Consider the following 55,418-nt stretch of genomic DNA (forward strand, 5'->3'; position numbering starts at 1 on the left):
TACGGTTCGGAATTCGGCATCACTGCGCAGTTGCAGCTGAATCCGAAACAACCACCAGCCCCGACGCGGGTATTGCCGACCGCACCGATCGAGCCACGCCCCAGCCGGGCGTCGCAGCCGCAGGCCTATGATACGGCCTGGTCGCAAAGCGAGAATGCGGCGCAGACCATGCGTGACAGGCTGAAGCCGGTGCTGGAAGGCTATGGCCTGACGCTGGTTTCGCTCAAGGTATCGGCGTCGAGCGCGGAACTGCGGATGCGCAACGGCACCTATGGTGCCATGTCCGTCGCAATCGGGCGCGCCGCGCGGGCGATGGCGCAGGTCCTGCCTGCCTCGGTCGAGACTTTCCGCATCGTGCCGATGCAAAAAGGCCTGGCGCAATCGGCCGTGATCATGCGGCGATCCGATCTGGAAGCGCTTGAATTTGACCCACAGGCGGCTGAGGCCTTGCTGGCGGTTACCGGTTTCGGTGCCGCGACGCCCAATCTGCCGGGTGCGGCGGTCAACGGTGATCTTTACCCCGACTTCTCCTGGTCGTTCGGCCCCTATGCCGATCCAAGTTATTTCGACCCCGACAATCCGGTGCGCGTCGATGCCGGCGTAAAGGCGGATTTCAAATACCGTCCGGCACCGGGCTGGGAAATCGGCGGTCTGGTCAAGCATCGCCTTGCGGGCAACGTCAGCGACAGCGCAAGGCTCAGCAACTCGCAACTGGCGCGGGTGCGGACCGACGGCATTCTTTACGCGCGGGCCAGCGATACCAGCCTTGAGAACCTCTATGTCCTGCGCCAATGGAAACCGGGCAACGATGTCTATGCCCGCGTGACCGCAGGGTATCTGGAACGGATGTTCGGTGGCATCTCTGCCGAAGTCCTGTGGAAGCCGGTGGCGAGCCGTCTGGCCTTGGGCATCGAGGCGAATTACGTCAAGCAGCGCGATTATTCCGGCCTGGGGTTCCAAAGCTACGGTGTCGCGACCGGTCATGCCTCTGCCTATTATGATTTTGGCGGCGGCTACCTGGGGCAGGTCGATGTGGGCCGCTATCTGGCGGGCGATGTCGGCGGCACGGTGACCGTGACACGCGAATTCGCAAACGGCTGGCGTGTCGGCGGCTTCTTTACCCTCACAAACGTATCTTCGGCAGAATTTGGCGAAGGGTCGTTTGACAAGGGTATCAACCTGACGATCCCGGTCAGCTGGTTCCTGGGCACGCCCGGAAAACGGACAATCAATACCACCATCCGTCCGATCCAGCGGGACGGCGGTGCGCGTCTGAGCGTTCCGGGGCGGTTGTATGAACAGGTCCGGTCGGGCCATCGCGATGCAATCGAAAGCGAATGGTCGAGGGTTTGGGAATGATGCGTGCGCTCTCTTTGACGGCGGTGATTTCTGCACTGGTGCTTGCGGGGTGCAGCAGCAACCCCAACAGTGGCGACCCAGCCCTTGCCGCGTCCCGTGCCTTGTTCGATTCGATCAAGGCCAGGACCTCCGGCGCCGGTGCCGATGCAGGTCCGCCCCTGCGCATCGACGTGACCCGCAAGCAGTTGAACCAGACCCCCGGTCCGGTGATGCAGGTGATCCCCGACAATTCGAAGGTCCAGGATTTCTTGCGGTTGGTTGCCCGCCGCGACGACAGCAATCCCGGCACGGTCGAGGTTTGGCAATCGTCGGATGATGCGCAGGTGATCCTGCGCAACGGCGTTCTGGTGGGGACCAAGGGGCTGGGCGGTGACCTGCGTTCTGCCGAGGCGGCGACCGCCTTTGCGGGGTTCGACGGGCAGGGCGGCGGCGGTCAGCGTCTGATCACCATCGACCGCACCAATGGCACGGCACAGACCGTCGCTTTTTCCTGCGATATGACCCAACTGGGGCGCGAAACAATCCAGATCGTGGATCAGCGCATCCCGACCTACCGGATGCGCGAAGATTGTTCCTATGGCCAAGCCAGCTTTACCAATGAATACTGGGTGGAAACAGGCAGCGGTCGCATGCGCAAATCCCGGCAGTGGGCCGGGCCGACCTTTGGCTACATTGAATTCCTGCGCCTTCAGGGCTGAGCCCTTGTTCTAAGGCAGGCTTGGGTACAGGTTGGGCGCATGGACAAGACGCTTCTCTCATTTGGTCACGGCTATTCCGCGCGGGCGCTGGCAGCGCGCCTGATCCCGCAGGGCTGGCGTGTCATCGGCACGACCCGCAGCGCGGACAAACGGGATGACATCGCGCGCACCGGAGTGGAGCCGTTGCTGTGGCCGGGCACCGATCTGCGCCCACTGTTGCAGGAGGTTCGGCATATTCTGGTCTCGGCCGGGCCGGGGTCCGAAGGCGATCCGGTGTTGGCGGCACTTGGCCCTGACATCACGGAAATGGCGCCGCGCCTGCGTTGGCTGGGGTATCTGTCGACCACCGGCGTCTACGGTGATCATCAGGGCGCTTGGGTGGATGAGCAGACCCCCCTGACCCCGGCCACAAAGCGTGGGCAGGCAAGGGTAGAGGCCGAGGCCGCCTGGCGGGCGATCCCGGACCTGCCGCTGCACATCTTCCGGCTGGCGGGCATCTATGGCCCCGGCAGAGGTCCCTTTGCCAAGGTCCGCCGTGGCACCGCCCGGCGCATCATCAAGGAGGGGCAGGTGTTTTCGCGCATTCATGTGGAGGACATCGCCCAGGCGCTGGTCCTGTCGATTGCCCGGCCCGATCCCGGCGCGGTCTATAACCTGTGCGACGACGACCCGGCCCCGCCGCAGGATGTGATCGGCCACGCCGCTGAGCTTCTGGGGTTGCCCCTGCCCCCGGCAGAGGATTTCGAGACAGCGGAAATGACGCCCATGGCGCGGAGTTTCTACGCCGAGAGCAAGAAGGTGCGGAACGATCACGCAAAGCAGGCGTTAGGTTGGGACCCCCAATTTCCGACCTATCGCGCTGGACTTGCTGCAATGCTCAAGAATGATACCTGATCCTGAACCCGCCGACAAAGACGACGAGAACCATACGCTAAGTCGCCTTCTGGACGGCATGGATCATGCTGCGCGCCGCGATACCGTGTCGGTGCAGGATGTGCTGACCGAATTCGGTGACCGTACCATCACGCCCTTCATTCTGCTGATTGCGGTCCTGCTGGTGTCGCCGATATCCGGCATTCCCGGCATGCCCACCATCGCCGCGTCGATCATCGTGATCATGTCGGTACAGGCCCTGTCGGGGCGACGTCGCCTGTGGTTGCCCGGTTTCCTGCTGCGCCGCACCATCGCAAGCGACAGGCTGCGCAAGGCCGTTTCCTGGATGCGCAAGCCCTGTGCCTTTCTCGACAGGCACTCCCAGCAACGTCTGGTATTCCTGACACGCGGGCCGATGCGCTGGATCACTCTCGCAGCCTGCGCCGTGATCCCGTTGGGCTGGCCGCCGCTTGAGGTGCTGCCCATGGTGTCCTCCATCGGTGGGGGAACTGTCGCCCTGCTGGCCTATGGGCTGTACACCAAAGACGGCGTTTACGTGCTTTTGGGCTACATCATGATCGCACTATCGGCGGGTGCTATCCTGTCATTCTGGCCATGACGCTTCGTCCCTTGTTCGCATCGTGACCTGCCTCCATATAGGGTCGAAAGAGCAAGGCGGGCAGTAGAAAATGAACTTGAAATCCTTTGTCGAAGCACCGCGCTTCAGCAGTTTCATCATGGGAGTCATCATTTTCAACGCGATTCTGCTGGGGCTGGAAACCTCACGGGTCGCCATGGCCCATGCGGGCGGGCTGATCGTGCTGCTGGACAAACTGTGCCTGGCGATCTTTGTTGTCGAACTGCTGCTGAAACTTTTTGTGCACCGCCTCCGGTTTTTCCGTGACGGCTGGAACATCTTTGATTTCGTGATTGTCGGTGTTTCGCTGGTGCCAGCGGCGCAAGGGTTCAGCGCGTTGCGGGCTTTGCGCATTTTGCGGGTGCTGCGGCTGGTTTCCGCCGCACCCCGCCTGCGCCGGGTGGTCGAGGGATTCATCACGGCACTGCCCGGCATGGCCTCCGTGTTCTCCCTGATGGCTCTGATTTTCTACATCGGCGCGGTCATCGCGACCAAACTCTTTGCCTACAGTTTTCCCGACTGGTTCGGCACATTGGGGCGGTCGGGCTATTCGCTGTTCCAGATCATGACGCTGGAAAGCTGGTCCATGGGCATCGTCCGCCCGGTGATGGAGGTCTATCCGCTGGCATGGATGTTCTTCATCCCCTTCATCATGGTGACGACATTTGCGGTTGTGAACCTGCTGGTCGGTCTGATCGTGAACTCTATGCAGGACGCCCACCACGAAGAAGAGAATGCCGAAACCGGTGCCTATCGGGACAGTGTCAACGAGCGCCTGATCGCGATTGAAGAGCGCCTTGACCGGCTGCTGGAGCAACAGAAAGGGAAGTAAACGCCGCGCGGCTTCAGGCCCGCTGCGCCCCGATCCGGGCCACGCCCAGAACATCCAGCACCTTTGCCTCGATCTGTTCGGCATTCATGCCTGCCACCGCATACATGTCCGCCGGGGAGGCCTGGTCAATGAAGATGTCCGGCAACACCATGGAGCGGTATTTCAACCCTTTGTCGAAGACGCCTTCCTCCGCCAGAAGCTGCGCTACATGGCTGCCGAAACCACCCACGGCACCTTCTTCAATGGTGATCAGCGCCTCATGATCCGCCGCCAGTGACAGGATCAGATCCCGGTCCAGCGGTTTGGCAAATCGCGCATCGGCGATGGTGGGGGTGATCCCCTTGGCCGCAAGCGCCTCGGCGGCTTTTTCAACCTCGGCCAGCCGGGTTCCGAAGGACAGCAGCGCCACGCGGCTGCCCTGGCGGATCATCCGACCCTTGCCGATTTCCAGCGGCTTGCCGCGCTCCGGCATGTCCACGCCGTTGCCCTCGCCACGGGGAAAGCGAAAGGCGATGGGCCCGTCGTCGTGGGCTGCTGCTGTGGCGACCATGTGCTTCAGTTCCGCCTCATCTGCGGCAGCCATGACCACGAAGCCCGGCAGGTTGGCAAGATAGGCCACGTCAAAGGCCCCGGCGTGGGTCGCCCCGTCAGCACCCACCAGCCCTGCGCGGTCGATGGCAAACCGGACCGGCAGGCGCTGGACCGCCACGTCATGCACCACCTGATCGTACCCGCGTTGCAGGAAGGTCGAATACATCGTGCAGAAGGGCCGCATCCCGCCAGCGGCCAGGGCGGCAGAAAAGGTCACCCCGTGCTGTTCCGCGATGCCCACGTCAAAGCAGCGCGAAGGATAGCGTTCAGCGAACAGGTTCAGCCCGGTGCCATCCGGCATTGCAGCGGTCACGGCGCAGATCTTGTCGTCCTCTGCCGCTTCCTCCAGCAGGGTCTTGGCAAAAACCGAGGTATAGGAGGGGGCGTTGGAAGGTGCCTTTTTCTGCTCGCCGGTGATGACGTTGAACTTGGATACCCCGTGCCCCTTGTCCCGTGCGTTTTCGGCAGGGGCATATCCCTTGCCCTTCTTGGTCAGCACATGAATCAGGATTGGCCCCGTCGCCCGCGCCTTGACCGTGCGCAGCACCGGCAGCAACTGGTTCATGTCATGCCCGTCGATCGGGCCGAGATAGGAAAAGCCGAGCTGTTCAAACAGGGTGCCACCCACGGCCATGCCCTTGAGCATGTCCTTGGCGCGTTTCGCCCCCTCGCGGAACGGGTAGGGCAGCAGGCTGACCGCGCCCTTGGCCGCCGCCTTGAAATCCTGAAACGGTTCCTCTGCATACAGCCGGCTGAGGTAGCTCGACATCGCGCCCACCGGCGGCGCGATGGACATCTCGTTGTCGTTGAGAATCACGATCAGGCGCTTTTTCAGGTGACCGGCGTTGTTCATCGCCTCATAGGCCATCCCGGCAGACATCGCCCCATCGCCGATCACCGCAATCGCATCTCCCAGACCTTCTGGCACCACACCGCCCAGATCACGCGCCACGGCAAAACCAAGCGCCGCGCTGATCGAGGTGGAGCTATGGGCCGCACCAAAAGGGTCATAGGGGGATTCGCTGCGCTTGGTGAAACCGCTTAACCCGTCCTTCTGCCGTAGGGTGCGGATGCGGTCGCGCCTTTCGGTCAGGATCTTGTGCGGATAGCACTGGTGGCCCACGTCCCAGATGATCTTGTCACGGGGGGTGTCAAAGACCGCGTGCAACGCGACTGTCAGCTCAACCACGCCCAGCCCGGCCCCCAGGTGCCCGCCCGTTTCGGAAACGGCAGAGACGGTCTCGGCCCGAACCTCGCGGGAAAGCTGAATAAGCTGGCTGTCGGTCAGCCCGTGCATGTCAGCGGGGCGCTTGATCTTGTCCAGCAGCGGTGTGGCGGGTTGGTCAGGCATGTCTGCCCCCTTTGTCAATTCCTGCGCGTGACGACAAAACGCGCGGCGTCGCGCAGCGTTTCGCCGTCCTTGCCATATATGTCCAGCGCATCACAGGCCGATTGCACCAATTCTTCGGCGCGATGTCTGGCTTCATCAAGGCCCAGCAGGGACACGAATGTGGCCTTGCCTGCCTTGGCATCCTTGCCCGTGGCCTTGCCGACGGTGGCCGCATCGCCTTCGACGTCCAGAATGTCATCTGCGATCTGAAACGCAAGGCCAAGCGCGCCGGAATAGGTCGCTAGCGGTGCGGCATCCGCGCCCGCCATGCGGGGCCCGGCCATGGCGGACCAGGCGAACAGCGCCCCGGTCTTGCCCTGTTGCAATGTGGTGATCTGCTCAAGTGTCAGCGGAGACCCGGCCGTTTCGGCGGCGATATCCAGCGCCTGGCCCAGCACCATGCCCCGCGCGCCAGCGGCCTGTGCCAGGCTGCGCGCCAGTGCCGCACGGGTGATGTCGCTGCCTGCATCGGGATGGGTGACCAGTTCAAAGGCCAGCGATTGCAGCGCATCGCCCGCCAGAACGGCTGTCGCCTCGTCCCATGTCACATGCACTGTCGGTTCGCCGCGCCGCAGGTCGTCGTCATCCATGCAGGGCAGATCGTCATGCACCAGGCTGTAGGCATGCAGCGCCTCGATCGCGGTGGCAGGCCAGATCGCCTGAGTGGCGGGGATGCCGTGCAATCTGGCCGATTCCAGCACCAGGAAACCGCGCAAACACTTACCGCCACGGGTGGCATGGGCCATCGCGCGGACAAAGGGCAGATCGTCAAATTCCCCCAATGCCCGGTCAAAGTGCCGCGCCACGGCATCCGCCGTCTTGGAGAGCCTGCGTTGGAACACTGCTGCTACAGGCCTTCGACCGCCTTGACGCCGGTGGGGTTGCCATCGCCATCCAGCGTGATCGCGGCAACCTTTTCCTCGGCCTCTTTCAGCTTGGCTTCGCAGCGGGCCTTCAGGGCGGCACCGCGCTCATAAAGCGCGATGCTCTCGTCCAGCGCGACGTCGCCGCGTTCCAGCTGGCCCAGCACCTTCTCCAACTCCGCCATGGCGGTTTCAAAGTTCATTTCTTCAACTGGTGTATCGGACATCGGTGCCTCACTGATCATAGGTTGCGGCACAATAGCGATGATCGCCCAAGGCTGCCAGCCATGCCCCTGCTTCTTTTTGCCAAAAATATTCTCGGGGGTCCGGGGGCCGACAGCGCCCGGCTGCTGCAACACCCGCCTTAGTCAGGGGCCAGCATGTAGCCTGCACCGCGCACCGTCTGCAGGTATTGCGGCTGTTTGGGGTTCACCTCGATCTTGCGCCGCAGGCGGGTGATCTGCACATCCACTGCGCGTTCCTGTGCCTGGCCCCGATCCCGGCCCAATTCCTCCACCAGGCGTGCGCGGCTCATCGGTTCTCCGGGCTGGGCGGCAAAAATCCGCATCAGCAGGACCTCCGTCGCCGTCAGCCGAACCAGCTCGTCGCCCTGCCACAGTTCGCCACGTTCCATGTCATAGCGGTTGTGGCCCAGCGACAATACCTTGGGCGCGGTGTCCTCGGGCTTGGCCTCGGGCATCCGGCGCAGGATTGCGTTGATCCGCAGCAGCAGCTCCTTTGGCTCGAACGGCTTGGCAAGGTAATCGTCCGCCCCGGCCTCCAGCCCTTCGATCCGGTTGCCGGTCTCGCCCTTGGCTGTCAGCAGCAGGATCGGGGTCTGCCGGGTTTCGCGCAAGGAGGCCGTCAGGGTCAGGCCGTCCTCGCCGGGCATCATCACGTCCAGCACGATCAGGTCGAAATCCAGCCCCGACAGGATGCGCCGGGCATGGGCCGCGTCCCGTGCAGCGGTCACCAGGAACCCGTGCCGCATAAGGAATTTCTTCAGCAACGAGCGGATGCGTTCATCGTCGTCGACGATCAGCAGATGGGCGTCCATGGTGGTCACCCCCCGGTCTCGCGCAGCCGCGCATAGCTTGCGCGCATTTCCGGGTCCATCATCGCCTCCAACACCTTTCGGAATCCCGCAACCGCTTCCGGCCCTGCCTCCCTGTAGGCGGCCCGCAGGCGGGCGCGTTGTGCATCGGACAACTGTCGTTCCAGGGCCTTGCCCGCATCTGTCAGGTGCAGATGGCGTTCGCGTTTGTCGTTCCGTCCTACCTTGCTTTCTACCAGACCATCCGCGATCAGGGTCCGCAACACACGGTTCAGTGACTGTTTCGTAACGCCAAGGATGTTCAGCAGGTTGTTCACCGTGGTGCCCGGTGCCCGGTTGATAAAGTGGATCGCGCGATGGTGCGCCCGGCCATATGCCAGGTCCATCAGAATTCGGTCAGGATCGGCGGTAAAGCCGCGATAGGCAAAAAACATCGCCTCGCTGCCCTGGCGCAGTTGTTCGTCCGTCAGAAACAGCAGGTTTTCGCCACCGATCCCCGTTGGGGCGCGTCCGTCCGCCATGTTGTACCTCTTTGCCTTTGAGGGAGCATATTACGTCAGCCTTGTTGACACTCCAAGAGCGAAACGATAGTGATTTGCAACTTTCGCGACATAAAGTGTCCTGTGACGGCTTGGTTGCGCAACATTATTCAATCATGAGGTGAAAATATGGTAGGTGCCTATGATGACCGGGATGGTCACATCTGGATGGACGGCAAAATGGTCGATTGGCGCGATGCGAATGTCCATATCCTGACCCATGCGATGCACTATGCCTCTTCTGTTTTCGAGGGGGAGCGGGCCTATGGCGGCAGGATTTTCAAGAGCCGCGAACATTCGGAGCGTTTGAAACGCTCTGCCCAGATGATTGATTTCGAGATTCCCTATTCCGTGGACGAGATCGAGGCCGCCAAGGCCGAGGTCCTGAGGTCATCCGGTCTGACGGATGCCTATGTCCGTGCCGTGGCCTGGCGCGGGGCGGGTGAAGACATGGGCGTCGCCTCGGCCCGCAATCCTGTCCGGTTGGCGATTGCCGCATGGGAATGGGGCGCCTATTACGGCGATGCCAAGATGAAAGGCGCAAAGCTGGACATCTCCAAGTGGAAACGTCCCAGCCCGGAGACCATCCCTGTCCATGCCAAGGCGGCAGGCCTTTACATGATCTGCACCATGTCGAAACACGCGGCAGAGGCCAAGGGCTGCTCTGATGCATTGTTCATGGACTATCGCGGCTATGTGGCAGAGGCGACCGGCGCGAACATCTTTTTCGTCAAGGACGGCGAGGTGCATACGCCCGATGCCGATTGCTTCCTCAACGGGATCACGCGCCAGACGGTGATCGAGATGCTGAAGGGCAAGGGCATTGCGGTACATGAGCGCCATATCATGCCGGAAGAGATGGAAGGGTTCGAACAATGCTGGCTGACCGGGACGGCAGCCGAGGTGACCCCGGTGGGGCAGATCGGCGATTATACGTTTGAGGTTGGCGCAATGACCCGCGACATCGCTGAAAGCTACGAAAAGCTTGTACGGGCCTGACAGGCACAAGGCACTTCAGGGGCGGCTACAGCCGCCCCGCGCGCCTCGGACTGCCTGCAACATGGCAAAAGTTTTCTTGCGTTATTGACCGATAATGACGACCCTTGCTTAGCGTGAATGCGGCCTCTTTCTTGACAAGATCGTATTCCAAGTCACAGCTTTCAAAGATGCTCTGCGTCCGATTTCCTTCGGCAGACCGGCGCGGGTTGGAGAGGCCGCATGGACCGTATCGGACAGTTCTTTCTATCGCGCCCTTACTGGCTGATCGTGATGGTGGTTGCGGCGCTGCTGGGGCTGGCAGGGGCGGTCTGGCTGGACCTGAAAAACCTGTCGGATGAAAACCTGCGGCGGCAGGCGACCAGCCTCAATGGCGTCATCAGCAATGTGCGGTCCTATTATGCCACAAATGTGGTGGGCCGTGTTGTCAGCACCGATGCGCGGACGCAGGCGCTGCACAATTACCTCGACGTGCCGGGCGCGATCCCCATTCCCGCAACCCTGTCGCTTGAACTGGGCGCGGCCATCGGCGCGTCCGAGGGGGATGTTGTCTACAGGTTCGTATCGGATTACCCCTTCAGGAACCGCCCCCCGCATAACCTGAGCGCATTCGAGCAGATGGCGCTGTCCCGGTTCCGCGAGGGCGGCACGCTGCCCGAAGCGCTGATCGATTCAACCGGCAACGTATGGGACAGGCAAATGACGCTGGCGACGCCCGTGATCATGTCCGGTGCCTGCGTGGACTGCCATAATTCGCACCCGGAAAGCCCCAAGACGGATTGGAAGGTCGGCGACGTGCGCGCGATCCAGTCGGTGAAGGTGCGCCAGCCCCTGACGCTGAACATCCTGTCATTCAAGTGGCTGTTGATCTACTTCTTCGTGGCAGGCGGCGTGGGAATGCTCTTTGCCGCGGTGCAATATCGGTTGGCGGGCGGGTTCAGCCGGATGAACGCTGAACTGGCCGCGAACAACGAATTTCTGGCCGGTATTTCCATGAAGATTTCCAAATACCTGTCGCCACAGGTCTATAAATCCATCTTCTCCGGCGAGCGGGACAGTACCATCTCGACCGAGCGAAAGAAGCTGACCGTGTTCTTTTCCGACATCAAGGATTTCACCGCCACCACGGAACGGATGCAGCCCGAGGAACTGACGGAGCTGCTGAACGAATATTTCACCGAGATGAGCAAGATCGCAGAGGCCCACGGCGCGACCATTGACAAGTTTATCGGCGATGCGATCGTGGCCTTCTTTGGCGACCCGGAGACAAAGGGCAGCGCAGAGGATGCCCGCGCCTGTGTCCGCATGGCGCTGGACATGCAGCAGCGGTTGTCAGACCTGGGCGAACGCTGGCGGCGCGAAGGAATCGAACATCCGTTCAAGGCGCGGATGGGCATCAACACCGGCTTTTGCAACGTGGGCAACTTCGGCTCTGACGCGCGGATGGACTACACCATCATCGGCGCCGAGGCGAATCTGGCCGCGCGGTTGGAGAGTATCGCGGAGCCGGGAGGTATCGTGCTGAGCTACGAGACCTATGCCCATGTGCGCGACATCGTGGATGCGACGGCGATGGAGCCGGTCTATTTCAAGGGGATCGCGCGCGAGGTTGTGCCCTACAGCATCAGCAGTCTGAAACCTGAGCCGGATCAGGTTGTGACAGGCACCGATGCCGCCGGTCGGCTGACACTGGACCTGACCACGCTGAGCGATGAGGCGCGCATCCGGGTCGAAAACGCCGTGCGTGAGGCATTGAAGGCGGCGCAGTCGTAATCCTGATCGGAAAAACCGCGCCCCAACCGGCAGGGCGCGGCGGGTCTTGCATTCAGTACAGAGCGACCGGGTTGACCATTGCCTGCACCGTTCCCTTGATCCTGGGTTGACCCAATACGAACATGAACTCGTTCACCCCATCGCGCAGCAGGGGGCCGACGTTCATTGTCTCAAGAATGTAGATGCCATTGTCCTTGAGCAGTGTGACATGGCCATAGAACACCTTGTCCCCTTCAGCGGGCGGGATCGCGTCCAACCCCCAGGTGTCCGCGCCCACTGCCATCGGGTTCAGCGAAGCGAGATAGACCGCGCCTTCGTTGGTCAGGCCGGGTTCGGCGCTGCCCCAGGCCATCGGGTCGCTTTCCAGCATCCCTTCGGTCCAGCCGGTGTGGAACAGGATGATGTCCCCCTCACCCATGGTGACGCCCTGTGCCTCGGCTGCGGCCTTGATCTCTTCCGAACCGAAGTGTTCACCGGCTGCCATGACGTCCTTGCCGGCATGTTTCGCCATATCGAGAATAACCGCGCGCCCGACCAGTGGCGGCACGTCATGGGTGCCCAGCTTTGTCAGGCCGGTGATGACCGAGATTTCTTTTTCGTCCAGGCAGTTGTAGTAATGACCGCCTTCGCCCAGATGCCCCAGCCCGTCGAGTTGCGAGCCGATGCCGATCCAGGTTTGCAGGATATCGTCGTTGTAATTGCCCTCGTAGCCGAAGCTGGACAGCTTCTGCCCACCCTGCTGGTTGGGTTGCACCACCTGCAGGTTCAGCGACCGGGGCGGAAAGGCCGGTGTGTCCGGGCCAATAGTAATGCCCAGGGGCATGGATTTGCCCTGTTTGATCAGTTTTGCGGCCTCCAGCGTGCGTTCCGGCGTAACGAGGTTGGCAGAACCGATTGTGTCATCCGCCCCCCATTTCGACGGCGCGCAGTCTTGTGCAAAAGCAGCGGTGGCACCCAGTGCCAGCGCGGCAACAGTTCCGGTCATCAGTTTTCTCATGATTTTCCTCCCTTGATTTAGGGGCCACACCTCAGATTCGGTGCAGCCCAAGGTAAAGGTAACACGAAAATTCACGGATAGCGGGAAGGTTGTCGGGAGCCCATGGGTAACCTCGGTCTGCTGAAAGCTGTCATGAAACCTTGAGCAACTTGTCACGAAACTGTCGGCAGACCGTTACGCAACTGCGGTTTGAGTGGCGCACCGTTCATCCAGACAGGGAAACCCATCCATGACCAGAATTCTGCGCCCGACCCGCCGCTCCGTGCTGGCGGGGTCCGCCGCCTTTGCCGCAACGCTTGCGATGCCCGCGATCAGCCGCGCGGCCTCCCGGCCCATTTTTACCCATGGTGTTCAGTCGGGGGACGTGGACACAAGCTCAGGCATGATCTGGACCCGCACGGATCGCCCCGCACGGGTCATGGTCGAGGTGTCGACCACCGAGAGCTTTGCCAATGCGCGTCAACTGCCCAGCATGGATGCCGTGCCGGGGCATGACATGGCGGTCAAGCGGCTGTTGCAGGACTTGCCCAGCGATCAGGACATCTTTTACCGGTTCACCGCCGCCGATCTGACCGACCTCAACGTGACCTCCGAACCCTTGGTTGGCCGGTTCCGCACCGCACCCACGGCGCGCCGCGATGTGCGCTTTGCCTGGTCCGGCGACACGGCCGGTCAGGGCTGGGGCATCGACGAAGATGGCATGCGGACCTATGCCACGATGGTCCGCCATACGCCCGACTTTTTCCTGCATTCCGGCGACACGATCTATGCCGATGGCCCGATGCAGGACGAGGTCGACCTGCCCGATGGCGGTCTGTGGAAGAACGTGGTTCTGCCCGATGAAAAGCGCAAGGTTGCCGAAACGCTGGACGAATATCGCGGTCAGTGGAAATACAACATGCTGGACGAACATGTGCGCGCGTTGAATGCGCAGGTGCCTACGTTCATGCAGTGGGACGACCACGAGGTTGTCAACAACTGGTCGGCGTCCAAGGATCTGACCGGCGATGACCGCTATTCCGAGAAATCCGTGCATGTCCTCGCGGCCCGTGCCGCCCAGGCGTTCCACGAGATGACACCGCTGCGGATCACCCCGGCAGAGCCGAACCGCGTCTATCGCAAGATCAACTATGGTCCGATGCTGGACGTGTTCTTTCTGGACCTGCGCAGCTACCGTGGCCCGAACGGTGCCTCACAGGAAAGCGAGATCAACGCGGACAGCACGATCCTGGGGTCCGAACAGATGGCATGGCTCAAGCGGGAGCTGACCAATTCTACCGCGACCTGGAAGGTGATTGCCTGCGACATGCCGATTGGTCTGGTGGTGCCGGATGGCGAAAAGATCGAAGGCGTGGCCAACAAGAACGACGGCGCACCGGGCGGTCGTGAGCTGGAAATCGCGGAACTGCTGCGGTTCATCAAGAACGCGCGGGTGCAGAACACCGTCTGGTTCACCGCCGATGTGCATTACACGGCGGCGCATTACTACAACCCGGACAAAGCGCAGTTTCAGGACTTTGAACCGTTCTGGGAGTTCGTCTCGGGCCCGCTGCACGCCGGGACATTCGGCCCGAATGCGCTGGACGCGACATTTGGCCCGGAGCTGAAGTTTGTGAAGGCCCCGGCAGAGGGTCAGGTGAACCTGCCGCCCAGTGCCGGATTGCAGTTCTTTGGTCTGGTGGACATTGACGCGCAGACCCAGCAGATGACCGTGCGCTTGATGGACCGGGCAGATACAGAGCTTTATTCCGTCACGCTCGACGCCAAGGGCGCGTCGATCTGAATTATTCCATCTGAAACAACAGGTGGGGCGGGCCGGGTTGGTCCGCCCTAGCTGCGCAGTGCGGGCAGGCCGACGCCTGTGCTTTCGAACCCGCCGTCCGAGGCAATGACCTGCCCGGTGACAAAGCTGGCCCTCTCCGAGCAGAGGAACACAATAACCTCGGCGATCTCGCGTTCCGTGCCATAACGATTGAGCGGGATTGCGTCGTGGTAGGCGTCGATGATGTCCTGGGTATGCACTGCCATCGCCAGTTTGGTGCGCACCGGGCCGGGGCAGACGCAATTGGCACGGATGCCATATTCACCCAATTCCGCCGCCTGTTGCTTGGTCAGGTGAATGACCGCAGCCTTCGAGGTGCCATAGGCGACCCGAAGGGTAGAGGCGCGCAGCCCCGAGATCGACGCGATGTTGACCAGGGCGCCACGGGTCTCCTTCAGCGCGGGTATGACCGCCTGCGACATCAGGAATACGCCGTCGAGGTTGGTTTCCATCACCTGCCGCCACCGGGCGAAATCGGTCTGTTCGATCGGGCCGAAATCGGCCACGCCCGCGTTGTTCACCAGCGCGTCGATCCGGCCAAAGCGCGACAGCACATCCGCGATGATCCGGTCCACGGCAGCCGGGTCCGATACGTCGCAGACAAAGGGGCTGACCGCCTGTCCGAGGTCGGCGGCAGCCTTTTGCAATTCATCCGCATCGCGGTCCAGTACTGCGACCAGCCAGCCCTCTTCGATGAAGAGCCTTGCGGTGGCCAGCCCGATTCCCCGCGCAGCGCCTGTGACCAACGCAACTTTCTGGATCTTGCTTTCCTGTGCGGTCATTAGAAATCAATGCCCTTCTGCGCCTTGATCCCGGCCTTGAAGGGGTGCTTTACCTCGGTCATTTCAGTGACCAGATCGGCATATGCGCAGAGCTCCGGTTTCGCGTCGCGCCCGGTCAGGATCACGCCGGTCTGCTTGTCACGGGCCTCCAGCCCTTCGATTACCTGCTCGACCGACAGGTATTCATACCGCATCGCGATGTTGATCTCGTCCAGCACGACCAGATCGTAGGCACCGCTTTCCATCATCTCGCGCGCCTTGGCAAAGGCGGCCTGTGCGGCAGCGATGTCGCGTTCCTTGTCCTGCGTGTCCCAGGTGAAACCCTCGCCCATGGTGTGCCAGTCCACGCCGCCCAGGCGGTCAAAGAACAGCCGCTCGCCGGTCTTCCACTTGCCCTTGATGAACTGGACGACACCAACCCGCTGTTTCCAACCCAGCGCCCGCACGACCACGCCGATGGCGGACGATGATTTTCCTTTGCCCGCGCCGGTATGGACCAGCACCAGACCCATTTCAGGGTCCTGCAGTTCGGCCACCTTCTTGCGCTGCTCGGTCTGACGCTCCTGCATCTTTTCCTTGTGGGACTGGTCGGTCATGGCACTCTCCTCTTACGGGGTCAGGACTTGGGGTCGGACACGGCGCGCACCTTGCTGCGATCCATGCCCAGTTGATGTTCGCGCCAGATGACAAAGACGCCGGCGCAGATTACCAGCGCGGCACCCATCAGCATCATGATCGTGGGCAATTCGCCAAAGATAACATAGCCCAGGATGATTGCGAACAGCATCGAGGTGTAATCGTAAGGGGCCAGCATCGACACCGACCCGAAGCGATAGGACGACGTCACGAGGATCTGTGCAACACCGCCGACCAGCCCGGCGGATACCAGCAGGAATGCCGTCTGGCCCGTGGGCACCACCCAGCCGAAAGGCAGCGTCAGCAATGACAACACGGTCGCGGTGGCGGAAAAGTAGAACACGATGGCAGCGGTATGTTCGTTCTGCACCAGTTGGCGCAGGTGAACCTGCACAAGGCTGCGCATCATTGTGGCCCCCAGGATCAGCATCGCGCCGATGGTCGCCATGTGGTCCAGCTGGGTGCTGCCAAAACGGGGCCACAGGATGATCAAAACACCGATCAATCCCACCGCCACGGCGCTGATGCGCAGCAGGCGGATGCGCTCGCCCAGCATCACGGCGGCCAGCAACACGGTGAAGATCGGCGTGGCGAAACCGATGGCAGTGACTTCGGGCAGGGGCAACAGGCCCAGCCCGGCAAAGGTCAGGCCCATCGCGGTGGTCCCGAAAAGCCCGCGCCAGACGTGGCCCATGGGGTTCTTGGCCTTGAGCCCGATCTTCAACTGCCCGCGCCGGGCCAGCCAGATCAGGATGATCGGAATCGCAAAGAGAGAGCGGAAAAACACCTGTTCGCCCGGCGGAATTTCGCCAGACGTCGACTTGATGATGGCGGACATGCAGGTGAACAGAAAGATCGCGGCGATCTTGAGAGCGACGCCGAGCGCGGGCCTTTCGGAAAAATCCTCTACTTTCATGAATCGCTCATGCGTCCGGCCCGATCAGCCCCTGGTTCTCACCGATCTGACCACGGTGCAGCAGCATGTGGTCAAGGATCACGCAGGCCATCATCGCTTCGCCCACCGGCACGGCGCGGATGCCGACGCAGGGGTCGTGGCGACCCTTGGTGATGATCTCGGTTTCCTCGCCGGTTTTGGTGATCGTCTTGCGGGTGGTCAGGATGCTGGAGGTCGGCTTGACCGCAAAGCGCACCACGATGTCCTGGCCGGTGCTGATCCCGCCCAGGATGCCGCCCGCGTGGTTGGAGGAATACGCGGGCTTGCCATCGTTGCCCATGAAAATCTCGTCTGCGTTCAATTCACCGGTCAGCATCGCGGCGGACATGCCTTCGCCGATCTCTACGCCTTTGACGGCATTTATGCTCATCATCGCGGCAGCCAGATCGGTGTCCAGCTTGCCATAGACCGGCGCGCCGAGGCCCGCAGGCACGCCGCGCGCGACCACCTCGATCACCGCGCCGACGCTGCTGCCGGATTTGCGCAACCCGTCGAGGTAATAGGCCCAGTCGCTCGCGGCCCTTGCGTCCGGCACCCAGAAGGGGTTCTCGTTGATCTGGTCCCAGTCGAAGGTATCGCGGTCGATCTTGTGCGGGCCCATCTGCACCATGTAGCCGGTGATCTGCACCTCGGGCGCTAACGCCCTGATCGCCTCGCGGGCGAGACCGCCTGCCGCCACGCGGCTCGCGGTTTCACGGGCGCTGGACCTGCCGCCGCCGCGATAGTCGCGCACGCCGTATTTCTGGAAATAGGTAATGTCGGCGTGACCGGGGCGGAACTTGTCCTTGATGTCGCCGTAGTCTTTTGAGCGCTGATCGGTGTTCTCGATCATCAGCTGCACGGGGGTGCCGGTGGTGACCCCTTCGAACACGCCCGACAGGATTCGCACCTCGTCTGCTTCGCGGCGCTGGGTGGTGTATTTGTTCTGGCCCGGTTTGCGTTTGTCCAGCCAATGCTGGATCATCGCCGCATCCACCGGCACGCCGGGGGGGCAGCCGTCAACCGTGGCACCGAGGGCGGGGCCGTGGCTTTCGCCCCATGTGGTGACACGGAAAAGATGGCCAAAGCTGTTTATCGACATCGAAGCGCTCCTTTGAAGGGATCACTACGGTCTGTGCGGCGGATGCGCAAGAAAGGGAAGAGGGGGCAGGCAGGGGCTCGGCACGCCGGTGCCGTTTTCTTCGAAGAAAACGGACCGGACTTTTTGAAAAGTCCGCGGCTCCCGGACTGCCCTTGGCAAGGTCCGGTGCTTGTTGTAGGCAATCCCTACCTCGGGGGGCCCAATAGGGCTGAGATTGTGCAAGCTGACCCGTTGAACCTGAACCGGTTAACACCGGCGGAGGGAAGGTCTGGACATCCATCCAACGCTTTCTGACGCCGCATGATGGAGGATGCCATGAGACATCTAACTTTTGCTGCTGCAATGACACTCGCCGCCACCGCCGCGCAGGCCGAAACGCCTGTGCTGACGGTCTATGCGGGCGACTATTTTACATCCGAATGGGGCCCCGGCCCGGTGATCGAGACGGAATTCGAAAAGGTCTGCGATTGCGATCTGCAATTCTCGACCGGCGATCTGCTGCCGCGCCTGCTGCTGGAGGGCAAGCGGACCAAGGCGGATGTGGTCATCGGGCTGACCTCCGATGTGACGGCCAAGGCGCGTGCGACCGATCTGTTCGCGCCACACGGGCAGGACAACAGCGCGTTGACGCTGCCGATCAAATGGACGGACGATGTGTTCCTGCCCTTCAACTATGGGCATACCGCCTTTGTCTTTGACGACACGCGGATGGAAAACCCGCCCGCGACTTTCGACGATCTGCTGAACATGCCTGATGACGTCAAGATCGTGATCCAGGACCCGCGCACATCCATTTCCGGCCTCGCGCTGGTGCTGTGGGTCGAGGCGGTCTATGGCGACAAGGCGCAGGAGGCCTGGGGCAAGCTCGCCCCGAAAATCCTGACCGTGACCAAGGATTGGTCGACCTCCTATGGCATGTTCACCGACGGTGAGGCCGACATGGTGCTGAGCTATACCACCTCGCCCGCCTATCACATGTTTGCCGAGGAAGATTTCACCAAACACGCGGCGCTGTTCCCCGAGGGGCATTATTTCATGGTCGAAACCGTGGCCAAGGTGGCGGACACGGATGTGCCGGAACTGGCGGATCAGTTCTTGTCTTTCGTGATGTCCGAAACCTTCCAGAAACAGATCCCGGCCGCCAACTGGTCGCTGCCGTCGGCGTTGCCGCAGGACCAGTGGCCTGAGGGCTGGGCCAAGCTGGATCTGCCCGAAAAAGTGCTGTTTTACGATGAGGCCGAAGCTGCCGCCGTACAGGAGAAAGCGATCGAGGCATGGCGCAGCGCGCTGACCCAGTAACGCGCATTGCGGGCATTGCCGCCGCCGGGTTGACGGTGGCGGTGGTGCTGGCGGCCTGTGTCGGGATTGTCTCGCGTGCCGAACCGGGGGGATTTGGCCCCGGCGACGGCGCCGCGATCCGGTTCACGGCCATGCAGGCGCTGCTGTCGGCTGGGTTTTCCGTTGTGCTGGCGGTGCCGCTTGCGCGGGCACTGGCGCGGCGGCAGTTCTTTGGGCATGGTCTGTTGGTGATGCTGCTGGGGGTGCCCTTTATCCTCCCAGTGATTGTCGCCGTGATCGGACTGCTGGCCGTGTTTGGCCGGAATGGATTGCTGAATTCCGTTCTTGGTGCCATCGGCCTGCCGGAATTGTCGATCTATGGCTTGCACGGTGTTGTGCTGGCGCATGTTTTTTTCAATCTGCCCCTTGCCACGCGGCTGTTGCTGCAAGGGTGGCAAACCATCCCGGCAGAGCGATTCCGGCTGGTGGCGCAGCTTGATCTCAGCCCGCGCGCCGTGGCGCGAACGCTGGAATGGCCGCTGCTGCGCCAGATCGTGCCAGGGGCCTTTGCGCTGATCTTTGTGATCTGCCTGACCAGTTTTGCCGTGGCGCTGACACTGGGGGGCGGGCCAAGGGCGACGACCATCGAGCTCGCCATCTATCAGACCTTTCGATACGATTTCGACCTGACGCGCGCGGCATTGCTGTCGCTGGTGCAATTGGTTGTGGCGGGCAGCGCCGCATTGGTGGCGCTGTGGTTCATCCCTTCGGTCGGCATCGGCGGTGGGCTGGACCGGGTGCCGCAGCGCTGGGACACGCGCGGCGGGGTCCAACGCTGGTGTGACGTGGTGCTGATCCTGCTGGGCGCGGCCTTTCTGCTGGTGCCGCTGGGGGCGGTTGTGCTGAGGGGCGTTGCCGGGCTGCCGTTGATGCCGGTATCGGTCTGGCAGGCGGCAGGTGCGTCGCTGGGGGTGGCCGTGCTCAGCATCGTTGTACTGTTGCTGCTGGCGCTACCCATGGCGGGATGGATCGCCGGGCGGGCGTCCGGGGGGGTGGAGGCGATTGGTCTGTTTGGTCTGTCCGCGTCCCCGCTGATGATCGGGACCGGGTGGTTCATCCTGCTCAATCCGGTTGTGGACCCGGTGGCATTGGCGCTGCCGGTGACCGCACTGGTGAATGCGCTGATGGCCTTGCCCTTTGCGCTGCGGATCCTGGTGCCACGTTTGCGCGATACCCTGTGCGAATACGGCAGGCTGAGCGCGGCGCTGCAGATACGCGGCTGGTCGCTGTGGCGCTGGGTCATCCTGCCGCGCCTGCGGCCCCAGGTCGGGTTCGCGGCGGGGCTGACAGGGGCGCTGTCGATCGGGGATCTGGGCGTGATCGCGCTTTTTGCCGATCCGGACCGCGCCACGTTGCCGCTGCAGATGTATCGCCTGATGGGGTCCTACCAGATGCAGGCTGCGGCAGGCGCGGCCGTTTTGCTGCTGATGATGGCGCTGGGTGTGTTCTGGATTTGCGACAGGGGAGGGCGCTGGCATGCTGCGGATTGAAAAGGTGGAAATCACGCTGGGCCGTTTTCGGCTGGCCGCTGACATGACGCTTGAGCAGGGTCGGAAGTACGCGGTGATCGGCCCCTCGGGCGCAGGCAAGTCGACGCTGCTGGGGGCGCTGGGCGGGTTTGTACCCCGCACTGCGGGTCGGCTGACCTGGCAGGGGCAGGACATCACGCGCGCGGCCCCCGGCGCACGGCCCATGACGATGCTGTTTCAGGACAACAACCTGTTTCCGCACCTGAGCGTGACGCAGAATGTCGGGCTGGGGATCAACCCTGACATGCGGTTGAGTACGGCTGATCGCAGCCGTGTGGCGCAGGCACTGGAGCGGGTGGGGCTGAGCGCCCATGCGGACAAACGGCCCGGCGCGCTGTCCGGGGGGCAGCAAAGCCGTGCGGCCCTGGCGCGCGTGCTGGTGCAGGCGCGGCCGCTTGTGTTGCTGGACGAACCCTTTGCCGCACTGGGACCGGCCCTGCGCAACGAGATGCTGGACCTGGTGCAGGACCTGGTGGCCGAAACAGGTGCGGCATTGATCATGGTGACCCATGCGCCGGACGATGTGCGCCGGATCGCGGATGAGGTGATCTTTGTCGCGGGCGGCGTGGCGGCGGCACCACAACCGGCGGCGGCCCTGATGGACAGCCCGCCACCGGAACTGAGGGACTACTTGGGCTGAAGGTGCCGGAATTTTCGAAAATTCCGGACCGATCTTTTCAAAAAGATCGGGTTACGCCAGGGCCGGTTCCAAGGCACCAAGAATGTCCATTGCCGCTTTCGCGGCTTCTTTCCCCTTGAGCACGAAGTGGTCCCGATAGATGGCAGTGTGATGCGCGGTTTCCTGGTACTGGTGCGGGGTCAAGGAGACTGACAGCACGGGCACCCCGGTATCCAACCCCACGCGCATCAGCCCGTCCACCACCGCAGCGGCGACAAAATCATGCCGGTAGATGCCGCCATCAACGACAAAGGCGGCGCAGATAATCGCAGAGTACCGGCCGTTTTTTGCCAGTTTCTGCGCCATCAGCGGCATTTCGAAGGCGCCGGGCACGTCAAAGACATCGACCTGGTCGGCGGGAATGATTTCGGTAAAGCCGTCAAGCGCGCGGTCCACGATATCGGCATGCCACGCTGCTTTGACAAAAGCGAAGCGGGCGGGGCCATGATAGCCATGTGTCATCTGTGATCTCCTTTTGGTCCAGACACGTCCACCCAAGGCGATCACGACAACAACAGAGGCTGGCTGCCCCCCTTGTCTTCGCATTCTCTTTCATCCGGACTGTGACCGTCGGCTCTGGACTTTGACCAGATCTGCTGACCCGGTGCCGCCCGAAGGAGGCACCGGCGCTCGCGGGCTTGGGAATTCTCCCCTACCGCCGGTGGGGAATTCCGCCCCGCCCTGAGAATGGGCTTATGTTGCCAAGCCTCAGAATTGTCTGCAATAGGAATCGTACTGTTACCGAGGGGAACACGATGCATCCGAATCCAGTATTTCACGATGCCGATACCAAACGGAATATCGCCTTTGCGCGGGAAAGGGGATTCGGCGTTCTGGCCGCGCAGGGGGCAGGTGCCCCGATGCTCAGCCATGTGCCCTTTCTGGTCAGTGAGGATGGCGCGTTGGTTGAATTGCATCTGGTGCGCTCGAACCCGATCGCCCGCGCATTGACGACTCCGCTTGCGGTGACAATCGCCGTTTCAGGGGGCGATTCATACGTCTCGCCTGACTGGTACGGCGTGTCCGACCAGGTGCCGACCTGGAATTACGTCGCCGTGCATCTGACCGGGACGCTGGAACTGCGGCCCGCCGAGGAATTGCGCGATCTCCTGGACCGTCAATCGGCAGCCTATGAAGTGCGTCTGTTGCCCAAGGCTCCCTGGAAAACGGACAAGATGACGCCGAAGGTGATCGACAAACTGATGCGGATGATCGTGCCGTGCCGGATGCAGATCACCGGCGTGGATGGCACCTGGAAACTAAGCCAGAACAAGCCCGACGCAGTGCGTGAGGCGGCGGCAGACCACATGGCGGGTTATGGGTTCGGCAGCGATGTGGATATGCTGGCAGCACAGATGCGGGCAGCCCGCAGCAAATAGCGCACTGCAAGTCATTGCCTGTTCTGACAGCGCCTGTGATACTGCCGCAAAGCGACAGGAGATCCCCCATGAAACTCGCCTATTCACCCACTTCGCCCTATGTTCGCAAGGTCATGGTTCTGCTGCATGAAACCGGTCAGCTTGACGATGTCACACTGGAAACCATGCACACCACGCCGGTCGAGCCGGATAGCGCGCTGTTGCCCCAGAACCCGTTGGGCAAGGTGCCTGCGCTGGAGCGTCCGGAGGGGCCGACGCTTTATGACAGCCGGGTGATCTGCGCCTACCTGGATGACCGCGCGGGCGGCAAGCTGTATGGAACGGGGTCGCGGCACTGGGATACCTTGACCCTTGAGGCGACAGCGGATGGTATTCTGGATGCGGCGCTGTTGATGGTCTATGAAGGGCGGCTTCGGCCCGAAAGCGCGCAGATGCCCGAGTGGGTCGAGGCGCAGTGGAGCAAGGTAGACCGGGCGCTGACCGCGCTGAATGCCCGCTGGATGAGCCATTTGAGCGGCCCGCTGGACATGGGCCAGATCGCGGTCGCCTGCGCGCTGGGCTATGTGGAGTTCCGCCATGGTGCGCGCGGCTGGCGGCGCGGCAAGGATGCGCTTTCTGACTGGTTCGATGCGTTCGATTCGCGTCCTGCAATGCAGGCAACCAAGCCGCCGGAGGCTTGAATCCGCGGCTTTGGCAGGAATAATTCCCTGCCTGCGACGGTTTGCGCGCCTTTGCCATCTGGACGGACGCGCGCCAGCCCGCTAGACAGCGCGATGAAGTCAGGGGGCTGAACCGCCCCCGGTATGTCCAATGGCCTCTGTGCCAAGAAGTGGAGTAGAGCCGTGTCCAACGCAGAAGATCACGCAGGCACCCGGAGGGATTTCCTGTATTACGCAACCGCTGGCACTGGTGCCGTCGCCGTAGGCGCGGCTGTCTGGCCGCTGGCGAACCAGATGAACCCATCTGCCGATGTTCTGGCGCTGTCCTCCATCCGCGTTGATGTGAGCGGGCTCGAAGAGGGAACGCAGCTGACAGTCAAATGGCTGGGCAAGCCCGTGTTCATCCGCCGCCGCACCGACAAAGAGATCGAAGAGGCACGCGCCGTCAATGTCAGCGACCTGCCGGATCAGAATGCGGAGAACGCCAACCTGGCCGGCGATGCGCCTGCCACCGACGAGAACCGCGCGTTGGACGAAACTGGCGAATGGCTGGTCATGATGGGTGTCTGCACGCACCTTGGCTGCGTGCCCCTGGGCAACTCCGGTGATTTCGACGGCTGGTTCTGCCCGTGCCATGGATCGCACTACGACACTGCCGGGCGTATCCGCAAAGGGCCCGCACCACGCAACCTTCCGGTGCCTGTCGCCGAATTCGTGGACGATTCCACGATCAAACTGGGTTAAGGGAGAACTCGATGTCTGGAATTCCTCACGACCATTATGAGCCGAAGTCCGGCGGAGAAAAGTGGCTTGCAAGCCGCTTGCCCGTTGTTGGTCTGCTCTATGACACCTTGATGATCCCCACGCCCAAGAACCTGAACTGGATGTGGATCTGGGGCATCGTCCTGACCTTCTGCCTGGCGTTGCAGATCATCACCGGCATTGTGCTGGTCATGCATTATACGCCGCACGTGGACCTGGCGTTCAGCTCGGTCGAGCATATCATGCGCAACGTGAACGGCGGTTACATGCTGCGCTATCTGCACGCGAACGGCGCATCGTTGTTCTTTGTGGCGGTTTATGCCCACATTTTCCGGGGTCTCTACTATGGCTCCTACAAGGCCCCGCGCGAGATCACCTGGATCATCGGGATGCTGATCTACCTGCTGATGATGGCCACCGGCTTTATGGGCTATGTGTTGCCATGGGGGCAGATGTCCTTCTGGGGTGCGACCGTGATCACCGGCTTGTTCGGCGCAATCCCCTTTGTCGGCGAGTCGCTGCAGACCTTCCTGCTGGGCGGACCTGCCGTGGACAACGCCACGCTGAACCGCTTCTTCTCGCTGCACTACCTGCTGCCCTTCGTCATCGCGGGTCTGGTGATCGTGCATATCTGGGCTTTCCACACCACGGGCAACAACAACCCCACGGGTGTTGAAGTGCGCCGTGGTTCCAAGGAAGAAGCGCAGAAAGACACGCTGCCGTTCTGGCCGTATTTCGTGATCAAGGACCTGTTCGCGCTGGCGGTGATCCTGGCGGTGTTCTTTGCCATCGTCGGCTTCATGCCCAACTATCTGGGCCACCCCGACAACTACATCGAGGCGAACCCGCTGGCGACGCCTGCGCACATCGTTCCTGAATGGTACTTCCTGCCGTTCTACGCGATCCTGCGGGCCTTTACTTCGGAAGTCTGGGTTGTGCAGATTGCGTCCTTCGTGACCGGCGGCATCATCGACGCCAAGTTCTTTGGCGTGCTGGCGATGTTCGGTGCGATTGCAGTGATGGCACTGGTGCCTTGGCTGGACACCTCCAGTGTCCGGTCCGGGCGGTATCGTCCGATGTTCAAGTGGTGGTTTGCGCTGCTGGTGATCGACTTCTTTGCCCTGATGTGGCTGGGTGCGATGCCTGCGGAAGAACCCTATGCGTCTTTCTCGCTGATCGCATCGGCCTATTGGTTCGCCTACTTTCTGGTGATCCTGCCGCTGCTGGGCGTGATTGAAAAACCGCTGCCACAACCGGCGACCATCGAAGAAGACTTCGACGCCCATTATGCGCCCAAGGCCGGTGGTTCGAAAACCGCTGCGAAACCGGCGCAATGACGGAGATGACAATGATCAAGAAACTGACCCTCTCCGCCCTTGTGGCTTTTGGCCTTGGCACCACCGGTGCCTTGGCTGCCGGTGGCGAAGCCCATGTCGAGGATTTCGACTTTTCCTTCGAAGGGCCTTTTGGTGCCTATGATGTGAACCAGTTGCAGCGCGGCCTGCAGATCTACACCGAGGTCTGTTCGGCATGCCACGGGCTGAAATTCGTCCCGATCCGTACACTTGCGGACGACGGCGGACCCAGCATGCCCGAAGACCAGGTGCGCGAATACGCCAAGCAGTTTGAAGTGTTCGACCCAGAGCTGGACGATTTCCGCGAATCGACACCGGTGGATCATTTCCCGTCGTCGTCTTTGGAAAATGCGCCGGACCTGTCGCTGATGGCCAAAAAACGCGCAGGATTTCACGGGCCCTACGGTCTTGGCATTAACCAGTTCTTCAAGGGGATTGGCGGGCCGGAGTACATCGCATCCCTTCTCAGCGGATACGAGGAAGCGCCGGACTGTGCCCCCGAGGATTTCCCCGGTTCCTACAACAAGGTGTTTACCGCAGGCGGTATCCCCGATTCCTGTCGCGATGAAGATGGCCATTCGACTGTCACAGGCAGCTGGATCGCCATGGCACCGCCCCTTTTGGGCGATGACGTGGAGTATGCCGATGGTCACGAAGCGGATGTCCACCACGAAGCTGCGGATGTGGCGGCCTTCCTGATGTGGACAGCAGAGCCCAAGATGATGGCCCGCAAACAGGCCGGTTTTGCCGGGGTGGTTTTCCTGACCTTGCTGGCGGTTCTTCTGTACCTGACGAACAAACGTCTCTGGGCGTCGGTCAAGTACAAGCGCGAAGACTGACACAGCGCGCTTTGACATGCTGAAAAGCCCTCCCAACTGTTGCGGTTGGGAGGGCTTTTGCTTTCCGGGGGCCCTCATAATGAGTGAGGTGTCCGAAAAACGGGGACAGGTATAATACCGGAGCCGGGTCAGTGGCACAGACCACCCTTGGGCAGATACGCACGGCCAAGCCGTACTCCCCGCAACCTGATCCAGGTCTTTTCAAACTTTGCCCTGCAATGCGCCGATGAATAAGGCGATCGAGGAACCAGAGCAGCGTCGTTACTATGGTTTCAATCTATCGGTTGACGCTGCGGCAGTCTGTGAACTGGGTCACACAGGCCGGAAAAGATGGAATTTAGACTTCGTTGATTTCCGCGAGATCCCTCAGGGCGTTGCGATTAAGCAGGCGCAGCCCACCACGGGATGCGCTGACGATGCCACTGCGTCCCCATCTCGAAATGATTTTTGAAACCGCTTCGCGGCTCGCGCCCGCAAATTCTGCCAGCTCTGTCTGCGACAGTATCAGCAGCGGTTCGGGATCAGTCATATGGGAGGTCAGGTGCAGGACCTTCTTGGCCAGGCGGGCGGGCAGGGGAAGGAAAACTTGCTCTGACAGTTGATAGCCCATCCAGCGCATGCGCTTTCCCGCGAGGCGCAACATGTCGATCCCGAAATCGGGTGAGCGTTGCAGCGCCGCCATCGCGTCGGCATTGCGGATGCCCAGAACACGGGAATGCTCCAACGCCGTGACAGTAGCCGTGCGTGGGCCGGGGTCGAAGAGGGCGATCTCTCCAAAGACCGCGCCCCGGTGCATCACATCCAGCGCCAACTTGCGTCCGTCCGCCGAGATGACGCTGAATTCAAGCGCACCGTCCAGGATTGCATAAAGGGTATCGCCGGGGTCTCCGTGCTCAAACAGGATCTCACCGGCCCGCAGGGTGGTCTCTGTCGCGAGCGCGGCCATTGTCTCCTTGAGGGCCGGAGAGGCCCCAGCCAGAAAACCGCAATCAAATAGGTGTTGATCTTTCATGGCCCCCCACCGCGTTTGGAGGCAAGTTACAGCAATTCAATCAGAAATTGTACTGAAAGCCGCAGGGTGGTTGCTAGGGCCTGCGGACATTCATCTTCCACCGCCCGCGCGAGTCGGATTTTGCCGCTGGCGCCCTGATGTGAGCGCAGCAATGTGATCATTGGAAGCGAACATCCGGGATGGCAGAGGCAAAATCCGCCGCGCCCCGCAGGGGTTTCGCCAAAATTGCCCATTTCTGCGTTACAGCGTCCCGCCTTTATTTTAAGGAAAATCACTTCGCCAATGTCCCGAGAGCGCGTAGCGCGGCATTGGCGCTTCAATTTCAAGGCGGGGCGCACAAAGAGAGCTTGAAATAGCTGGCTATTCCTGCGCTCTCTCGCCTGGAACTGATCATTTTGGACTGAAACGGATGGTGGAAGATGAGTGTCCACAGGCCTTAGTTCAGGCGGTCAGCGCGTTTTCCGATTTGCCGGTCACCCTGGCCGTAACAATTGTGCCTTCGACCTTTTGCGCGTCGAAATGGACTTCGGCAAATTGTTCGGTGCGGCCCATGGTCGGGCTTTCCATCAGGATGTGATGGGTCTGGCCAACTTGCTGTTGCAAATGGCGCTGCACCTGCGCGTCACCGGCGGCGCGCAAACGGGCGGCGCGGTCCTTGATGGTGCGGCCGTTGACCGCAGGCATCCGCGCAGCCGGGGTGCCGGGCCGGGCGGAGTAGGGAAAGACATGCAGCCATGTCAGATCGCATTCATCAACCATGCGCAGGGCGTTTTCGAACATCGCATCCGTTTCGGTCGGAAAACCCGCGATAATATCCGCGCCAAAGGTCATGTCAGGGCGCAGCCTGCGCGCCTCGTTGCAGAACGCGATGGCGTCATCGCGCAGGTGCCGTCGCTTCATCCGTTTGAGGATCATGTCATCGCCATGCTGCAGGCTGAGGTGCAGGTGGGGCATCAGCCGGGGCTCGGTCGCGATAGCGGCCATCAGGTTGTCGTCCACCTCGATGGAATCGATGGAGCTGATCCTGAGACGCGGCAGATCCGGGACCAGCCGCAGGATGCGCATGACAAGGTCGCCCAGACGCGGTGCCGCCGGCAGGTCTGCGCCCCATGAGGTCAGGTCGACGCCGGTCAGAACGACCTCGTTGAACCCCTTGTCCACAAGCCGCTTGATCTGGTCCACGACAACACCTGCGGGAACGGAGCGTGAATTGCCCCGGCCAAAGGGGATGATGCAAAAGGTGCAGCGGTGGTCGCAGCCGTTCTGGACCTGCACATAGGCGCGGCTGCGGGTGCCGAAGCCGTCGATCAGGTGGCCGGCGGTCTCAGTCACGGACATGATATCGTCAACCTGAACGGTTTCCGTCTCTCCGATGAAGTCAGCGGCGAGGCCGTGCCAGGTGCCCGGCTGCATCTTTTCGGTGTTGCCGATCACCGCGTCGACCTCTTCCATGCTGGCAAAGGTATCGGGTTCGGTCTGTGCTGCGCATCCGGTGACGATCAGGCGCGCGCCGGGGTGTGCCTTGCGCAGCTTGCGGATGTCCTGGCGCGCCTTGCGCACTGCCTCTGCCGTGACGGCGCAGGTGTTGACCACAACAGCATTGCCCAGCCCGGCCTGCCCGGCGAGGTCCTTCATCGCCTCGACCTCGTATGCGTTCAGGCGGCAGCCGTGGTTGGAAAAGACGGGGGCGTTCATCCGATGCCCTCCAGGAAGGCGGGTGTGAGGGTGCCGGAAAACACATGCACGGTCGGGCCGGTCATCCAGACGCCATCCTCACGCCAGTCCACTTGCAAGGTGCCGCCGTCCAGGTCGATCTGCACCTTGCGCCCCGTCAGGCCGCGCCGCGCGGCGGCGACAGCACAGGCGCAGGAGGAAGAGCCAGAGGCCCATGTGACACCCACACCACGCTCCCAGACCCGCATGCGGATGTGGTCGGGGCCGATGATCTGCGCCACCTGCACATTGGTGCGTTGCGGGTATAGGGGGTGATGTTCGATGGCGGGGCCGAAAGTCTCAAGCTCGACCGCATCAACATCCTCGACGAAGAAGGTGCAATGCGGGTTGCCCATGCCGGTCGCGGTCGGCGTGCCGTCGATGGGCAAGGTCAGCGTGTCCATCTCCTGCACCAGCGGCACCTCGTGCCACAGCAATTGCGGCTGGCCCATGTTCACCGACGTAATCCCGCCGCCCTGATCCTCGGCGTATAGATCGCCGCGTTCGGTGGTCAGGTGCAGATGGGTCACACCCGTTTCATCCATCAGGAACCGGGCGATGCAGCGTGTCGCGTTGCCACAGGCCGCCGACAGCGATCCATCGGCATTGTAAAAGGTCAGATGCGCGTCGCCCGGTCCATTGGAAATAACGGCAAGCTGGTCAAAGCCGACGCCGAAATGGCGATCGCCAATGGCTTTTGCCATGCCGGGGGTAATCTGTGCTGCCCGTGCGCGCGCATCTACAACAACGAAATCGTTGCCCAGCCCGTGCATTTTCATGAAGGGCAAACCGGAAGACGTATCACTGCTCATTTCGCGCATATAACGCCGCCTGCCGGACTAATCCAGCGGGCACCTCAAGAATCGTGGTTTAAGGGCTTGACCCCCCTCGCTCACCTTTCTAGATACGCGTCCTAGTGGGCCGTTAGCTCAGTTGGTAGAGCAACTGACTTTTAATCAGTAGGTCGTTGGTTCGAACCCAACACGGCTCACCACTTCTTCCAACCTGATGCACACCTACCTGGCCTTTGGGGGCCGGGTATTTGGCGCTTGGCGCCGGGTCCACAGGGCGCCAGGAAACCGGGCAAGCCGGGCGTTTCATGAATTTTCCGAATCAGATGGTGTTGGACGGCATTCCAACAATTTGTCAGTCAGGGCGCGAGTGCGGTTCTCTGCGTCTGACAGCGCGGCCTCCAGTGCAGCGATGCGGGACTTTGTTGCGGGCTCGTCTGCCTTGCGGCACTCTAGGTCGCCCCACATTCCGTCTACTTCATGTGCCATGGTGGTCAGATAGAGACCGAATTCAGTGCCGCTTCCCTCTGCCGGTTCGGCTGTTCGAGCGCGCCGATAAAGGCTTTCGAACGCGTTGATCGCGAGGCTTATGGGAAATCGGCTGCGGACCAATTGCGTGACCTCGCGCACCTTTTCCTGGTCAAAGTGGGTAAGTTGCTGACCCAGCCAATCACTGTCCATGACGCTGGCCGAGGTGAAATAGCGCGGGCTGAAATTGGAAGCCGCCCAATCGTCGAGCGTGTCGGGAACGACAAGCGACCCGGCAAGTTGCGGCACGACCGGGATCACGGCGCAGCCGCTGGCCGCTGCTTCGATTGCCGAGCGTCCGATGGCAAAAGCGATGTCATAGTCAGGCAGGAAATACTCGGGTCGGGGGCGGGGGTTGCCATAGGCATATCCAACCTTGTCCAGCGCGATGGCATGATCCGCGCAGGCCTTTTCAAGCAACTCCAGCTCAGCCGGGTAAAACCCGGACTGGCCGTACAGGACAGCGCGCGTCGGTCTGGCGATGGTCTTGCGCACCCGAGAGAAACGCTCCAAATCGACGAAATTGGGGATCGTGATGATACGGTCTTCGGGGATGGCGGTTTCGGTGGCCAGCCGGGGTGCCATCCGTTGCGAGGTGACAACGTGAAAGCGGATGCGGGGATGGACGGGGGGGCGTTCGACCCAGGGCCTTGCGCCGTGCCAGCAGTAGATCGCCGGTGTATCCGGGAAATGCGCGAGCGCGGCCATGGTCGGCAAATGATGCTGACCGTGGATCACATCAGGCGTGAAAGGCACCTCAGCAGGTGTTTCGCAGACCGGGATACCGCTGGGCGTGACGATATTGGCCAGCTTTCCGGGGGCAGGGCAATAGATGGCAACTTCGCGTCCCCGGTTCTTGAGGGCGCGCGCAACTTCGATGGCAAAGAACTCCGAGCCGCCAAAGTTTTTCAACTCCCGTTGGGTAATCAGAATGCGTTGGGGGGCTGGGACGGTATTGCTGGGAACATCCGCAGCGCTGGCGGATCGTCGCAACAGGCGGCGCAGCAAACGGGGGCTGCCAGTCACGCCTTGCCGCCTTCGAGAGAGGGCCGGACCGGCCGCATGGGCGCGGTGTATTGCCCGGTTGCAGTTGGGCTGTGGGTGGCCCAATCTGGCCGGCCCGGACGCGGCTGGCGGTTTGCCAGCCAACGGCGGTAATACGGATTATCGGGGCCGCCAAGTGGTGCCTGGTCGACATCGAATATCGCATGGTAGGCCCGCGCGTTCGCTGTGCCAAAGCGGCTGTCGTCCACTGGATAGATCCGCCGACGCACCCGGCCCGCGCCGGGGTAGATTTCCCAAAGCTTCAGGCCGATGACCGATCCGTAGGCGTCCAGCAGGTAGCCTGCCAGCACGCCGGAGTGGGTGGTGTGATTGCCGGTAATCCCCAAACCCTCGCCGCCATCCCAGCGATCGCTTGGTCGTCCGCGCCGGTCCATGAAGCTGGCAACCGGGGTGCCCATGGGCATGATCACATCGACGGCGCGGCAGCCCCGACGCCAGTTGGCCACGGTCCGCAGGGCATTTCCCGCAAATTTGGGCAGGACAACGCATTCCTCGCTGCCCCAATAGGCCACATGCGCATCGAGGAAGTCCTGATAAGCAGGGTCAAATTGTGTCTCTGGCCAGCGGCTCGAAGGGGGCGGTGGCAGGGGCAGCCAATCGGGTGCCTTTGACGGATTGGCAGCCGGGAAATCGTAAATTGATGCAGATGTGCCAGTTTCTTGGCGCATTCAGAAAAGCTCCGACGTGGAAATTATGTGGATCAAACCAGAAGACTATACTGACGAATCGGAAAATGGGTGGAATTTCTTTTGCTACCACAAATGTGAACCGGCGCGCCCGAAACCCTATAGCGTTTCGCGTTAAACCTGAATCACGTAACGCTGCATGAAATCATAGATTTCAACGCATTACGTGATTTTGCATGTATTTCGTCGGACGCTGTAGTCCTAATCGCCAACGAATAAACGCGCGGCCACGGCGTGATAACCTTTCAGCTTGATCAGTTCATCGGTTCCGCTTGATGTCGCGGCAAACGGTTGGCGCATCCCGGCCAAGCGATCAGCATTCTCGGCAATCGAGATTCTGGCTTTGCGCCACTTCGCTGTATCGCTCAGACCGGACTGCGGCGGGTTTGCAGTTCCTTACCCCAACACCGCCTTGACCGCTTTCACTGTCTTGCCGACAACTTCATCAGCCTCTTCGCGGGTCAGGCAGAATGGCGGCGCAAAACCCAGAATATCGCCTTGTGGCATGGCGCGGGCGATGACACCCTCGGCCAGAAGCGCACGTGCGATGGCGGGGCCGACCTTGTCTGAAGCATCAAAGTAAACCCGGCCTTCGCGCTGTTTCACAAACTCAACTGCGCAGAGCATGCCCTCGCCGCGCACATCGCCCACATTGGCATGATTTCCGAAGGCATCTGCCATGGCACTGTTGAGGTAGGCCCCGATTTCACCGGCATTATTGATCAGGCCCAGTTCGTCGATGAGCCTGAGATTCGCCACACCAGCCGCTGCGCCGATCGGGTGGGCGGAATAGGTCCAGCCGTGGCCTATGGGGCCGTTTTCATCTGTCCCCTGCTCAAGCACCTTCCACATCTTGTCACTGATAATCGACCCGGACAGCGGCGCATAGGCCGAGGTTAGCCCCTTGGCGATGGTGATGAGGTCAGGTTTCATGCCGTAGTGTTCGGAACCAAACATCGTGCCCAAACGGCCAAAGCCTGTCACAACTTCGTCGGCCACAAGAAGGATATCGTGCTTGTCCAGAACCTGTTGGATCGCCGTCCAATAGCCTTCGGGCGGCGGCACGATACCGCCTGTGCCAAGCACAGGCTCACCGATGAAAGCGGCGATTGTATCGGCACCTTCCCGGTCGATCAGGGCCTCCAGTTCCGCCACGCAATAAGCGACAAATTCGGCCTCGGATTGTTCAAGGTTAGCGCGGCGGTAGTAATAGGGTGCTTCGGTGTGCACCACCTGTGCCAGCGGCAGATCGAATTTCTTGTGAAACAGCTCAAGCCCGGTGAGCGAGCCGGTCACAAGACCCGAGCCGTGATAGCCGCGCCAGCGCGAGATGATCTTTTTCTTCTCGGGGCGACCCAGAATGTTGTTGTAATACCAGATCAGCTTGACGTTGGTCTCATTGGCGTCAGAGCCGCCGAGGCCGAAATAGACCTTCGACATGTTTTCCGGCGCACGGTCGAGGATCATCTTGGCCAGCGTGATGCTCGCCTCGGTGCCGTGACCGACATAAGAATGGTAATAGGCCAGTTCCTTGGCCTGCGCGGCGATGGCGTCAGCTATGTCGCTGCGGCCATAGCCGACATTGACACAATAGAGCCCTGCGAATGCGTCCAGCAGGCGATTGCCGTCGCGGTCTTCGATATGACAGCCCTGGCCGCCTGTTATGATCCGCTGGGGGACGTTGCCGCGTGCAAAATCAGCCAGATGGGTCGAGGGGTGAAAGAAATTTTCGCGGTCCCATTGTTCCAGGTGGTCGTTTTTCAGCATGTCTTTCTCCTTACGCCCAATCGCGGCATATGTATTTGATTTCAGTATACTCTTCCATGCCACGGCGCGCGCCTTCGCGGCCAAGGCCAGACTGTTTGGTGCCCCCAAAGGGGATCGGTGCCCCGGTGACCTTGGTGCGGTTCACCGCCACCATGCCAAATTGCAGCGCCCGTGAGACTCGGTAGATGCGGCGTGGGTCGTTGCTGTGCAAATAGGCGACCAGCCCGTATTCGGTGTCATTTGCCAGCGCGACCACCTCGTCCTCACTGTCGAAGGGTGCCAGGGCCGCAACCGGCCCAAAAGTTTCATCTGACATGATCGCAGCGTCGCGCGAAACGTCGGTCAGGACGGTGGGCTGATAGAACAGCGGACCAAGCGGGTCGCGCGCGCCGCCGCAGGCAAGCCTGGCCCCTTTTGCCATCGCGTCAGCGACATGTTCTTCCTGCTTCTGAACGGCCTTTTCGTTCATCAGGGGGCCGATGTCGGGATCGTCCATACCGACCCCGAGCGAGAGCGCGCGTGTCGCCGCTGTGAAGCGGGTGCAGAATTCATCATAGATTGCGCGCTCGACAAAGATCCGGTTGGCACCCAGACAGTCCTGTCCCGAGGTCGCGAACTTGGCCTTGATCGTTTCGGCGACGGCAACATCAAGATCGGCACCTTTGAACACGATCACCGGCGCGTGGCCGCCCAGTTCCATGACAAGTTTTTTCACGGTGTCCGCGGATTGCCGATAGAGAAGCCGTCCGATTTCGGTTGAGCCGGTGAAGGACAGAGCGCGCACGCGGGCGTCTTTTGTCCAGGGTTCGACCACAGTTGCCGCCCGACCCGTGACGACATTGAACACGCCTGCCGGAACACCGGCCTTTTCGGCCAACTCGGCCAGCGCCAGCGCTGAAAACGGGGTTTCCCCCGAAGGATGGGCCACGACCGTACACCCAACAGCCAGGGCGGCGGCGGCCTTGCGGGTCAGCATGGCGGCGGGGAAGTTCCAGGGTGTGATCAGGGCAACAACACCGACCGGTTCCAGCCACACCTCGACCTCTGCATCGGGCAGGTGGCTGGTGACCCCTTCGATATTCGGGCGCTTGGCTTCTTCGGCGTAGAATTCAACAAAGGACGCGGCATAGTCGATTTCACCACGGGCCTCTGAGAGGGGCTTGCCCTGTTCCAGCACCATGATCCGCGCGAGGTCTTCCTTGTGGTCCAGGATCAGATCGAACCAACGGCGCAGGATGGCGGACCTGTCCTGCGGAAGAAGTCCAGACCATGCGGGAAACGCCAATTGTGCCGCATCTACGGCGGCAAGGCTTTCCTGTGCGGTCAGACTGGCAACTTCGCCAACCACCTCTCCGGTGGCGGGGTCGGTGACGCGAATGGTCTCGCCCGAGGCTGCCGCGCACCATTTGCCGCCGATGTAGGAAAAGCTGCGCACCAGTGACTTGTCGGAAATCTCGTTGCGGGCGGAAAGTGCCGTATTGCTCATGAACTGTTCTCCTTTCTTGCGCTGGATTGTCGGCCAGTTTCGAAAGAGAGTGAGACCATATTTCGGGCCTCAGGCAGAGGAATCTCCTGCCCATTGCCTGTCTAATGGTGGTTTAGGCCCTAGTCCAATTTGCCCGCAATGAGGGATAGCGGCGGAACGCCATGGCCCTTTACTGGTTTGGTCACGACATAGGTAAAATACTTGGACAGCCCGATTCGGGCGTTGAGCATTTCATCAATCAGCCGTTGGTACGTGTCGATGTCGCGGGTCAGGATTTGCAGAAGGTAATCGAAGCCGCCACCAAGCGCCCAGCAGGCCAGAACCTCGTCATAGCGCTGCATCGCAGCCTCAAAGGCCTGGAAACTGGCAGCGGTGTGGTCAGACAGTTCAGCCGCGACAAAGACCGTCAGGTGCGGCCCCAGCTTGCGCAGATTGATCTCGGCACGGTAGCCTTCAATCAATCCGGCCTTTTCCAGTTTCTTTAGCCGTTCCCAACAGGGCGTCGGCGAAAGGTTGACCCGCTCCGCCAGCGCGGCCTTGGTGATGCGGCCTTCGCTTGACAGCACCCGCAGAATTTCCAGATCGCGGGCATCAAGCCGCATAGTGCCACCTCTTGCGAATGGGTCAGTCGTAGGTCAATCCAATCACCGCCGCGCAGTCGCCAGCCTTGACCAGGCCGGGAAAGTGACGGCTGATCAGGATGCCTGACCGCTTGGCCCTGAGTTCGGTCGGCGCGACACCCGTGCGGTCAGTACGCCAAACCCGCGCCACAAGGTCCCCTTTGGTGACTTCGCCGCCCAGATCGACGATCGGTTCACACAAACCGTCCTCCTCGGAGACGGTGAAACAGTCGTCATCGGGCATATCTAGCTGAACCGTTGGATCAATCTGCATTTCGCCTCGTAAAATTCCTGCGTGAATCAACACGTTGCGCAGCCCTTTCTTGGCGATGGCAATTGATTTGGCCGTCGCGGTGCCGCCCCCGCCCAACTCGGTCGTCACTAGCACCTTTCCCATGTCCTCGACAGCGGTATCATACATGCCGACATTGTCGATCTCGTAAAGCTGCACTGAATAGGGGGCGTTGAAGGCCTGCATCGCGGCAAGGCATGCGGCCTGCTGTGCCTTGTCTTCGAGAATATGCGCCGCGGCAAAGGGCACAAAGTCGAGGGTCTTGCCGCCGGAATGGAAATCCACCACGAGATCGGCCATCGGCAGCAAACTGCGCTGAAAATAATCAGCAATCTTTTGCGTCGGCGTCCCGTTGGGGCGACCCGGAAAGGCGCGGTTCATGTTGCCCTGGTCGATGGGTGAGGTGCGTCGGCCTGCGCGAAAGGCCGGATAGTTGAACGCCGGAACAATGATCACCCGACCTGTGATGTCGTCGGGTTTCAGCGTGACGGTCATTTCTTGCAGGGCGACCGGGCCTTCGTATTCGTCGCCGTGATTGCCCCCGGTCAACAGCGCAGTCGGGCCATCCCCATTCTTGATCACGGTCAGCGGGATCATGATGGATCCCCAGGCGCTGTCATCACTGCTGTAGGGCAGCCGCAGAAAGCCGTGATGAATACCGTCGCGGTCAAACGGTATTGTCGGCGCAATCGGATTTTTCTTCATTGCCTAATCCTTTACAAACATCTTGCGCGGTACATCAGACAGGCATTCATGGCCTGTCTTTGTTATGCGAATGCTCTCGGTGATCTCGAAGCCCCAGTCCTCCATCCAGAGGCCGGTCATGAAATGCATTGTCATGTTTTCCCGAAGCACCGTCTTGTCGCCCGGACGCAGTGAATAGGTCCGTTCGCCCCAATCGGGAGGGTAGCTGACGCCGATCGGATATCCGGTGCGGTTGTCCTTCTCGATCCCGTATTTCCGCAGCACCTTGAAGAAGGACCGGGCGATATCTTCGCACAGGTTGCCTTCTTTTGCCGCCTCCAGCCCCGCCTCCATGCCTTCCAGCACCGCTTTCTCTGCATCCAGGAATGTCTGCGTCGGTTTGCCCAGAAAGACCGTGCGCGACAGCGGGCAATGGTAGCGGCGATAGGTGCCTGCAATCTCGAAGAACGTGCCTTCGCCGGATTTCATCGGCCCGTCATCCCATGTCAGATGCGGCGCGGCCGCGTCCGAGCCCGAGGGCAAGAGCGGCACAATCGCCGGATAGTCGCCACCGCCCCCGATCTCGGGGTCATAGCGAAGGGCCGCATCATAGATATCAGCGACCAGATCGCATTTGCGAATGCCCGGCTCGACCTTGTCGAAGATGCGTTCGTGCATCCGGCCCACGATGCGGCCCGCAATACGCATGTAGTCAAGCTCGGTATCGGATTTCACGGAACGCTGCCAGTTGACCAATGCTGTGGCATCGGCAAAGCGTGCGTCCGGCAAGTGGTCCTGCAGCGAAGCAAAGGCCGCCGCCGAGAACCAGTAATTGTCCATCTCGACACCGATTGTGCCCTTGGCCAACCTGCGGTCCACCAATTGCGCCGAGAGGTAATCCATCGGGTGCCGCTCGGTCGATTGGACGTAATTGTCGGGGTAGCCGATGATGTTGGCGGGGTCCATGAAACAGGTTCTGACCGCGCCATTGGCATCCTGCCCACGCCCATACCAGATCGGCTCGCCCTCCAGCCCCAGCACAACGCATTGATGTACGTAAAAGGACCAGCCGTCATAACCTGTCAGCCAGTTCATGTTGCTGGGGTCCGAGATGATCAACAGATCAAGCCCGCGCTGCTGCATGGCCTCGCGTGTCTTGGCGATGCGCGCATTGAATTCATCGCGGGAAAAATGGAGTGTCGGCGTTGGCATGATTGAAACTCGACTAGCTGTTGAAGGTGGCACCCTTGCCAGCGGCCAGAGCGCGATGGCGGGCAAGAGTGGCAATGGCGGTATCCTGAACGCCAGTGCCGGTCAGATCGGCGATGATGATATCGGCGCTGGACTGGCGACCTGGGGCCTTGCCCGCAGTGATATCCCCCAGCTCCGAAAAACTGCGATTGGCGGGTATAAGCCCCGCCTCGATGGCGCTGCGCAACTCGCCCTTGACCGCGCATTGTGCCTGAGCGTCCGGGACGTAGAGCGTGGCCTTGGCCAGACACGCCGGTGCCAGTTCGGCCTTGTGTTCCTGATCCGAGCCCATCGCGATGATCAACTGCCCCGGTTGCAGCCAGTCCGCCATGACCAGAGGCGTGGAGGACGGTGTGGTCGTCACGACAATATCGGCGGACTGCACAGCCTTGGCGATGTCCTCGCTTGCGGTGACGTCAATGCCCAGTTCATCTGACAATCGCGCGGCTGTCGCCCTGGCCTTGGCATGGTCGCGTGCCCAGATCACCGCGCTTTCGATCTTGCGCACGAGCGTCAGCGCCTTGAGTTGCAAAGCTGCCTGCACCCCTGCACCCAGGATGCAGGCGCGCGTCGCATCGTTGCGGGCAAGATGGCGGGCGGCGACGGCCCCTGCGGCCGCTGTGCGCACATCAGTAAGATAGCCATTGTCCAGAAGCAGCGCCTCAAGCATCCCCGTCCGGCTGGAAAACAACACCATCAGCCCGGAGGTGCTTGGCAGGCCCAGCTTGGGATTGTCGAAAAATCCTGGGCTCATCTTCATGGCAAAGCTGTCGACACCGGGGACATAGGCGGATTTGACGCAGACTTCGCCGTTATGGTCGGGGACCATCAGCGTCATGATCGGCGGCATCACAACCTTGCCCCCGGCCAATGTTGTAAACCCCTCTTCGACACAGGTTACCGCATCGCCATCCAGGGGCACCAGTTCCCGCAGTTCGGCTTCCGTAAGGATTTTGATTTCAGGCATCTTTCCCCTCCGCAGCAACATCCACATCTTCGCCGGAGATGATCCGGTGGTGCAGGTTCATGTCGATATTCTGGCCGGAGATCAGAGAGACACAGCGCCCAGGCTTGTCGATCTTGCCCGCCAGCAATGCGGCGATGCCGACGCTGCCGGACCCTTCGATGATCTGACGTTCATGCCAATAGGCGTGGCGAATGGCGGCAGCGATTTCCGCTTCCGACACCAGAACGATCCCATCCACCAGATCGCGGGTCATGGCAAAGGTATAGGCGTTGTCCATCCCGATGCCGCCGCCCAGAGAATCCGCCAATGTTGCGACTTCCTCGACCATCACCGGTTTTCCGGCGTTCTGGGATGCGTGCATCGCCGCGCCACGCTCCATCGAGATACCGATCACCCGGATTGCGGGGTTGGCCGCCTTCAACACCATGGCCACGCCCGAGATCAATCCGCCGCCGGACAAGGGCACCAGAACGGTTTGCAGGTCTGGTGTCTGTTCCAGTATTTCCAGCGCAACCGTGCTTTGCCCGGCGATGATATCGGGGTGATCAAAGGGCGGCAGCATCACCATGCCTTCACCCACCAACTTGTCGACCTCGACTTGCGCGTCATCCTGACTGCGTCCGACGATCCGCACTTCGGCACCTTGCGCCTTGATCCCGTCCACCTTGTTTTGCGGCACCAGTCCGGACATGCAGATGATGCACCGCACACCGGCCTGCGCCGCGGCATAGGCTAGCCCGCGCCCGTGATTGCCGGTCGACACGCCGACAACACCCTTGGCGCGCTGCGCGTCGCTGAGAGACAGGACCGCATTGGTGGCCCCACGCAGTTTGAAGCTGCCGGTGATCTGTGTGTTTTCAAGTTTCAGGCGAATGCCGCCGCCTGTGGCTTCGCTCAGTGTTTCCGAGGTCACCGTTGGCGTCAGCCGTACCGCTCCTGCAATCTGTGCGCGCGCAGCGTAACTTGCCTGAAGTGTAATTCCAGAGCCCATCTTTCCGTCCTGTCTATGATCTACTTGGTAAAAAGCGTACCGCCTGAAGGAACGTCATCCGTAATCGCAAGATGTCGCATGCATCGCCAGATCATCGCCTGATTGGAGGTGATCACCGGCTTGCCCAGGCGGTTTTCGATTTGTGAGACACATCCCAGCGCCCGCACCGCGGTACAGGAGATAAAGAGTGCATCGGATTGCGGATCGCAGGCCGCGACCCCGGCTTCAATGATGCTTTCTCTGGACAGGCGCGCCATTTCGCGATCATCGGATAGATCAAAACAGGTCGCATTGACCACGTTCGGCCCGTGTTCGGAAAAATAGCGAACAAGCGAATCCGTCACATCCCGAGTGTAGGGCGTCAGCACGCTGACTTTCTTTATCCCCAAAGCGCCAAAGGCATCAACGGCCGCAGAACTGGGCGTCACACAGGGCGTGCCCGGTTTTGCGCTGTTCATGTGTTCGGCAACCTTGTCGTTCCCCAGAACCACAGAGGCCGCCGTACACCCATAGACCAGGACGTCCAGTGGTTCATCCGGCAGGATGTTCGCCGCCGCCGCCGCCAGACGCGGTCCGGTGCGCAGCAGGCTTTCGTGGGTCGTCGGATTTTCAAACCCGATGCGGTTGACGTAAACGCCGACCTGCTGGCGATGCAATACGCGCGCAAAATCCGCTTCCGTCGTGTGGTCCGTGGCCAACACCACCAGCCCGATCCGCTTTGCGATTGCTCTTGCATCAAGCCTGGCTGTCACGGAGGAAATGGAGGATTGGACATCCAGCGTCACGGCGCCGCTCACACAACAAGTACCGGACATTTCGAGAGGCTTGTCACTTTGTGAGAGACACTCCCCAGCAAGAACCCCTCGATCGACCCCATGCCACGGCTGCCCATAACAATCAGGTCATTCTTATGCTCTTGCGAAAAGCTGACGATTGTCCGGGCCGTGGGACCCCCTTTGACAAAGGCTCTGATCTTTTCGCAGCCGCTTTCGCGCGCAATGGAAGCGCCGCGCTCGGCGACCTCCTTGGCATGCGTCTTCATGATCTCGTCAACATCGTCGGGTTTTTCCGCGTCATTCACATACATGGATCCTTCCAGCACGGAATGGTGTCGATAAAGTGTCAGAACTGTCAGTTCGGCACCACTTAGCTTTGCCAGTTCCGCCCCTTTGCGCAACGCGGATTGCGATCCTTCGGAACCATCAAAGGCGATCAGTATTGATTTGAACATATCCGTGCTCCGTTTACTTGGCGAAGGCGACGTCGCGCAGGAACAGCGCGATCTGCGGGAAGAAGATCATCAAGACCGAGACACTCAGAAGCATAACCACGAAGGGCGGGGTGCCGCGGATCACGTCCAGATAAGGGCGTTTAAAGACAGCGACTGCCGTGAAGATATCGCATCCAAACGGCGGCGTGGCCGAACCGATGGCGGCCTGTAATGTGATCAGCGTGCCCACAAGGATCGGATCAAGACCCGTCTTTTCAACCACCGGCGCAAAGATCGGGACAAAGATCAGGATGACCACGATCGGATCAACAAACATGCAGCCAATGAAAAAGGCGATGGCAATGGTGAAGAGCACACCGATCTGCCCCATCTCATCAACACCGATCGCGCTTAGAATCTGCTGCGGAATTTGCGCAAAGGACAGCACCCAGGCAAAGGCCGCCCCTGCGCCGACAAGGATAAAGACCACAGCCGTGACCATGCCCGTCGACAGGGCGACATGGTACAAATCTGTTATCTTCATCGTGCGGAAAATAAATGTCTCAAGGATAACCGCATAGGCCACGCTGATCGCAGCGGCTTCGGTCGGGCTGAAGATGCCGAAAAAGATGCCGCCAATGATCAGAACCGGGAACCCGAGCGGCCACAGGGCGCGTCTCACCGAAGTGAGCCGTTCGCTCCAGCTGGCCTTTGGTTCGGTCGGGACGTTGTTAATCTTTGCATAGACCATGCTGTAAATCGAAAACATGAACAGGATCAGCAATCCGGGGCCGAGGCCCGCGATGAACAGCTCGGGGATCGAGGCTTTGGCTACGACACCATAGATGATCATGCCGATACTGGGCGGGATCAGAAAGGCGATGTCACTTGAGTTGACGATCAGGGCCAGCACGAACGAGTCCTTGTAGCCGCCTTTCAGCATCCGTGGTCTCAGCGGCGTGCCGACGGCCACAACCGTGGCCTGGGTAGAGCCCGAGACGGCCCCGAACAATGCGCATGCCGAAGCTGTACTGACAGCCAGACCACCCCGGATGTGCCGGATAAAGGCCATCACCATGTCGATCAGCCGCCCGGCAGATTCCCCGCGCGTCATGACGTCGGCGGCGAGGATGAACATCGGCACAGCGATCAGCGAGGAGGGCCGGATACCCCCCAGCATCTGCTGGATCATGAATTCGGTTTTGTCGATCGTGCCAAATAGTTCGATAACGCCGATAAACGCCCCGGCGATCAGCGGAACCATCATCGGAAAGCCCATAAGCAGAAGCACGATCATTACGGAAAACATCACGAGTGCCATCGTTAAAGCTCCAATTCCAATTCCTGCGCATCCGCCTCGCGCAGGTCGGTTGCCAGGTAGATTTCAGGTTCCTGAAGATTGCGCAGAAAGGTCAGCGCGTATTGAATGCCCGTCACAAAAAGGCCAATCGGCACCCATAGATAGCTGATATAGATCGGTATCCCGAGCGCCGGATAAACCCGCCCCTTGGCCTGCAGGCTGATGATGTACTGCACCGCATACCAGGCGAGAACCAGCAGCAGAACGGCGGTCACTGCAGTGATGATGATGATCAGGATTTTTCTGGCCCGCTCCGGCAGCGCATCGGAGATTGCGGACATCCGGATATGCCGCCCATGGCGTGCCGCGTAACCAATTCCGGCAAAGGTCACCAACAGGATGAAGATGCTGTTCAGCTCTTCGGCAAAGATGATGGAATGGTTGAATACGAACCTGCTGACCACATTGGCGATGGTGTTGATTGCCATCAGGATCACGCCGGTCGCCATGATGATCCGTTCGAGCGCGGCGATGCCGCTGTCGATGGTATCAATAATACCGGCCAATCCCGCCCGTTTTTGCGTCGTATTGCTCATGGTTACTCCCCGCGGACATGTGCCGACTTGGTGGCACGCCCCGTTCTTGCATTTCGAGCCTGTCAGTAAAGTCGTTGCGGGCCCGGACATCCGGTCTGGGCCCGCAATTGGCCGATTTCCGGCGCGCGATGCGCCCGATTTGGCAAATTACTGCTGGGCTGCAGCCAGGTCTTTCTTCATCTGCTCCAGGATCGCTGCGCCACGCTCGCCTGCACGTTCCACGAACGCCTCCTCAACCGCTTTCGCGCGCTCCTTGAAGGCTTCGCGTTCTTCCTCGGTCAGCCGAACGATGGTGTAGTCGGGGTTGGTTTCCTTGATCTTGGCCAGACCGGTTGCATCCAGCTCGACCGCGACATCAAGGATATAGTCATGTGCTGCCTGGGATGCGTTCTGAACCAGTTCTTTGTCCTCGTCGCTCAGCCCGTCATAAAAGTCGGCATTGGCCATGACCGCAGTGGTGTACTGGCCGTGGCCTGTATAGGTCATCACCTTGGTCAGGTTGTCGAGCCCATAGGCTTCGATCCAGATGGCCGGGTTTTCCTGCCCGTCAACCATGTTGGTTTTCAACGCGCCGATCAGTTCGCCCCATGCCATGGCAATCGGCGATGCGCCGAAGGCGGTATAGGTTTCCAGCAGCAGCGGCGATGTCATGGTGCGGATTTTCATCCCTTCCAGATCCTCGGGCGTGCGGAACTCTTCCATCGTTGTGACAACCTGTTCGCCTTCAGGGAATACCGCTAGAAGCTCAAGGCCCTGCTCACGATAGATGCCATGGAACATTTCGTTGATGGCGACGCTTTCCTTGAAGAATTTGCGTACCACCTCAGGGTCCGTCGGCTGGATATAGGGAACCAGGAACGCCTCGGCTTCGGGGATCAAAGCGCCGGTGAAGCCCGGTGATTGGTCGATGAACTGCAGCAGACCGGCTTGGGCCTGTTCCATTGCGTCAGCGGATTCGCCGAGCGAGCCAACTGGATAGATCTGCACTGTATGGTCAGAATTGGCTTCGATTTCTTCTTTGAATTTGGTTGCATACAATCCTTGCGGATCTGTCAGACCTTCTTCCATGGCATAGCGCCAGTTGTCGGCATGTGCCATGCCTCCCATCAGCAACGCCGCCATCAGCGGGGCGCACATGCGCAACGTCGTGCGTGCGATTACAGTCATACTGTTCTCCCAGTTATCATTTGTTCAGTTTGCGATATCACATCAGTTTCCGAACATTGAACTGTGAGTCAATTTATTTATTGTTGTGGGACAATCCTAAGAAGCGAACTGCGGAAGCGGCTCGCGCGGGCGCGACAGCAAGGCGGCCAGCAGTCTGAGCGCCTGTCGAAAACGGTCTGCGTCACGAATGCTGCCCAAAGAAACACGCACGGCGTTTCTGGGTGCGGATTTGGGCGCAAGGAACGGGGATTCCGGTGACACAGCCACATTCAATTGCCGGGCATGGGAGCTGAAGGAGGTCGAATCCCAGTCCGGCGGGAGTTGCAACCAAAGATGCAGCCCGGACGGATGACCCTTCCAATTGAATCTGGAAAGCTCCTGTGACGCAATGCTGTGTCGCTTCTCAAGCTCCACCCGCTGCCATTCTGCCAGCGCCAGCGCTGTGCCGTCTTCCACCCAGCGCGACGCCAGTTCGCAGATCAGCGGGGTTGCCATCCAGCCAAAGACCATCAGCCGGGCCGTTATCGCCGGTAACAGGTGGTCCGGCGCGACAGCATAGCCCGCACGCAACCCGCTGACCGTGCATTTTGTGAAACTCGTCAGGTAGATCGAAAGTTCGGGCGCGAATTGCGAAACCGGCGTCTGGCGATCCAGCGCGACCGGGCCGAACACGTCGTTCTCAATTATGTACAACCCGTGTCGGCGCGCAATTTCCGCAATCTGCCGACGTCGTTCGTCGGGCATCATATGCACATTGGGATTGGCCAAAGATGGCAGCAGATACAATGCCTTGGGCGAAAACTCTGCGCAGGCTTTCGCCAATTCATCAGGCAGAATACCATGCTCATCAGTTTCCAGGCCAATATGGCGATATCCAAAATATGCCGCGCTCGAAACCAAAAGATGGTGGGTTACCATGTCCGACAGGATGACATCACCGGGGCGCAGGACTGCTGACAGTGCGGCAGACAAGCCGTGCGTTACCCCATTCGTCATCAAAACCGTTTCAGGGCGCGTTTCGAGGCCACATGCCGATAGCCATTTGATGCCGACCTTCCGGTGTCTTTCGTGACCGATATTGGGCCGCGTCGAAAGGTAAAGCGCTGGGTCAAGATCGGTTTGCATCGCTTTCAGAGTCGACTGCATCGCGTCGACATGCATGCGATTGAACAATGGCCGTGAAATGGACATATCAAACAGGGTTTCCGGTTCGGATTCCAGCTTGAAGGGCTGTTCCTCGGACTTGACTGAGTCCACGACATAGCTGCCGCGTCCAATCTGACCGTCTATCAGGTTCTGGCGGCGCAGGATGTCATAGGCCTTGCTGACGGTATTCACGCTCAGCTTCAGATCATCGGCCAGCCGTCGATGCGTTGGTAATTTCCCTCCATGTGACAGCCGACCGTCATAGATTGCATCAGCAATGGTCTGAGCAAGGCTGGTGTGCAGCGGGGACTTGAGCGAATCTCGGGAGGGCAACCAATTTGTCATGCGACAATATTGTTCAATCAACCGGACCATACAAGGGGATCATTGGACAGCGAGGGGAGCCCACCTTGCATGCGGGTGTCGGGTGCGTTCGCGTGACCTCACCGGGGTAGGATTGACATTGCCCTTGACCGGTGTGGGGTCTGCCGGGTGCTGGCTTTGTCCGGTCGGGTCGCCACTGGCAATCGCTGCCGATCAAGACGTTCAGCACTGGTTAACTGACCTATGCGATGGTCCGGGCGAAAAAACAGCAGTGGTGCCATGCCAGATTTTGACCTCAGTTTCTTTGAACTGTCCCAGATGAACACCTCGAATTGGGGGGCTGTTCACTCTCCCAATGGCGGCAGCTGGAATTTGGGAACGGACGCGATCCTCATCTATCCATGGGCGACGATCGACACCGTCTCGGTTACTGATGACGATGGCAGTTTCGATGATGATGATTCCAGCCAGTCGTTAACCGACGACTTTCTTTGGTTTGGGGCCGGGACGAATATTCAAAACGAATATATGCTGACGCTGGAAGACTCGCTCGGCAATCAATATGAACTGGCGGCGGTCACCGTCAATAACGATAATGTCACGGTCTACGGGTTTTCCTTTGTTGGTGATACGCCGCCGACGGGCGAAAACCTGACCATTGTTGCGGTCCAGGACAGTGCCAGTATGTCCTACAGCCCGGCTTGTTTTACGCCGGGCGCACAAGTTCGGACAGAGCGAGGCGAAGTTCCGGTCGAGCAGTTGCGCGAAGGTGAGATGGTCTGGACACTCGATCATGGTGCCCAGCCGCTCCGCATGGTGGCATGTCGTTACCTGGAGTTTCCCGCCGGACCGCATCCCCACAAGCCGATCCTGATCCCGGCGGGGACCATCGGCAGGGGCGGGCGGTTGGTTGTGTCCCCGCAGCACCGGCTGTTGCTGCGATGCGACCGACGCGGAGAGGTTCTGGTGCCCGCCAAGTCCATGCTTGCACTGCGCGGGGTGCGTGTGATGCGTGGGAAACAGGCAATCCAATACCTGCATCTGGTTTTCGACCGCCATGAGATCATCATGGTCGATGGCGTCTTGACGGAAAGCCTGCATTCGGGGCCGATGGCGCTGCGCGGTCTCGCACCCTCCGAGCAACAGAGTCTCCACCGGATTTTTGGCCCCCCAGGCGCAAATACGGCGGCGCGACCGATCCTGACTGTTCGCGACGGTTGCGCGCTCGCCGCACGCTATGCCTGCAAGACGTTGCCGACTCCGATCCCGTCCCTGGATCATATCGCTCAAAAGTGGGAACCGGTTTTGAGCTCCATGGATGTGCGAAGTCAACAGGTCAGAGCGCATCGCGCGAACTCGAATGTCCACGGGCCTTAGATTGAGGGGAATGCCGTGCTAAGAACGCGCCCCTGCCTTTCTTGATTTTCGCCGACCTATGGTGCCAACAAGACGTCTGAAGGTCGGGCATTCCATGTGCGAGGTTGCCGGACAATCTGCAACGTGCCGGATGGTATCGCGGAGGGCTGTCAGCTCGCGGATTTGTCGATCCAGATCGTCCGCGCGGTTGTGCAATTCCTGACGGGGCAGGTCCGGCTTTCCGTCGCGGCCGAACATTCCCGAGATGTACTCAAGAGAAAAGCCCGCTGACTTGCCCATCGAGATCAGTGCGAGCCGCAACAGCACATCAGGTGCAAACTGCCGTCGAAGCCCGTGCCGACCGACCGACGAGATAAGGCCGATTTCATCATAGTAGCGCAGCGTCGAAGCCGGGATACCCGCTTTTTGCGACACCTCGCCGATATCGAGCATTTTCATACTTGACCTCAAGTTGACTTGAATTCGTAGGATGCCTGCTCACACCACATCTGGCAAGCGGAGATGCAAATTGAAGGTCATGAAATCAACCGAACAGACGGCTGCAAGGTTTGGCGCATTGGCGTGCCTGTCGCTGTCAATGCTGCTGGCGTCGCTGGGAACCAGCATCGCCAATATCGCTCTGCCAACCCTCGCGGTGGCTTTTGAGGCACCGTTTCATCAGGTGCAGTGGATCGTGATTGCCTATCTTGTGGCGCTCACACTTTTCGTGGTGCTCGCCGGGCGGCTTGGGGATTTATTTGGCCGTCGGCGGATGCTGCTGCTGGGGCTGGTCGTCTTCTCGCTGGCATCGGCTCTGTGTGGATTGGCACCCAGCCTTTGGATTTTGGTCGCTGCACGGGCGGTTCAGGGCATTGGCTCGGCTTTTCTGATGACATTGACCATCGCCATGGTCAGGGAGACGGTCAATGGCGGACGTGCCGGGCGCATCATGGGGTTGCTCGCGACCATGTCGGCGGTTGGCACGGCGCTGGGGCCGTCGCTGGGCGGTCTGTTGATCGGCCTGGCCGGTTGGCCATTTGTCTTCTTTATCCTTGTCCCGATCGGTTTGGGAGCGGCTGGTCTGGCGTGGTGGTTTCTGCCGTCGATAGCGCCGGGCGTCACGTCGCCGCGCAGAGGGTTTGCCGCGCTACGTGAAACGGGTGTCATCCCCGGTATGGCCGCAAATCTTCTGGTGGCCAACTTGATGATGGCCACTCTGCTCGTGGGGCCGTTTTTTCTTGGCTTTGTGCTTGGGCTCAGCCCAGTTTCTGTCGGTCTCGTGATGTCAGTTGGACCCGTTATTTCAATCTGCATCGGCGTGCCCTCTGGCTATCTCGTTGATTTTTGGGGTGCACAGCGCGTGCTTCTGATCGGGCTCGTCGGGCTGGCCATCGGAGCATTTGCATTGTCGATCCTCCCGATGAAGTCCGGCATTGTCGGCTATATCGCCGCCATCGCAATCCTGACGCCGGGATACCAAATGTTCCAATCGGCCAATAACACAATGGCAATGGCAAACGTACCTGACGCCGAGCGCGGAGCAGTGTCGGGCCTGCTTGGCCTGTCACGCAATCTTGGGCTTGTCGGTGGTGCTTCGGTCATGGGCGCTGTATTTTCTTTTGGTGCAGGAGCGGGCAGCATCGAAGCCGCAGCACCGGGTGCGATTGGCAATGGCATGCAACTGACATTCATGATTGCAGGCGCGTCAATGGTTGCCGCGTTATGGATCACGCGGGGCTTATCGAGGGATGTCGTCGAGGCGTGATGGAAGGTACGGGCCACGGTCGTCAGATGCCTCGTGCCAACCGCCAGCGCCGCCACAGCTTCGCCGCGCAATCCTGTTCGCGAACATTGCGGTCAGGCGCGCAGCCCCCTCAGCACGCTTGTCATCAGAAATATGACGGCTGCAACGCAGACGATGGACGGCCCGGCTGGGGTATCCAGGACATAGGCGGCACGCAATCCGACTATGGCCGACCCGCCCCCGATCACGGCGGCGATCAGCGCCATCTCTTCGGGGGTGCGGGACAGCGGGCGGGCGGCGGCGGCGGGGATGATCAGCATCGCCGCAATCAGCAGGACACCGACAACCTTGATCGCGACGGCGACAGTAACGGCCAGCGCCAGGGTCAGAACCAATTGTTCGCGCTTGGGGTCTATGCCGTCGGCATAGGCAAGCTCTTCGCTGAGCGTCGATGTCAGCAGCGCGGACCAGCGCCAGCCGATCAGCCCGACAACCATCGCCGCACCGCCCCAGATCACCGCCAGATCGCCGCGCGACACCGCCAGAATGTCCCCGAACAGATAGGCCATCAGGTCGATGCGGATGCCCGAGAGGAACGACACCGCAACCAGCCCGAAGGCAAGCGCGGAATGGGCCAGAACGCCCAGCAGGGTGTCCATCGCGTAGCCGCGCCCCGTCAGCAGCGTCACGGTCAGGGCCATCACCAAAGCGACTGCCACCGCTCCGGCAAAGATCGACATGTTCAGCGCCAGCGACAGGGCCACGCCAAGGATCGCGGCATGGGCTGTTGCGTCACCGAAATAGGCCATGCGCCGCCAGACGACAAAACTGCCCAGGGGGGCTGCGGCACAGGCCACACCGACACCAGCCAGTGTTGCACGGATCATGAAATCGTCCAGCATCATTCAGCGGCCTCGGATTTGGTGCGTTGTGGATGGTCGTGGTCGTGATCACAGGTTTCATCATGCGCATGGTCATGATCATGCCGGTACAGGGCCAGCGCCCCGCCGGTGCCAGAGCCGAAGAGCGCGCGATATTCCGGCGCGGCCGAGACGATGTCGGGCGTGCCCTCGCAGCAGACATGTCCGTTCAGGCAGATCACGCGGTCTGATGCGCTCATCACCACATGCAATTCGTGACTGATCATCAGCACGGCACATCCGGTATCTTTGCGCACCTCTTCGATCTGGCGATAGAAGGCGGCAGAGCCGGGTTGATCAAGGCCCTGGGTCGCCTCGTCCAGAAGCAGGAGCTCGGGGTCACTGATCAACGCGCGCGCCAACAGAACCCGCTGCATCTGGCCGCCGGACAGGCCGGACATCTGGCGCCCTGACAAATCCGGTACACCGGCCCGTGACAACGCCCGCGTACTCGCGCCGCGACGTATCCCGCCGGGCAGGCGCAGGAACCTCTCAACCGTGATTGGCAAGGTTGGGTCGATGTGCAGTTTTTGTGGAACGTATCCGATGCGCAGATTGGGTTTGCGGATGATCCGGCCGGATGCGGGGCGCACCGCGCCGATCAAAGAGCGCAACAGCGTCGTCTTGCCGGACCCGTTGGGACCAACAATGGTCACGATCTCGCCCGGCTCGATGGCAAGTGAAACATGCGCCAGTACCGTGTCGGCCCCGTAGCCGACGCTGATGTCTTCAACGGTGACAAGGCTCATTGTGCGGCCTTCTCCGCGCAGGTCGGACAGAGGCCAACGGCTTCGACCATGGTGCGTTCGATCTGGAATCCCGTCGCGCGTGCAGCGTCTCCAAGAGTGCCGCGTGCCGGTGCCGATTGCGCTTCGGCAACCGAATCGCAGGCTCTGCAGATCATGAAGGCAGGAGAATGGGTGGCGCCGGGATGGGCACAGGCAATAAAGGCGTTCAGCCGCTCGATCTTATGTGCGAAACCGTTGGCTACAAGGAATTCAAGCGCCCGATAGGCGACAGGCGGCTGCGATCCGAAACCGGCGTCACGCAGCCGGTCAAGCATTTCGTAAGCGCCAAGTGCGCGATGCTCTTGCAGCAGGATTTCCAACGCCTTACGCCGCACCGGCGTGAAGCGAAGCTGGTTGGTTGCGCAATGCGCCTCGGCTGCAGCCACTCCGGTATTGATACAATCGGCATGGTCGTGCTTGTCAAAACCGACCGGATCTGACGGCGATCCAAGATCTGTTTGCGATCTACTTGTCATGTTATTACATTTCCTGTATCCGACCTGTAACGTTATAAAATCACATGGAGTTGAAAATGTCCAGAAACCTCGCGCCCTTGACCAGTGCGGCGTCGCTTGCAGCCGCGCTGCTGGCCGGAACGGCCCTCGCGGATGTACCGGATGTGGCCGCCGATATCGCGCCGGTGCATTCGCTTGTGGCGCGTGTCATGGAAGGGGTAGGGGAGCCGTCGCTGATCGTGGCACCGGGTGCCAGCCCGCATGAGTACAGCCTGCGCCCCTCTGAGGCGACCGCCCTCCAGAACGCGGATCTGGTGTTCTGGATCGGACATGATCTGACGCCGTGGCTGGAGGATGCCATCGAAGCCCTGGCCGAAGATGCGACAGTCGTGGAACTGACGGAGGCCGATGGCACCACAGAACTGCCGATACGAGAAGGTGCGCTGTTCGAGGAGCATCGGCACGGCGATGAAGACCATGCCGCGGAACATGAAGAACATGATCATGGCGATCACGCCGAGCATGCTGCGGACCACGAGGGGCACGACCATGGCGATCACGCGGATCATGCCGACGAACATGAGGATGCGCATGAAGGCCATGATCACGCAGACCACGGTCATGGCGACCATGATCCGCACCTTTGGCTGTCTCCGGACAACGGTTCAGCCTGGCTGAACGCGATCGCCGCCGCGCTTTCTGCGGCTGATCCGGATAACGCCGGCGCGTATTTTTCAAATGCCGCGGCGGGACGCGAAGAACTGTCGAGTCTGCGCGCCGAAATCAACAGCATCCTGGAACCCGTGCGCGGAGGCAATTTCATCGTTTTCCACGACGCCTACCAGTATTTTGAGGCGGCCTTCGATTTCCCGGCGTCTGGCGCAATTTCGGTCTCTGATGCGACCGACCCGAGCCCGGCGCGCATTTCCGAGATCCAGGCGCGCGTCGCAGATCAGAATGTCACCTGCATCATGTCAGAGCCGCAATTCAATCCGGGGATCGTGGCTTCGGTCATGGATGGCTCGGATGCGAAGACAGGGGTGATGGACCCGTTGGGCTCTAGCCTGGATCCGGGGGCTGACCTCTATCCGCAGCTTTTGCGTAATCTGGCCACGTCGCTGGCGGGTTGCCTCTGACTGTCTGACATTCCCCGCTGAGGTTGTTCAAGGGTAGCAGCAGCACTTGCTGCCGTGACACCGGGAACAATCTCGATGGGGATATTTGCGGCAGATGCGGCTTCTATTTCCTGAATGGCGCGACTGGAAATGCCCGGATCGCCGGTTTCCAGACGAACAACGCGGCGGCCTTTGGTGGCTTCGGCGACAATCAAGTTGCAGATATGCTTTTGTGGCCAGGTATGAGCGCCCGCAACATTTCCGACAAAGACGCGCTCTGCATCTCTGCGGGCGAGTTCAAGCACCGCAGGATCGACAAGCTGATCGTAAAAGATCACGTCGGCCTCCTGCAATCGCTGAACGGCCCTGAGGGTCAGCAGATCGCGCGCACCGGGGCCTGCGCCCACAAATGCAATCTGACCTTGTCGCACCGGCAGGTCTCGTGTCGCGATTGTCTGTTTCAACAGGTCGGCGGCGGCGCGCTCTTGTCCGGTCTTGTGCAACTGCCACGGGGCATCGGCAAAGGCCCATCGCCAGAACGCCCGACGGTCCGGCTTTGGGATATTTGCCGCAACCGTCCTGCGCAGCCGCCCGGCCAGGGCCGCAAAGGTCCCAAGCCGGGGGTCCAGCATCTGCTCGACCTCTGTCTTGATCTGGCGGGCCAGCACCGGGGCCGTCCCTTCGGTTCCGATCGCCACAACAACCGGATCGCGGTCCACGAGCGAGGGGGTTGTCATGTCGCAGAGAGAGGGCTGGTCAACAACATTGACCTGTGCCCCTGCCGCCTTGGCGAGCGCATGCAGGGCCGCATTCATACCGGGACAGCCGGTGGCGATAAAGACCAAGGCGGCATCGGCAAAATGGTCAGGCGTGATTGGCCCCGCATCCTGGGTTGCGCGACCTGTTGCAACCAGATCAGCCAGTTCGGCGTCCAGGGTTGGTGCCAGCAGCACCAGTCGCGCATCAGTCTTGAGCATCAGACGCGCCTTTTGCGCCGCCTGCTCCCCGCCGCCCGCAATCACGACACGGCGGTTGGTGGTGCGGATGAACATGGGAAAGCTGTGCATGATGGTCCCCTCAGGCGGCTTTGGCGTGGTTGCGACGCAACCATAGATCCTGTGCCAGATGGGCCGCGTCGGAAACGCCGCAGGCCTCCAGCGCAAGGGCTGCGGTGCTGGTGATGATGGCGGTGGCAAAATCGTCCTGAACGCGACCCTGCCAGACATCTGCCAGCGTGCTGTCCGTTTCGGAGAGGCGCTGGTGGCCGGTCAGGGTGGTGCCGGTCTGCCCTTCCCAGATGGCACCGCTGTTCAAGCCGTGCAGGGTGATGTCCTTGGTCGGGTGATGTTCAAACTCGCCGCCGCCGCCCTTGAGAACGCGCAAGCTGGTCTGGTTCAGCAGCAGCGCGGCATCGCGTTGCAATTCGCGGTAAGACGGGTGAAAGACACCCTGCAAGGCAACAGGTGCTGCGGCGGGGTTCAACATGCGCAGCACGGTGTTGATGCAGGACCGCAGGCCTAGAACGTCGCGCAGGCGCAGCAGCTCCAGCAGGGCGGGGGACAGCCCTTCCAGCGGGACATAGGCGATGCGGTTTTGCGTCAGGGCGGCGGGGGCGTCGGTCCATGCCACTTGCGGAATCTCAACATCGTCAAGTGCGGCGCGCACGCTTGCCCCCGTGGCTTGATGCGAATTCCAGCCGTGCATCAGCACGGGGTAACCCGCCTGCGCCACCAGTTTCGCTGCCGCCAGAAACCACGGCTGCCCACGGGTGCGCCCGGCGGCATAGGACGGCCAGTCAATTGCGGGCGCTGGCCCCGTCCAGGCCGGCAGCGCAGCCCGCGCACCGGCAGTCAGTCCTGCGATTTCTTCGGCAATCTCGCCCTTCATCCGCATCAGCATCAGCATTGCGCCGATGGCTTCGGGCGCGGCATCACCGGACAGGATCACGCTCATTGCCGCCTGGGCCTCGGCCTTCGTCAGCGACCGTGCGCGGCCTTGTCCCCGGCCAAGGATGGCAACATAGGGGGCCAGTCTGGCGGTGTCTGTCATTCTGCGGCCTCGACCTGTCGGGAGACGGCCAGCAGCGCCGCGATTTCGGGGCGGCACGAGCCACAGTTTGTGCCCGCGCCGGTACATTCACCCACCTGGGCGACTGTCGTGGCCTGACCGCTGGTGATGGCGGCACCGATGGTATTTAGCCCGACACCCAGACAGGCGCAGACGACGGGGCCGGGGTCGGGCATATCGGCGCTGGGGCGACCCGATAGCGGGGTTCCGGCAGCCTGCCCCAGTTGCGCAGCAGTGAAATCGCGCGACAGTGTCACCGGCGTGCGCGACACGAATAGTGCGGCCAGCAGGGTGTTGTCACTGTCTATGAACGCCATGCGCGCTGTGCCGGTTGCGGGGTCGGCGACGGATTGACTGCGGGCATCGGGCAGGGCGAACAGGCGGCGGGCCTCGGCCTCCCAGTCTTGCGGCGCGCTTTCGCCCGCCAGCTCGGCCCGCCACCCGCCCGTCACGCGGCTGCGTGCCCAATAGGTGCAATCGGGGGCCAGTATGTTTGTGCTGACGGCAAAGCCGAACCATCCGGCGTGATAGGGGGCGAGCGCCACCACGGCGGCCTTACTTTCGGGCTGGCCCGACAGCGGGTCCACGATACCGGGAACCAATGCGTCGATGCGCCCGGTCGGGGCGGTTTCGCCGGTCCAGTGCATCGGGGCAAAGACCTGGCCGCGCTGCACCCGGTCCGTGACCAGCGCCCTCAATATGCAGCGACCGGTGGGGCTGGTGGCAGTGACCAGCGAGGCAGGCGCGATGCCAAGGGCTGCGGCGTCCTGCGGGTGAATTTCCAGAAACGGTTCGCCCAGATGCTGGTTCAGGCGCGGGGCCTTGGCGGTGCGTGTCATCGTGTGCCACTGGTCTCGGATGCGGCCCGTGTTCAGCACAAAAGGATAGCGCGGGCCGGTGCGGGCCACAGGCGCGCGGGCGGTCACGGGGATCATCCGGGCGCGGCCCTGCGAGGTAAA

General features: G+C 61.0%; 55 protein-coding genes, 1 tRNA gene and 2 riboswitches (2 of these 58 cut by a window edge). Of the genes, 20 read left to right on the plus strand and 36 right to left on the minus strand.

Annotation, left to right across the window (positions count from 1 at the left end; all coding sequences use genetic code 11):
* From A8B82_RS22985 to A8B82_RS23005, 5 genes are all read left to right on the plus strand, one after another.
* Positions 1-1,359 carry the 3' portion of a YjbH domain-containing protein gene (locus A8B82_RS22985; protein ID WP_067297948.1) on the plus strand. It extends 840 nt beyond the left edge of the window, so the window shows 1,359 of its 2,199 coding nt (coding positions 841-2,199); its start codon lies beyond the left edge, outside the window; the stop codon is at positions 1,357-1,359.
* Entirely contained in the window at positions 1,356-2,057 is a 702-nt protein-coding gene (locus A8B82_RS22990) for a YjbF family lipoprotein (protein ID WP_067297952.1), read from the plus strand. Before A8B82_RS22985 ends, A8B82_RS22990 begins: the two co-directional genes overlap by 4 nt.
* A 39-nt stretch (positions 2,058-2,096) precedes the next feature.
* Complete coding sequence (locus A8B82_RS22995) at positions 2,097-2,951, plus strand: SDR family oxidoreductase (protein WP_067297953.1); 855 nt, start codon at positions 2,097-2,099, stop codon at positions 2,949-2,951.
* Complete coding sequence (locus tag A8B82_RS23000) at positions 2,941-3,549, plus strand: exopolysaccharide biosynthesis protein (RefSeq protein WP_067297955.1); 609 nt, start codon at positions 2,941-2,943, stop codon at positions 3,547-3,549. The genes A8B82_RS22995 and A8B82_RS23000 overlap by 11 nt, the downstream gene beginning before the upstream one ends.
* A 70-nt stretch (positions 3,550-3,619) precedes the next feature.
* Positions 3,620-4,399, plus strand: coding sequence for an ion transporter (locus tag A8B82_RS23005; RefSeq protein ID WP_067297957.1), 780 nt, complete (start codon positions 3,620-3,622; stop codon positions 4,397-4,399).
* 13 nt (positions 4,400-4,412) lie between these two features.
* Here the strand turns inward: A8B82_RS23005 and dxs are convergent, their stop codons facing one another.
* The 5 genes from dxs to A8B82_RS23030 form a co-directional block, all read right to left on the minus strand.
* Positions 4,413-6,341, minus strand: a complete 1,929-nt coding sequence (gene dxs / locus A8B82_RS23010) for a 1-deoxy-D-xylulose-5-phosphate synthase (RefSeq protein WP_067297959.1) — start codon at positions 6,339-6,341, stop codon at positions 4,413-4,415.
* A 14-nt stretch (positions 6,342-6,355) separates the two neighbouring features.
* The gene (locus A8B82_RS23015) at positions 6,356-7,222 is read right to left on the minus strand and encodes a polyprenyl synthetase family protein (RefSeq protein WP_067297962.1); all 867 of its coding nucleotides are present in this window, start codon (positions 7,220-7,222) and stop codon (positions 6,356-6,358) included.
* Between the two features lie 5 nt (positions 7,223-7,227).
* Positions 7,228-7,470 (minus strand): exodeoxyribonuclease VII small subunit, encoded by a 243-nt coding sequence (locus A8B82_RS23020; protein ID WP_067298433.1) that lies wholly within the window; start codon positions 7,468-7,470, stop codon positions 7,228-7,230.
* A 137-nt stretch (positions 7,471-7,607) separates the two neighbouring features.
* On the minus strand, positions 7,608-8,309 hold the full coding sequence (locus A8B82_RS23025; RefSeq protein ID WP_138069856.1) for a response regulator: 702 nt from the start codon (positions 8,307-8,309) through the stop codon (positions 7,608-7,610).
* Entirely contained in the window at positions 8,306-8,818 is a 513-nt protein-coding gene (locus tag A8B82_RS23030; protein WP_067297966.1) for a MarR family winged helix-turn-helix transcriptional regulator, read from the minus strand. Before A8B82_RS23030 ends, A8B82_RS23025 begins: the two co-directional genes overlap by 4 nt.
* Positions 8,819-8,965: 147 nt before the next feature.
* Here A8B82_RS23030 and A8B82_RS23035 point away from each other — a divergent pair, with 147 nt between their 5' ends.
* Both A8B82_RS23035 and A8B82_RS23040 read left to right on the plus strand, forming a co-directional pair.
* Positions 8,966-9,835 (plus strand): branched-chain amino acid aminotransferase, encoded by an 870-nt coding sequence (locus A8B82_RS23035; protein ID WP_067297968.1) that lies wholly within the window; start codon positions 8,966-8,968, stop codon positions 9,833-9,835.
* Between the two features lie 219 nt (positions 9,836-10,054).
* Positions 10,055-11,605, plus strand: coding sequence for an adenylate/guanylate cyclase domain-containing protein (locus tag A8B82_RS23040; protein ID WP_067297970.1), 1,551 nt, complete (start codon positions 10,055-10,057; stop codon positions 11,603-11,605).
* A gap of 52 nt (positions 11,606-11,657) precedes the next feature.
* Here the strand turns inward: A8B82_RS23040 and A8B82_RS23045 are convergent, their stop codons facing one another.
* Positions 11,658-12,602: a cyclase family protein gene (locus A8B82_RS23045; protein ID WP_082899443.1), complete on the minus strand. Its 945-nt coding sequence runs from the start codon at positions 12,600-12,602 to the stop codon at positions 11,658-11,660.
* A gap of 229 nt (positions 12,603-12,831) precedes the next feature.
* On the opposite strand from A8B82_RS23045, the gene A8B82_RS23050 reads away from it, so the two are divergent.
* The gene (locus A8B82_RS23050; protein ID WP_067297973.1) at positions 12,832-14,385 is read left to right on the plus strand and encodes an alkaline phosphatase D family protein; all 1,554 of its coding nucleotides are present in this window, start codon (positions 12,832-12,834) and stop codon (positions 14,383-14,385) included.
* A 47-nt stretch (positions 14,386-14,432) separates the two neighbouring features.
* Here the strand turns inward: A8B82_RS23050 and A8B82_RS23055 are convergent, their stop codons facing one another.
* Genes A8B82_RS23055 through aroC form a run of 4 tightly spaced genes read right to left on the minus strand, consistent with a single transcriptional unit; the run spans position 14,433 to position 17,878 of the window.
* Positions 14,433-15,206, minus strand: a complete 774-nt coding sequence (locus tag A8B82_RS23055; RefSeq protein WP_067297975.1) for an SDR family NAD(P)-dependent oxidoreductase — start codon at positions 15,204-15,206, stop codon at positions 14,433-14,435.
* On the minus strand, positions 15,206-15,802 hold the full coding sequence (gene cobO / locus A8B82_RS23060) for a cob(I)yrinic acid a,c-diamide adenosyltransferase (RefSeq protein ID WP_067297978.1): 597 nt from the start codon (positions 15,800-15,802) through the stop codon (positions 15,206-15,208). The genes A8B82_RS23055 and cobO overlap by 1 nt, the downstream gene beginning before the upstream one ends.
* A gap of 20 nt (positions 15,803-15,822) precedes the next feature.
* Positions 15,823-16,758, minus strand: coding sequence for a DMT family transporter (locus tag A8B82_RS23065; protein ID WP_067297981.1), 936 nt, complete (start codon positions 16,756-16,758; stop codon positions 15,823-15,825).
* 7 nt (positions 16,759-16,765) lie between these two features.
* Complete coding sequence (gene aroC / locus A8B82_RS23070) at positions 16,766-17,878, minus strand: chorismate synthase (protein WP_067297982.1); 1,113 nt, start codon at positions 17,876-17,878, stop codon at positions 16,766-16,768.
* A gap of 181 nt (positions 17,879-18,059) precedes the next feature.
* Positions 18,060-18,159: riboswitch (TPP riboswitch) on the plus strand.
* A 34-nt stretch (positions 18,160-18,193) separates the two neighbouring features.
* On the opposite strand from aroC, the gene A8B82_RS23075 reads away from it, so the two are divergent.
* Genes A8B82_RS23075 through A8B82_RS23085 form a run of 3 tightly spaced genes read left to right on the plus strand, consistent with a single transcriptional unit; the run spans position 18,194 to position 21,385 of the window.
* The gene (locus tag A8B82_RS23075; protein ID WP_067297985.1) at positions 18,194-19,177 is read left to right on the plus strand and encodes a thiamine ABC transporter substrate-binding protein; all 984 of its coding nucleotides are present in this window, start codon (positions 18,194-18,196) and stop codon (positions 19,175-19,177) included.
* Positions 19,153-20,706 carry a thiamine/thiamine pyrophosphate ABC transporter permease ThiP gene (locus A8B82_RS23080; RefSeq protein WP_067297986.1) on the plus strand — a complete coding sequence of 518 codons (1,554 nt, stop codon included), beginning with the start codon at positions 19,153-19,155 and terminating at the stop codon, positions 20,704-20,706. Before A8B82_RS23075 ends, A8B82_RS23080 begins: the two co-directional genes overlap by 25 nt.
* Positions 20,693-21,385, plus strand: coding sequence for a thiamine ABC transporter ATP-binding protein (locus A8B82_RS23085; protein WP_067297989.1), 693 nt, complete (start codon positions 20,693-20,695; stop codon positions 21,383-21,385). Before A8B82_RS23080 ends, A8B82_RS23085 begins: the two co-directional genes overlap by 14 nt.
* A 51-nt stretch (positions 21,386-21,436) precedes the next feature.
* On the opposite strand, the gene A8B82_RS23090 is transcribed toward A8B82_RS23085, so the two are convergent.
* Positions 21,437-21,886 (minus strand): 6,7-dimethyl-8-ribityllumazine synthase, encoded by a 450-nt coding sequence (locus tag A8B82_RS23090; RefSeq protein ID WP_067297991.1) that lies wholly within the window; start codon positions 21,884-21,886, stop codon positions 21,437-21,439.
* Positions 21,887-21,964: 78 nt separating this feature from the next.
* A riboswitch (FMN riboswitch) is annotated at positions 21,965-22,117 on the minus strand.
* 62 nt (positions 22,118-22,179) lie between these two features.
* Here A8B82_RS23090 and A8B82_RS23095 point away from each other — a divergent pair.
* From A8B82_RS23095 to A8B82_RS23115, 5 genes are all read left to right on the plus strand, one after another.
* Positions 22,180-22,803: an FMN-binding negative transcriptional regulator gene (locus A8B82_RS23095; RefSeq protein ID WP_067297994.1), complete on the plus strand. Its 624-nt coding sequence runs from the start codon at positions 22,180-22,182 to the stop codon at positions 22,801-22,803.
* A gap of 68 nt (positions 22,804-22,871) precedes the next feature.
* Complete coding sequence (locus A8B82_RS23100; protein ID WP_067297996.1) at positions 22,872-23,483, plus strand: glutathione S-transferase; 612 nt, start codon at positions 22,872-22,874, stop codon at positions 23,481-23,483.
* Positions 23,484-23,645: 162 nt separating this feature from the next.
* Entirely contained in the window at positions 23,646-24,206 is a 561-nt protein-coding gene (gene petA, locus A8B82_RS23105) for a ubiquinol-cytochrome c reductase iron-sulfur subunit (RefSeq protein WP_067297998.1), read from the plus strand.
* 11 nt (positions 24,207-24,217) lie between these two features.
* Positions 24,218-25,561 (plus strand): cytochrome b, encoded by a 1,344-nt coding sequence (petB, locus tag A8B82_RS23110; protein WP_067298001.1) that lies wholly within the window; start codon positions 24,218-24,220, stop codon positions 25,559-25,561.
* Positions 25,562-25,566: 5 nt separating this feature from the next.
* On the plus strand, positions 25,567-26,418 hold the full coding sequence (locus tag A8B82_RS23115; RefSeq protein ID WP_067298004.1) for a cytochrome c1: 852 nt from the start codon (positions 25,567-25,569) through the stop codon (positions 26,416-26,418).
* Positions 26,419-26,755: 337 nt separating this feature from the next.
* Here A8B82_RS23115 and A8B82_RS23120 read toward each other — a convergent pair whose 3' ends face one another.
* From A8B82_RS23120 to dapF, 3 genes are all read right to left on the minus strand, one after another.
* Complete coding sequence (locus A8B82_RS23120) at positions 26,756-27,430, minus strand: Crp/Fnr family transcriptional regulator (protein WP_067298007.1); 675 nt, start codon at positions 27,428-27,430, stop codon at positions 26,756-26,758.
* A gap of 441 nt (positions 27,431-27,871) precedes the next feature.
* Entirely contained in the window at positions 27,872-29,125 is a 1,254-nt protein-coding gene (gene mtaB, locus A8B82_RS23130) for a tRNA (N(6)-L-threonylcarbamoyladenosine(37)-C(2))-methylthiotransferase MtaB (protein ID WP_067298012.1), read from the minus strand.
* A complete protein-coding gene (gene dapF / locus A8B82_RS23135; RefSeq protein ID WP_067298435.1) occupies positions 29,122-29,955 on the minus strand; it encodes a diaminopimelate epimerase in 834 nt (277 codons plus the stop codon). Before dapF ends, mtaB begins: the two co-directional genes overlap by 4 nt.
* A gap of 106 nt (positions 29,956-30,061) precedes the next feature.
* On the opposite strand from dapF, the gene A8B82_RS23140 reads away from it, so the two are divergent.
* Positions 30,062-30,137 (plus strand) — tRNA-Lys (locus A8B82_RS23140).
* A 103-nt stretch (positions 30,138-30,240) separates the two neighbouring features.
* Here the strand turns inward: A8B82_RS23140 and A8B82_RS23145 are convergent.
* The 15 genes from A8B82_RS23145 to ehuR all read right to left on the minus strand — a co-directional run bounded on the left by A8B82_RS23145 (position 30,241) and on the right by ehuR (position 46,065).
* Positions 30,241-31,488, minus strand: coding sequence for a glycosyltransferase family 4 protein (locus A8B82_RS23145; RefSeq protein ID WP_138069858.1), 1,248 nt, complete (start codon positions 31,486-31,488; stop codon positions 30,241-30,243).
* Positions 31,485-32,195 (minus strand): hypothetical protein, encoded by a 711-nt coding sequence (locus A8B82_RS23150; RefSeq protein ID WP_067298018.1) that lies wholly within the window; start codon positions 32,193-32,195, stop codon positions 31,485-31,487. Before A8B82_RS23150 ends, A8B82_RS23145 begins: the two co-directional genes overlap by 4 nt.
* A 414-nt stretch (positions 32,196-32,609) precedes the next feature.
* Entirely contained in the window at positions 32,610-33,980 is a 1,371-nt protein-coding gene (locus A8B82_RS23155) for an aspartate aminotransferase family protein (protein WP_067298020.1), read from the minus strand.
* A 10-nt stretch (positions 33,981-33,990) separates the two neighbouring features.
* Positions 33,991-35,466 carry an NAD-dependent succinate-semialdehyde dehydrogenase gene (locus A8B82_RS23160; protein WP_067298023.1) on the minus strand — a complete coding sequence of 492 codons (1,476 nt, stop codon included), beginning with the start codon at positions 35,464-35,466 and terminating at the stop codon, positions 33,991-33,993.
* 119 nt (positions 35,467-35,585) lie between these two features.
* Positions 35,586-36,068 (minus strand): Lrp/AsnC family transcriptional regulator, encoded by a 483-nt coding sequence (locus tag A8B82_RS23165; RefSeq protein ID WP_067298026.1) that lies wholly within the window; start codon positions 36,066-36,068, stop codon positions 35,586-35,588.
* Positions 36,069-36,090: 22 nt separating this feature from the next.
* Entirely contained in the window at positions 36,091-37,083 is a 993-nt protein-coding gene (gene doeB, locus A8B82_RS23170; protein WP_067298028.1) for a N(2)-acetyl-L-2,4-diaminobutanoate deacetylase DoeB, read from the minus strand.
* 3 nt (positions 37,084-37,086) lie between these two features.
* Positions 37,087-38,274: an ectoine hydrolase DoeA gene (gene doeA / locus A8B82_RS23175; RefSeq protein ID WP_067298030.1), complete on the minus strand. Its 1,188-nt coding sequence runs from the start codon at positions 38,272-38,274 to the stop codon at positions 37,087-37,089.
* A 13-nt stretch (positions 38,275-38,287) separates the two neighbouring features.
* Positions 38,288-39,280: an ectoine utilization protein EutC gene (gene eutC / locus A8B82_RS23180; RefSeq protein ID WP_067298032.1), complete on the minus strand. Its 993-nt coding sequence runs from the start codon at positions 39,278-39,280 to the stop codon at positions 38,288-38,290.
* Positions 39,273-40,271: a hydroxyectoine utilization dehydratase EutB gene (gene eutB / locus A8B82_RS23185; protein ID WP_067298035.1), complete on the minus strand. Its 999-nt coding sequence runs from the start codon at positions 40,269-40,271 to the stop codon at positions 39,273-39,275. The genes eutC and eutB overlap by 8 nt, the downstream gene beginning before the upstream one ends.
* Positions 40,272-40,291: 20 nt before the next feature.
* The gene (gene eutA, locus A8B82_RS23190) at positions 40,292-41,056 is read right to left on the minus strand and encodes an ectoine utilization protein EutA (RefSeq protein WP_067298436.1); all 765 of its coding nucleotides are present in this window, start codon (positions 41,054-41,056) and stop codon (positions 40,292-40,294) included.
* Between the two features lie 8 nt (positions 41,057-41,064).
* Positions 41,065-41,502, minus strand: a complete 438-nt coding sequence (locus A8B82_RS23195) for a universal stress protein (protein ID WP_067298038.1) — start codon at positions 41,500-41,502, stop codon at positions 41,065-41,067.
* A 13-nt stretch (positions 41,503-41,515) separates the two neighbouring features.
* Entirely contained in the window at positions 41,516-42,802 is a 1,287-nt protein-coding gene (locus A8B82_RS23200) for a TRAP transporter large permease (protein ID WP_067298040.1), read from the minus strand.
* Between the two features lie 2 nt (positions 42,803-42,804).
* A complete protein-coding gene (locus A8B82_RS23205; protein ID WP_067298043.1) occupies positions 42,805-43,377 on the minus strand; it encodes a TRAP transporter small permease in 573 nt (190 codons plus the stop codon).
* A 147-nt stretch (positions 43,378-43,524) separates the two neighbouring features.
* Positions 43,525-44,544, minus strand: a complete 1,020-nt coding sequence (locus A8B82_RS23210) for a TRAP transporter substrate-binding protein (protein ID WP_067298045.1) — start codon at positions 44,542-44,544, stop codon at positions 43,525-43,527.
* A 96-nt stretch (positions 44,545-44,640) separates the two neighbouring features.
* Positions 44,641-46,065, minus strand: a complete 1,425-nt coding sequence (gene ehuR, locus A8B82_RS23215; RefSeq protein ID WP_235604782.1) for a MocR-like ectoine utilization transcription factor EhuR — start codon at positions 46,063-46,065, stop codon at positions 44,641-44,643.
* A 228-nt stretch (positions 46,066-46,293) separates the two neighbouring features.
* Here ehuR and A8B82_RS23220 point away from each other — a divergent pair, with 228 nt between their 5' ends.
* Positions 46,294-47,391, plus strand: coding sequence for a Hint domain-containing protein (locus A8B82_RS23220; protein WP_067298047.1), 1,098 nt, complete (start codon positions 46,294-46,296; stop codon positions 47,389-47,391).
* Between the two features lie 18 nt (positions 47,392-47,409).
* On the opposite strand, the gene A8B82_RS23225 is transcribed toward A8B82_RS23220, so the two are convergent.
* Positions 47,410-47,829 (minus strand): helix-turn-helix domain-containing protein, encoded by a 420-nt coding sequence (locus tag A8B82_RS23225; RefSeq protein ID WP_067298050.1) that lies wholly within the window; start codon positions 47,827-47,829, stop codon positions 47,410-47,412.
* A 79-nt stretch (positions 47,830-47,908) separates the two neighbouring features.
* Here A8B82_RS23225 and A8B82_RS23230 point away from each other — a divergent pair, with 79 nt between their 5' ends.
* The gene (locus A8B82_RS23230; RefSeq protein WP_067298051.1) at positions 47,909-49,135 is read left to right on the plus strand and encodes an MFS transporter; all 1,227 of its coding nucleotides are present in this window, start codon (positions 47,909-47,911) and stop codon (positions 49,133-49,135) included.
* A 92-nt stretch (positions 49,136-49,227) separates the two neighbouring features.
* Here the strand turns inward: A8B82_RS23230 and A8B82_RS23235 are convergent, their stop codons facing one another.
* The 3 genes from A8B82_RS23235 to A8B82_RS23245 are packed head-to-tail and all read right to left on the minus strand — an operon-like array spanning position 49,228 to position 51,298.
* Complete coding sequence (locus A8B82_RS23235; protein ID WP_067298054.1) at positions 49,228-50,016, minus strand: metal ABC transporter permease; 789 nt, start codon at positions 50,014-50,016, stop codon at positions 49,228-49,230.
* Positions 50,016-50,783 carry an ATP-binding cassette domain-containing protein gene (locus A8B82_RS23240; RefSeq protein ID WP_067298056.1) on the minus strand — a complete coding sequence of 256 codons (768 nt, stop codon included), beginning with the start codon at positions 50,781-50,783 and terminating at the stop codon, positions 50,016-50,018. Before A8B82_RS23240 ends, A8B82_RS23235 begins: the two co-directional genes overlap by 1 nt.
* Entirely contained in the window at positions 50,780-51,298 is a 519-nt protein-coding gene (locus tag A8B82_RS23245; protein ID WP_067298058.1) for a Fur family transcriptional regulator, read from the minus strand. The genes A8B82_RS23240 and A8B82_RS23245 overlap by 4 nt, the downstream gene beginning before the upstream one ends.
* Positions 51,299-51,354: 56 nt before the next feature.
* Between A8B82_RS23245 and A8B82_RS23250 the strand changes: the two genes are divergently transcribed.
* Complete coding sequence (locus tag A8B82_RS23250) at positions 51,355-52,413, plus strand: zinc ABC transporter substrate-binding protein (protein ID WP_067298061.1); 1,059 nt, start codon at positions 51,355-51,357, stop codon at positions 52,411-52,413.
* Here the strand turns inward: A8B82_RS23250 and A8B82_RS23255 are convergent.
* The 3 genes in view from A8B82_RS23255 to A8B82_RS23265 are tightly spaced (at most 10 nt apart) and all read right to left on the minus strand, a layout consistent with a single transcriptional unit that may run on beyond the window.
* Positions 52,362-53,459 (minus strand): SAM-dependent methyltransferase, encoded by a 1,098-nt coding sequence (locus tag A8B82_RS23255; RefSeq protein ID WP_067298064.1) that lies wholly within the window; start codon positions 53,457-53,459, stop codon positions 52,362-52,364. The genes A8B82_RS23250 and A8B82_RS23255 overlap by 52 nt on opposite strands.
* A gap of 10 nt (positions 53,460-53,469) precedes the next feature.
* Entirely contained in the window at positions 53,470-54,441 is a 972-nt protein-coding gene (locus A8B82_RS23260) for a glycosyl transferase family protein (protein WP_067298066.1), read from the minus strand.
* A protein-coding gene (locus tag A8B82_RS23265; protein ID WP_067298069.1) for a nitrate reductase crosses the window boundary here: on the minus strand, positions 54,438-55,418 show its 3' end. It continues 1,659 nt past the right edge of the window; only the last 981 of its 2,640 coding nucleotides appear in the window; the start codon falls outside the window, past its right edge — the gene reads right to left on this strand; it ends in the stop codon at positions 54,438-54,440. Before A8B82_RS23265 ends, A8B82_RS23260 begins: the two co-directional genes overlap by 4 nt.

It is taken from the genome of Sulfitobacter sp. EhC04 (assembly GCF_001650875.1).
In the GTDB taxonomy this organism is placed as follows: Bacteria; Pseudomonadota; Alphaproteobacteria; order Rhodobacterales; family Rhodobacteraceae; genus Sulfitobacter.

What these genes read in the sequence shown, in the direction of transcription:
- A8B82_RS23195 (WP_067298038.1), bottom strand. Translation starts at nt 41,502, where the DNA reads ATGTTCAAATCAATACTGATCGCCTTTGATGGTTCCGAAGGATCGCAA.
- A8B82_RS22995 (WP_067297953.1), top strand. Translation starts at nt 2,097, where the DNA reads ATGGACAAGACGCTTCTCTCATTTGGTCACGGCTATTCCGCGCGGGCG.
- A8B82_RS23260 (WP_067298066.1), bottom strand. Translation starts at nt 54,441, where the DNA reads ATGACAGACACCGCCAGACTGGCCCCCTATGTTGCCATCCTTGGCCGG.
- A8B82_RS23240 (WP_067298056.1), bottom strand. Translation starts at nt 50,783, where the DNA reads ATGAGCCTTGTCACCGTTGAAGACATCAGCGTCGGCTACGGGGCCGAC.
- A8B82_RS23055 (WP_067297975.1), bottom strand. Translation starts at nt 15,206, where the DNA reads ATGACCGCACAGGAAAGCAAGATCCAGAAAGTTGCGTTGGTCACAGGC.
- A8B82_RS23205 (WP_067298043.1), bottom strand. Translation starts at nt 43,377, where the DNA reads ATGAGCAATACGACGCAAAAACGGGCGGGATTGGCCGGTATTATTGAT.
- eutB (WP_067298035.1), bottom strand. Translation starts at nt 40,271, where the DNA reads ATGGGCTCTGGAATTACACTTCAGGCAAGTTACGCTGCGCGCGCACAG.
- A8B82_RS23100 (WP_067297996.1), top strand. Translation starts at nt 22,872, where the DNA reads ATGAAACTCGCCTATTCACCCACTTCGCCCTATGTTCGCAAGGTCATG.
- A8B82_RS23165 (WP_067298026.1), bottom strand. Translation starts at nt 36,068, where the DNA reads ATGCGGCTTGATGCCCGCGATCTGGAAATTCTGCGGGTGCTGTCAAGC.
- A8B82_RS23255 (WP_067298064.1), bottom strand. Translation starts at nt 53,459, where the DNA reads ATGCACAGCTTTCCCATGTTCATCCGCACCACCAACCGCCGTGTCGTG.
- aroC (WP_067297982.1), bottom strand. Translation starts at nt 17,878, where the DNA reads ATGTCGATAAACAGCTTTGGCCATCTTTTCCGTGTCACCACATGGGGC.
- A8B82_RS23050 (WP_067297973.1), top strand. Translation starts at nt 12,832, where the DNA reads ATGACCAGAATTCTGCGCCCGACCCGCCGCTCCGTGCTGGCGGGGTCC.
- doeA (WP_067298030.1), bottom strand. Translation starts at nt 38,274, where the DNA reads ATGCCAACGCCGACACTCCATTTTTCCCGCGATGAATTCAATGCGCGC.
- A8B82_RS23040 (WP_067297970.1), top strand. Translation starts at nt 10,055, where the DNA reads ATGGACCGTATCGGACAGTTCTTTCTATCGCGCCCTTACTGGCTGATC.
- petB (WP_067298001.1), top strand. Translation starts at nt 24,218, where the DNA reads ATGTCTGGAATTCCTCACGACCATTATGAGCCGAAGTCCGGCGGAGAA.
- A8B82_RS23080 (WP_067297986.1), top strand. Translation starts at nt 19,153, where the DNA reads ATGGCGCAGCGCGCTGACCCAGTAACGCGCATTGCGGGCATTGCCGCC.
- A8B82_RS23065 (WP_067297981.1), bottom strand. Translation starts at nt 16,758, where the DNA reads ATGAAAGTAGAGGATTTTTCCGAAAGGCCCGCGCTCGGCGTCGCTCTC.
- A8B82_RS23090 (WP_067297991.1), bottom strand. Translation starts at nt 21,886, where the DNA reads ATGACACATGGCTATCATGGCCCCGCCCGCTTCGCTTTTGTCAAAGCA.
- doeB (WP_067298028.1), bottom strand. Translation starts at nt 37,083, where the DNA reads ATGAAGAAAAATCCGATTGCGCCGACAATACCGTTTGACCGCGACGGT.
- A8B82_RS23045 (WP_082899443.1), bottom strand. Translation starts at nt 12,602, where the DNA reads ATGAGAAAACTGATGACCGGAACTGTTGCCGCGCTGGCACTGGGTGCC.
- A8B82_RS22990 (WP_067297952.1), top strand. Translation starts at nt 1,356, where the DNA reads ATGATGCGTGCGCTCTCTTTGACGGCGGTGATTTCTGCACTGGTGCTT.
- A8B82_RS23150 (WP_067298018.1), bottom strand. Translation starts at nt 32,195, where the DNA reads ATGCGCCAAGAAACTGGCACATCTGCATCAATTTACGATTTCCCGGCT.
- A8B82_RS23250 (WP_067298061.1), top strand. Translation starts at nt 51,355, where the DNA reads ATGTCCAGAAACCTCGCGCCCTTGACCAGTGCGGCGTCGCTTGCAGCC.
- A8B82_RS23235 (WP_067298054.1), bottom strand. Translation starts at nt 50,016, where the DNA reads ATGCTGGACGATTTCATGATCCGTGCAACACTGGCTGGTGTCGGTGTG.
- A8B82_RS23210 (WP_067298045.1), bottom strand. Translation starts at nt 44,544, where the DNA reads ATGACTGTAATCGCACGCACGACGTTGCGCATGTGCGCCCCGCTGATG.
- dapF (WP_067298435.1), bottom strand. Translation starts at nt 29,955, where the DNA reads ATGAGCAGTGATACGTCTTCCGGTTTGCCCTTCATGAAAATGCACGGG.
- A8B82_RS23095 (WP_067297994.1), top strand. Translation starts at nt 22,180, where the DNA reads ATGCATCCGAATCCAGTATTTCACGATGCCGATACCAAACGGAATATC.
- A8B82_RS23115 (WP_067298004.1), top strand. Translation starts at nt 25,567, where the DNA reads ATGACAATGATCAAGAAACTGACCCTCTCCGCCCTTGTGGCTTTTGGC.
- A8B82_RS23030 (WP_067297966.1), bottom strand. Translation starts at nt 8,818, where the DNA reads ATGGCGGACGGACGCGCCCCAACGGGGATCGGTGGCGAAAACCTGCTG.
- A8B82_RS23245 (WP_067298058.1), bottom strand. Translation starts at nt 51,298, where the DNA reads ATGACAAGTAGATCGCAAACAGATCTTGGATCGCCGTCAGATCCGGTC.
- A8B82_RS23035 (WP_067297968.1), top strand. Translation starts at nt 8,966, where the DNA reads ATGGTAGGTGCCTATGATGACCGGGATGGTCACATCTGGATGGACGGC.
- A8B82_RS23085 (WP_067297989.1), top strand. Translation starts at nt 20,693, where the DNA reads ATGCTGCGGATTGAAAAGGTGGAAATCACGCTGGGCCGTTTTCGGCTG.
- mtaB (WP_067298012.1), bottom strand. Translation starts at nt 29,125, where the DNA reads ATGAACGCCCCCGTCTTTTCCAACCACGGCTGCCGCCTGAACGCATAC.
- A8B82_RS23200 (WP_067298040.1), bottom strand. Translation starts at nt 42,802, where the DNA reads ATGGCACTCGTGATGTTTTCCGTAATGATCGTGCTTCTGCTTATGGGC.
- eutC (WP_067298032.1), bottom strand. Translation starts at nt 39,280, where the DNA reads ATGCCTGAAATCAAAATCCTTACGGAAGCCGAACTGCGGGAACTGGTG.
- A8B82_RS23225 (WP_067298050.1), bottom strand. Translation starts at nt 47,829, where the DNA reads ATGAAAATGCTCGATATCGGCGAGGTGTCGCAAAAAGCGGGTATCCCG.
- A8B82_RS23005 (WP_067297957.1), top strand. Translation starts at nt 3,620, where the DNA reads ATGAACTTGAAATCCTTTGTCGAAGCACCGCGCTTCAGCAGTTTCATC.
- A8B82_RS23075 (WP_067297985.1), top strand. Translation starts at nt 18,194, where the DNA reads ATGAGACATCTAACTTTTGCTGCTGCAATGACACTCGCCGCCACCGCC.
- cobO (WP_067297978.1), bottom strand. Translation starts at nt 15,802, where the DNA reads ATGACCGACCAGTCCCACAAGGAAAAGATGCAGGAGCGTCAGACCGAG.
- dxs (WP_067297959.1), bottom strand. Translation starts at nt 6,341, where the DNA reads ATGCCTGACCAACCCGCCACACCGCTGCTGGACAAGATCAAGCGCCCC.
- A8B82_RS23120 (WP_067298007.1), bottom strand. Translation starts at nt 27,430, where the DNA reads ATGAAAGATCAACACCTATTTGATTGCGGTTTTCTGGCTGGGGCCTCT.
- A8B82_RS23160 (WP_067298023.1), bottom strand. Translation starts at nt 35,466, where the DNA reads ATGAGCAATACGGCACTTTCCGCCCGCAACGAGATTTCCGACAAGTCA.
- A8B82_RS23155 (WP_067298020.1), bottom strand. Translation starts at nt 33,980, where the DNA reads ATGCTGAAAAACGACCACCTGGAACAATGGGACCGCGAAAATTTCTTT.
- ehuR (WP_235604782.1), bottom strand. Translation starts at nt 46,065, where the DNA reads ATGGTCCGGTTGATTGAACAATATTGTCGCATGACAAATTGGTTGCCC.
- A8B82_RS23020 (WP_067298433.1), bottom strand. Translation starts at nt 7,470, where the DNA reads ATGTCCGATACACCAGTTGAAGAAATGAACTTTGAAACCGCCATGGCG.
- A8B82_RS23230 (WP_067298051.1), top strand. Translation starts at nt 47,909, where the DNA reads ATGAAATCAACCGAACAGACGGCTGCAAGGTTTGGCGCATTGGCGTGC.
- A8B82_RS23000 (WP_067297955.1), top strand. Translation starts at nt 2,941, where the DNA reads ATGATACCTGATCCTGAACCCGCCGACAAAGACGACGAGAACCATACG.
- A8B82_RS23220 (WP_067298047.1), top strand. Translation starts at nt 46,294, where the DNA reads ATGCCAGATTTTGACCTCAGTTTCTTTGAACTGTCCCAGATGAACACC.